The sequence below is a fragment of the Photorhabdus bodei genome (assembly GCF_003287735.1).
Lineage (GTDB): Bacteria > Pseudomonadota > Gammaproteobacteria > Enterobacterales > Enterobacteriaceae > Photorhabdus > Photorhabdus kayaii.
The window spans coordinates 173,015-230,685 of sequence record NZ_NSCM01000001.1; the positions used below are offsets into that span (position 1 = coordinate 173,015).

Below are 57,671 nucleotides of genomic sequence, written 5' to 3' on the forward strand. Positions count from 1 at the left end.
GATTCAAATTATCAATAAAAAAACAAGGACAAAATAATGGATATAAAAAACGCAATTACAAATAATCAGGAACATATCGCAAAAATCAATGAAGCTAATACGTTTTTTCACATCGACGACGCTTATTTTAGTATAGAAAATACCAATAAATATAATGAAAAGGATGGTTTAGTTCAGTTCATTATAGCCAAACAATTATCTGATAAACCAGAAATAATAGATAAAACTAATTCCTTAAGTCAAACATTAATTGTACTATCCTCCATCGCAACCAATTATGTCAATAAATACGCGGAAAAGTATGGAGAGCAATATAAAACAGATATGGACTTTTGGACTAAAGTCGTTAACAAATTACCTCTAATGGGTACTAGCAAAGTTGAATCTAAAAATTACACCGATTCATTAAATGGTTTAAGCATCTCAAAAAGTTTCCTTAATTTCATTATGAATGTGGTTGTATTCGAAAATACAGATATGCTGCCAGATTTCGCTAAGTTTCTTACCAAGCAAGGGGAAACGATTCGTTTGGGCATACGGAAAAATAAAGGCTTCTATTCTACTGTGACACTAACGATTGCTATCGATACCTTGATTGTAGGAGAGAAGACCGTATATATTCCGAAACTAAAACTTTATCGAGTTAATTTTGATAGCACTAATTCAAACTTTTTATCAAGTTGTGCTTCTAATGAAAATATCTATATTGATTTTGAGTATTCATCCTTAATATCGGTTTTAGACTATGAGGCGCTCGAAAATCCTGAGATTAAAGCCAGTTTTGATAATTTCATCAACAAACAAAGAAAAACATCAATAGAAGATTCTGATGATTTCTTCAGTGGTGAGTTTGAACCGATCTGATAAGCAAAATTAGGGAGCCAATAGCAATCATTAGCTCCCTAATTATTTCATTATACGATTGGTAATTTGATATCTTTGAACATGACTTCGATATCTTCATTTGAGCGTAAAGCAACTGCCTGATCAATAACATCACGCGTCAGGTGAGGCGCAAAACGCCACATAAAATCATACATGTAGCTGCGCAAGAAACTACTGCGACGAAAACCAATCTTAGTTGTGCTGTAGCTGAATTTATCACGCATATCAATGCAAACAAGGTCATTATCCTGCACCGGATCAACCGCCATGTTGGCAATAACCCCCACACCTAATCCTAACCGGACATAAGTTTTAATGACATCGGCATCCGTCGCAGTGAAAACAATTTTAGGCTTTAAGCCCACTTTATCGAACGCGACATCTAACTCAGAACGACCGGTAAAACCAAATGTATAAGTGACCAGTTGATATTCAGCCAGTTCTTCAATTGAAACACTCTCTTTACCTGCCAGCGGGTGATCCGACGTGACCACCAGCGTCCTGTTCCAATGGTAACAAGGCAACATTATCAAGTCTTCATATAAATGCAGTGCCTCAGTTGCAATAGCAAAATCAGCACTACCTTTACTGACAGCTTCAGCAATTTGTGTTGGCGACCCCTGATGCATGTGTAAAGAGACCTGCGGATAACGTTCAATAAAGCCTTTAATCACAGGAGGTAATGCATAACGGGCCTGTGTATGAGTAGTAGCGATATATAGCGAACCACGATTCGGATAAGTATGTTCACTAGCAACTGACCGTATTGCATCAATCTTAGATAATACTTCACGAGAAATTCGGACAACCTCTTCACCTGCGGGAGTAACATGTGTCAGGTGTTTACCACTACGGGAAAAAATCTGAATACCTAATTCATCTTCAAGCATTCTGACCTGCTTACTGATACCGGGTTGAGAGGTATACAGTCCTTCTGCCGTAGATGAAACATTGAGGTTGTGGTTTACCACCTCCACGATGTAACGAAGCTGTTGCAATTTCATATAAACACCATCCCAAAATAAACGCTGTGAACAATTATGACTTAGAAATCTGGACTGATATTGCTGTTTGCTATTTATTATAACGAATAGAAATAATATTGTTGTCGCATATAACCACTATAACACGATTATATATTTATATAACGAATAATTAAAAATTCATAATGAATGTTTAACCGGATTCTAATTCATATATTTTAAGATAATGCCAATAGGCGAAAAAAGCCAACCTATAAGGTTGGCTTAATAGAAGAAAATAATCCCTTTTCTGAGAAAAAGAGAGTGTTGATTCTGTCAGAAATTGTTACTTTTTGTCTTTCTCAACCCATTTCCCATCAACATAAAACACACTCCACCCCGTTGCCTTGCCATTTTTCTCTGAAGAAGCATATTGCTGCTTAGTCTTACGGCTAAAACGGATAACTGCTTTATTACCTTCAGCATCCGCCACGGGCGCATCAGCCAGATAGCGTAATTTCTCCGGCAAACGTTCTTTAAAACGCGCTAACTCTTCTACCAACGGCGCTCTGGTTTCTCTGGATTTAGGGAAAGTATTTGCTGCTAAAAATACACCGGCCGCACCATCACGCAATACAAAATAGGCATCAGATTTTTCACAAGGAAGCTCTGGTAGCGGAACCGGATCCTCTTTTGGTGGCGCGACTTCTCCACTGCGCAAGATTTTGCGGGTATTTTTACAAGTTTCATTGGTGCAGCCCATGTATTTACCAAAACGCCCCATTTTCAAGTGCATTTCAGCGCCACATTTATCACATTCGATAACAGGACCGTCATATCCCTTAATGCGAAATTCACCCTCTTCCACTTTGTAGCCATCACAAGCCGGGTTATTACCACAAACATGTAACTTACGTTGGCTATCAATAAGGTAACTGTCCATCGCTGTACCACATTTTTTACAGCGACGACGGGCGCGCAATGCGTTGGTTTCCGCCTCATCCCCTTCCAAGACATTAAGAATTTCATTTTCAGGGATAAGGTTTATCGTCTGCTTACAACGCTCTTTAGGTGATAACGCATAACCAGAACAACCCAAGAAAACACCAGTGGTTGCCGTTCGAATGCCCATAGAGCGCTGACATGTCGGGCACTCAATAGAGGTAATTACCATCGGATTAGGCCGCATACCGCCATCTTCCGGCTCTTTATTGGCGACGTCTAGCTGTTCACTAAAATCTGTGAAAAACTCATCCAGAATCCCTTTCCATTCGGCTTTGTTACTTGCAACCTGATCAAGCTGATCTTCCATTCGCGCAGTAAAATCATAACTCATCAGCTCGTTGAAATTTTCTTCCAGACGATCAGTAACAATTTCTCCCATTTTCTCCGAGTAAAAACGGCGACTCTCCACGCGAACATAACCACGCTCCTGAATCGTGGAGATAATGGAAGCATAAGTGGATGGGCGACCAATACTGCGTTTCTCCAGCTCTTTAACCAGGGATGCCTCACTGTAACGTGCCGGTGGTTTGGTGAAGTGCTGGCTTGGGATCAGTTGTTGCAAATCAAGTTCTATACCAATTTCAACAACCGGCAACGTGTGGTCTTCATCACCTTTGCGCAACACAGGCATCACTTTTGTCCAGCCATCAAAACGCAGTGTACGACCTTTGGCCCGCAATTCAAAATCACCCGCCTGTACCATCAATGTTGTGGAATCGTATTTCGCCGGTGTCATCTGACAAGCCACAAACTGACGCCAGATTAGCTGATACAGCTTCTGTGCATCCGCATCCATGTCTTTCAGTTGCTCTGCCATGATATCAACACTGGAAGGACGAATCGCTTCATGCGCTTCCTGTGAATTCTCTTTACTGCTGTAAGTATTGGCTGCTTTTGGCAGGTATTTATCGCCAAAATTATCACTGATATAACCACGAACCATATCCAGCGCATCCTGACTCAAGTTAGTTGAATCGGTACGCATATAAGTAATATATCCGGCCTCATACAAACGCTGAGCCATCATCATGGTCTTTTTAACACCAAACCCTAAACGCGTGCTGGCCGCCTGTTGCAATGTAGATGTGATAAACGGCGCACTCGGTTTACTGGAGGTTGGACGATCTTCACGATCGATCACTTTGTAACGGGCTTTTTCCAGTAAAGAGACGGCGGCTTGAGTTTGTTCACTATTAACCGGCTTAAACGGTTTACCCTGCTGATGGGTCACTTCCATATGCAGTGAAATTTCGCCTTTCGCCAGCAAATCAGCATGTAATTGCCAATATTCTACCGGTACAAACGCTTTAATTTCACGCTCTCTTTCTACTACAAGGCGCACCGCCACCGATTGCACACGACCGGCAGATAGCCCTCTAGCCACCTTTTTCCACAGTAGCGGAGAAACCATATAACCCACGACTCGATCCATAAAACGGCGAGCTTGTTGAGCATTTATCCGGTGAATATTTAATTCACCCGGATTATCAAATGCCTGTTTAATGGCATTTTTAGTGATTTCATTAAAAACAACCCGGCTAAAACGATCGCCATCACCGCCAATCACTTCCCGCAAGTGCCATGCAATGGCTTCTCCCTCTCGGTCAAGATCCGTTGCGAGATAAACATGATCAACTTTTTCAGCCAGTGATTTTAGCTCTGCCACGACCTTCTCTTTGCCCGGCAAAATCTGATAATTCGCTTCCCAACCACGGTATGGATCAACGCCCATGCGGTTGACTAATGCAGCTTTCTCATCTTTTTTAACCTTCTTCTTAGACTTATCGGTAGATGAGCTCGAACTCTTTTGGCTGGCTGAGCCACTGGTCGGCAAATCACGGATATGACCAACGCTGGATTTCACCACGTAGTCACTCCCCAAATATTTGTTGATCGTTTTGGCCTTTGCCGGGGACTCCACTATTACAAGAGCTTTACCCATAGTTATCTTTACCTAATTATCTTTTCAGATGGTGGAATTCACTGCGCCATATCACGGTATTTAAAACCTCTTTTTATATTGCGATAGATTCTCAATATATCAACTCATTTTTATTCAGTTGATTTTCCCAAACTCGAAACATATTGAATTATCTAAGGTATTTTAGATACCGCCCATGATCTATGCAAATGAATGAAGCGATCACCGTAAACAAAATCTTCCATCTGCATGATGAAAAGTTCACACTCTACCTGATAAAAAATGATGCGCAACAAATTATTTTTGATTAAGGATAGAAAAAGATAAAACAGAACAACACCGATTAAAGGTGAACAATGACTAAAAAAAGCCAGCGATATTATCCACCAACGTGAAGATTTTATTCATGGCATGTATATAAGTAGCGTAAAACAAAAAGGAAATGTATTAGTATTAATGGTGAATTTTTTCTAAGGGAAAATGGTTTACCCACAGTAAAAAGTACTGCTATTTTCAATATGTTCAAACACCTGACGCATATCCTGTCGAAACAATATTATCTCGAAAATTAATAACAAAAATTTATTGAGCAACGAATAGGCAGATATATAAAAACGATATATACCCTATAGATTTCAAGATGCATCGCGACGGCAAGGGAGCGAGTCCCCGGGAGCATAGATAACTATGTGACCGGGGTGAGTGAGTGCAGCCAACAAAGAGGCAACTTGAAAGGTGACAGGTATAAAAATATATCTGCCGGGTATAAAACAGCTCTGACGGTAAACTACAACACTTCTAAGGTGAGATCAGAGAGAAAACCCGCCATCAAACGATTAAACAGCTCTGGTGCTTCCCAAAATGGCCCATGTCCCAAGTTGAGCAAGTTATACACCTGACCAGTCCAGAGATTTTTGTAGGTTATCCCGTTAATGTAATCAATATTAACGAATAAATCTTCTGCGCCATTAACGATAGCCAGTGGTGTTGGGTTTGTTTCAACCAATAACCGTTGATCCATAACGTCCGGTGAAACCGACGCTTCAGACATATACTGCCGGGCCAAACCATCGGTCCGCGCCACTGCGGATCTCAAAAATGGCTCACAAAGTGCGTTTTCTCCATACAACGCCAGAGTATAATCCGTAATCTCCTCTTCTGTCAGCGAAGCCTTACCCGATATTGCCATAAACCGGCTTGGTTTAAATCCAAGACTGACATTCTCCGCGCCTGGACTAACCGGCGGCGTGCCACAAATCATTAGCCCAACAACCCCTGGGAATCGCGGGATCAGCTCTAAACCGATATGTCCCCCCAGTGACCATCCGAAAACGGCAACTTTATCGATGCCTAATTTTTCCAGTACTTCGATGATGCAAAGAGCATAACCAGGTATCGAATAGGTCCGGCGAGGGTCCACTGCATTTGATGAAGCACCGTGCCCTGGTAAATCAATCGCTAAAATCCGGTATTCGTCACCAAAACAGTTAATTTGATGGCGAAAAACGTCTTTGCAACTCGAATTACCGTGTATAAGGAGGACCGGTAACCCATCACCTCCCGTATCAGCAACAGAGATGACAGCATGACTGGTATGAATATCGTATTGTGAAATAGCCATAATACTTTATTTCCTTATGAATATTATTGTAAGTTGCCATTCTTCGGGAATTTTCATAATGCGTTTAAAGACGCCAATAACGCTGTGCAAAAGTGACTTGTATTTATTTGAAAATCAGCCAGACAGAACACATAAACGCAAAGCCAGAGTATCAACTATTGGTGTAGAAAAGCCTGCGGCTCATCACAAGCAGGAAGGGGGATGTAAAGCAAATTATGTAACACCTGTAATATTTTAACAGGGCCAAAATACCTGACTTTTCAGAGGAATAACATCATGAGAATAAGCGTCACTCTATTCAATTAGCACTACAATTAAGCAATATATCAAGGTACCCCTGAACGTCGAAATAGAACGCCTTGGGGTACGCCAAGATAATTGATTCAAAATAGCGGAACTTTAATTAAAGCAGAGGCTTCTCCCCTCTTTGCCACCAGCGCAATAATAGTTTATCAATACTTTCCATTGCATTGCCGGTGAAACGCTCTACCATGCGTTTACGGCGTGTATAACTGACACCAATAACTTCACAGTTATCTATTTGAGCGATCAACAAATCATCGCTGACACCAATTTCGTCAATCAATCCCTTCTCTTTCGCCTGTGAGCCGTACCAGTATTCGCCTGTCGCCACACTCTCCACGTCAAGTGATGGGCGATGAGTATGAATAAACGATTTGAATAGTTCGTGAGTCTGATTCAGATCTTCCTGAAACTTTTTCCGACCCTGCTCTGTATTTTCCCCCAACACAGTCAGTGTACGTTTATATTCACCAGCCGTATGGAGTTCCACATCAATATCATTTTTCTTCAATAACTTATGAATGTTCGGAATCTGAGCGACCACGCCAATAGAACCAATAATGGCAAAGGGTGCAGCAACTACACGATCAGCAACACAAGCCATCATATAGCCCCCACTGGCAGCAACTTTATCTACGGCGATAGTCAAGCGAATCCCTTTCTGACGCAAACGGGCAAGCTGAGAAGCCGCCAATCCATAGCCATGCACCATGCCTCCGGGACTTTCCAGACGTAACAACACTTCATCTTTTGCATCTGCCACGGCCAGAATTGCGCTAATCTCTTCACGTAATGAATCGACTTCATGTGCATCCATACTTCCTTTAAAATCCAGCACATAAAGACAAGGTTTCTGTAACCCTTTATGACCGGCCTTAGCGTCACTCTTCTTCTGCTTGGATTCGAGCTTTTGTTGCTTATTAAACGCTTTCCGCCAGATTTTTCCTTCCGCTTCCGTCATACGTGCCCGCTGCATTTGACGCTGTTTATCCCGATATGATTCACCAAGGTCGGTGAGTTTCAGTTCTCCTTTTAGCGAGGATTTCCGCATTCCCATGCCAATACCGAATATTGCCAAAGCAATAACAGCCAACACCAATGTAACTACTTTGGCTAAAAACAACCCGTAAAGAGATAAGTACTCCACAAAATCCACCTTTTGTTTCTTAGACTATGAATTTACAATAAATGCATTTAATTTTTTTCATTTAAAAACAATATATTATAATTAATTCTCATTCAATAAATACGAATATGTACAAATAAAAACGTCCAGTATATCGGCCTCAGTAGCTAATTCTACACCATTAGATAGAGAAATGGGGGACCAGTTCAAAAATGAGGGATTAGATTGCAGAATCACAAAAACCCGGCGTTTCAACCAAGCACTATGACTGTTACCACTACCTGACTGTTACAACTACTTGATCGTTACAACTATCTGAAAGAGAAGCAGGAAATTATCGAACAATGGGAAAAGAGACCGTTATCGCTATAGATGATGCAATGGTTCGCTGACTACATTGATAAGACGTCGGGAATAATATACCCCAAACTTCATTAATGAGAGAAAAAGACTATGATATTCATTTTATTAAATGTAGTAAAATTGACTGTTTTCTTTATATTATTTGCAATATTTAGTTATTTTTTTATTTCAGGAAAAAACGTAAAAAACAGTAATATTATCGGTGTTATCTGCCGTTGTTTTTATTCCAGTTGAGATTTTATCTCCAGCGCTGCTGCTCTGTTTTTTATATCTCTCTGAATTTTTTTATAATGCCGTGCATTAAATGCGCGGCATATTTAATCCATAAATAATTCAGGTTGTCTTTAACTAAATAAAATCGTTACATAGCTCTTGTAATTTATTAATAACACGCCCCACATGGAAACCGTCACAAGCAGCATGATGCACCTGAATTGCCAAAGGCAACTGAGTTTGATTTCCATTTTGGTAAAATTTTCCCATTGTAAATATGGGTGGAAAATAATCGATAAAACTTGCAATGTTCAAGTTAAATCCATCAAAACTTACCCACGGCACTGATGATATGTGAAAGTGATTTTCAGGTAGTTCTGGTTTAGAAAAAAAGCAAAGATCATCTTTATAGGTTTCATAATCATCAGAATAGTTTTTCATAAACTCGGACAGATCAGAATTGAACTCAGTCCAAATCGCTGAGAATGTTTCTATTTCCTTGTGAAAGATTGTATACGCAGGATTTACACCATCCCATACAATTAATTCTTCATCTTTTATAGCCATTCTGAACTCAGAATAAGAGTTCACAACTTTTGATATTAAATAAATCATGGTTGGATAGAATTTATATTGTTTTTCTACCAACGAAGATAACAAATGGGTAATATCAATTTTTGCTGTTAGACTAAATCCGCATTGCACAACATTACGGTAATGCAAAAAATGCTCTTTCCTATCCCAGAGATCTATATCAACCTTTGAGTAATTCATGTTTTCCCCTTCTAATGTAAAATTTAACAAATTGATTAAATTAGAAGGGCTGCTCTTTCTGTTTGTATTGGACTCATAATCACTCCGGTATGAAATTGGATTAAATACTCAGTCTCTGACGAAGAAAAATTATACATTAGCTAAAAACAAATAACTACCAACACAGCAACTATGCTCCGTTTATCTCCTGAGCAATCAACCTTGGCAAATTTGACTCAATATATCACTTTCTGTTTTGATAGCCCGAACGGCCTCCGACGGTAACAAATCGCGCCGTCAACAACAGGAAATCTTCAAATGTTACATTATCAACCAAGACATGACCTCCTACAACAACGTATTATTTTGGTGACAGGTGCTGGAGAGGGTATTGGCCGTGAAGCGGCTTTGACTTACGCCCGTTACGGTGCACAAGTGATCTTACTTGGCAGAACAACACACAAACTGGAAACTGTCCAAAAAGAGATTGAACAAGCAGGTGGTGCCCCTGCAACTGTTTACACCATGGATCTGCTTACCGCCACAGCCGAAGAGTGTCAGGCATTCGCTGGCGATTTAGCGCAACATTATCCGCATCTGGATGGCGTATTGCATAATGCCGGATTACTGGGAGCTGTCGCACCGATGGCAGAGCAGCCAGTGCAATTATGGCATGATGTTATGCAAGTCAACGTCAATGCGGCCTTTATGTTAACGCAAGCCTTATTACCGCTATTATTGAAGTCACCTGACGGATCATTAATCTTTACCAGTTCGAGCGTTGGCCGCGAAGGTCGTTGTGGTTGGGGAGCCTATTCCGCCTCTAAATTTGCAACCGAAGGCATGATGCAAGTTTTAGCGGCTGAATATAAACACACTTCTCTACGCGTTAATTGTATTAATCCCGGCGGTACACGCACAAATATGCGCACCCGCGCATTCCCTAACGAAAATTCTGCTAAACTGAAAACACCGGCAGATATTATGCCACTGTATCTTTATCTTATGGGCAGCGATAGTCTGCATAAAACAGGCATCAGTTTTGATGCCCAACCCGGACGCAAAGCAGGACCAGCCGAATAATGACAATCAATGACAACCAACATCAAAAAAGGCAACAACGCCTAAAAGAAAAAGTGGATTTTCGTATTGAAGCCGCCCAGTTAGAACGGGGTATTCTCATCGTTTTTACCGGCAATGGTAAAGGCAAAACCACTGCGGCATTTGGCACCGTGACCCGAGCGATAGGTCATGGATTTCGCGCCGGTGTGATCCAGTTTATCAAGGGGAAATGGGAGAATGGCGAGAAAAATCTACTGGAACAGCATGGGGTGAATTTTCATGTTATGGCAACAGGTTTTACCTGGGAAACCCAAAGCCGGGAAACGGATACTGTAGCCTGCCAACAGGTATGGCGCTATGCGTTAGAGATGTTATCTGATCCCGATTTGGATCTAGTTGTCTTGGATGAACTGACTTATATGGTGAGTTATGGCTACCTTCCTCTGGAAGAAGTTATTACTGCGCTCAACCACCGACCGGAACACCAATCCGTGATTATCACCGGCCGCGGTTGTCATCGTGAATTATTGGAAATGGCAGATACCGTGACAGAGATGCGCCCGGTAAAACATGCCTTTGACGCCGGCATTAAGGCACAAAAAGGGATCGATTGGTAAAAAAGGCCCCGTTATGACACACGAGACCCAGAAAACTTAACGACCTTTTGGTGCGGTTGTTCGCCCCGCATTCTGGCGTGAACTGCCCGGGCGTTTACCTGCCGATGGACGCGATGCGACTTGAGCATGGCGTTTAACCGCTCGGCGGATTTGGTTAGCTTTAAGACGGCGTTGATCACGCCCAACGGCCACTTTGGAAACCGTCTCTTCATTCAAATCCACTAATTGGCGTAAATAGTTAGTCTGCTCCAGACCCAGTTCCGTCCATCCCCCGCGTGGTAAGCCTTTTGGCAAACTAATATCCCCATAACGCACACGAATAAGACGGCTCACCTGTACACCAACTGCTTCCCAAAGACGACGAACTTCACGGTTACGTCCTTCTGTCAGCGTGACGTTATACCATTGATTCATCCCCTCCCCCCCCTTAAACGCGATAGTACGGAATGAAGCTGGACCATCTTCCAGTTGAATCCCTTTAGCCAGTTGTTTCAATTTGGCATCATCAACTTCACCAAAGACACGGACAGCATATTCGCGTTCAACTTCACGGCTTGGATGCATCAAGCGATTAGCCAGTTCGCCATCCGTGGTAAATAACAATAAACCACAGGTATTCACATCCAGACGCCCAACCGCTATCCAGCGGGAACCTAGCAATTTAGGCAGACGATCAAAAACCGTTGGCCGTCCTTCTGGATCATGACGAGTACAAAGCTCACCCTCTGGTTTGTAATAAGCCAAAACACGGCAAACCGCTTTTTGTGATTCTTTGATATTTAATACCCGACCATCGAGGCGGATTTTTGTGGCGGGCTGAACTTCAAGGCGATCACCTAAAGTTGCAATCTTACCGTCAACACTGACGCGCCCCTGTTGAATATAACCTTCTATTTCGCGGCGGGAACCGTGACCGGAACGCGCGAGAATTTTCTGTAACTTTTCAGATTTCTGTATCTTACCGCTCATTGAGCAACCTCTGTTGTCGCCTTCACAGGCGTCGTGTTATATATCAATCAATACGTTATGATAGAATTCAATCATAACAAACTGATTTTAATACATTTGATAGCATAGAATGCTAGAAAATAGCTCATACATTCTAATCCGTGGCCGAGCATTCTACACTAATTTCAGACACAATGATTCTAATCCAGCACCAGCAATTCCCATCACGCGAAAACTGAAAACATCATGACTGGCGTAAGGGAACAATATCTCCATCCTTATCGCGATTTACCGACATTTAATATAACAGATTCCCCATTATCAGGATTAAAAAACCCAACACTGATCATATTTCATACTATCCATTCTGACGGCCAATTAATTACACATTATAATAATTCAATAACGTAACTATTAAATAATCAATATTCTCTGTGGTAAATGACCATTTTATACCCGAATCCCGACCACGGATGCTCAGGTCACTTATTGGTCAGCATCACTGACTTTTTAACACTTAAATTAAACAAAAGGGATAGTATGATGAGTAAACGCAACAACTTTGTGGCGAGAGGCACGAGTTATCTTTTAATTTACCTTACCGCCATTCAGCCGCTCCACCCGGCGATTGCCGCAGGAATAACACCGGATAATAACCAGACACAGGTACAAAACCAAAGCAACGTCCCGGTGGTCAATATTGCCACGCCGAATGACGCGGGGATATCCCACAACACCTATAAAGAATTTAACATTGTCACTCAAGGCACCGTACTCAATAACGCCACGCAAGCGGCTAAATCGCAACTGGCGGGGCAACTTAACGCTAACCCTAATCTGCATGGAAAAGCGGCAGAACTGATTATTAATGAAGTGACCGGCAGCGGACAATCTAATTTACAAGGCCAGTTGGAGATTTTCGGCAATAAAGCCAATGTGATGATTGCTAACCCCAACGGCATTACCTGTGATGGCTGTGGTTTTATTAATACTTCGAGCGCAACACTGACCACGGGTAAACCTCAATTTGATAAACAGGGCGCGTTGGAAGCCTTAGAAGTTAAAACAGGCCAGATTACCCTTGGCGGCAAAGGGTTAGATGGCAAGGCGACGGATTATGTCGATATTATCAGTCGGGCAACGGAATTAAATGGAAAAATTCAGGCGAATAACCTGTCCCTGACGCAAGGTGCTAGCCGAATCAGCTTAAAAGATGGCACAATTAAACCTATCGCTGGCGAAGGCGCACGACAGAAAACCAGAACGATTTAGGGTTGTTGTATAACTCGCTGCCCGCCTGGAAAAAAGGTGCACTGATAATCAAATTGACTTATCCACTTATTCTTTCAGTTATCAAATTAATTAATAACTATAATTTCAAACAATATAATGGTGGCCTGAAATTTATAATTTGGGGCCACCATTTCATTAAATTTTATTTAAATTTCCATTCATGCCAAACACTAAGATTAAATTAGAGGCTTACAAATCAATCCTGACAAAACTGATATCCTATCACTCTTGAATTGGTGATGGATTTGCAATACTTTTCAGTGAATCAGGAACGGTTTCTCTGAAATACATATCGCTGATTTTTGGTAAATTATTAACATAGAGATCATATGGCATCCAGAATGATTTTCCTTCAAATCGGCTATTCTGGAATATATCATTTTGCACGTCTTCTGGAATATTTTCCCATTCAGTAGATCCGGGGGAATATGGACCGTTATATTTAACGAAATTCCACGGATTATGCAATCGTACTAACTTAATATCATTCCATTGCTGAGCATCTAATATTAAATAAGCATGACCTGACACCAAATCCGTAGAGTAACCCGTTCCTTGATAAGTCACATGATGTTTTATTTTGAAGATATCGATAAATTTTTCATCCCAAATACGATCCTGATTACCCCGATTAATACTGGTATTTGCTGTCGATTCTATACCAAAATAGATTTCATTACCGCCGCCTAAATTCTCATAGCTTCCATGCAATTTCGCAAATGCTTTTTCAATCAGGTAATACCAAAACTCATTTTTATCTTCCATAGCAGAAAAACTAACTCGTGGCAGATCATCGTCAATCAATAAATAACCAATTGTCGATTGATTGATGATTCTGATCGAATATACCTGTCATCCTTCAAGTTGCCTCTTTGTTGGCTGCACTCACTCACCCCGGTCACATAGTTATCTATGCTCCCGGGGATTCGCTCCCTTGCCGCCGCGATGCATCTTGAAATCCATAAGGTATAAACCCCCGTTGGGTTATAAACCGGCGGATAGATAGCAGAAAATAACAAATTATGCCCTTCAGGATGGGATGCAATTGCCCCAATGGTGCTAACAAAACCGTAATTACCAAGATAAAGCTGGCCCATATCGATCATCTCTATCCCTTTAATAAACATGTTAGGGGATTCAATAAAATCTTTAATACGGTTATGCTTATCAACGCCCCCGCTTTGCCATTGCTCAGGAGGATATGAATCATCGACTAAATAGGCACTCTTCTCTGATAACGCTTTAATTAAGGCCAATACCGGATCTTTTGCATATAACGTGACGCCTTTAAAGTCAAAAGGTTCACAGGAAGCCAGAATATCATTTAATTCACTTAATTTTACCGCTTTATCAGGATCTCCGCTCAATGCTTCTTGCACTGATTTTTCAGCATATGCGTCACGTCCACATGCGATTAAATCTCTATCTGGTGATTTCGGCCATGTATGAACATTAGCGACATCAACTGGTTTATCGGAGAAATTAATAACTGACATTTTCAATATCCCTTGATTTTATAATGGATGGATAACCTTACGCTGTTATTTATATTAAATAGCCAGCCCAAAGGTTTTTACCTAATAATATGATTAAATAATTAGCAAATAAACTTACCTTGGGTGAGGTAAATACTTCCTTATCACGTTATTAAAATCAACTTAATTATTAAATAGATGATAATTTTATTTTATTGAGTCAGTATTAATAATTCGAAACAACAATAACCATTTCTATTCAATTAAAAAATCAAAAATATAAAGCCTGCGTATAATACACAGGATTTATATATACCCTTCATCTTTCAAGCTGCTGCTTTGTTGGCTGCGTTCACTTACCCCAGTCACATAGTTATCTATGCTCCTGGGGATGCGTTCTCTTGCCGCCGCACTGCAACTTGAAATCTATTGAGTATAGATTCTGAAAATAATTACTGCGTAGCTTATAAGAATGGCGTGATATTGCCAGCCCCTTCCCGTATTACAACCGGCGTATCCTCGGTTAAATCAATTACGGTGGTAGGCTGTTGCCCTAAATAACCCCCGTGAATAATCAGATCAACCCGTTTTCCCAAATTATCTTTAATTTCTTCAGGATCAGATTCAGCAAAATCATTGCCCGGCAAAATCAGGCTAGTGGACATCAATGGCTCACCCACTTGTTCAAGAAGCGCCAAGGCAATTGGATTAGATGGAACACGTAACCCGATGGTTTTCCGCTTATCATTCATCAAACGACGAGGTACTTCTTTCGTCGCACGCAAAATAAACGTGTAATTGCCCGGAGTATTATTCTTAATCAGACGAAAAGCCGAATTATCGACATAAGCATAAGTCGATATCTCCGACAAATCCCGGCACATTAAGGTGAAATTATGATGACTGTCTAACTGGCGAATACGACATATCCGAGTCATCGAATCTTTATCTTCCAGATGGCAACCAATCGCATAACCGGAATCAGTGGGGTAAACAACCACCCCACCTTTTTTCAACACATCCACACTTTGCCCTATTAAGCGGGGCTGCGGATTATCTGGATGAATATAAAAAAACTGGCTCATAAATTACCTCTTAATTTTATGCTGCCCCTACAGTGACCAGTTACGCCATATTGGTACCACATCACCGGGTAACCACAATTTACGCCCTAACTCTATCCATGAACAAGGCTGGTGAAAATCAGAACCTAACGAAGCCATCAAATCATATTCCCGTGACAACTGACCGAGATATTGCCGCTCGTTAGGTGCCTGCTGGCACTGTGCAACTTCCATTGCGTCACCACCATGTTGTTTAAACCAGGCAATCAGACGCTTCAACCATTTGGTCGATAAATCATATCGTCCCGGATGCGCAATGACTGCTTGACCACCTGATTGATGAATGGCATCAATAGCTTGTTCAATTGTACACCATTGCGGTGGAACGTATCCGATTTTTCCCTTTGCCAGATATTTTTTAAATATTTTCGCCATTGTTGGCTCTCTGCCCATTTCAATTAAATAACGGGCAAAATGGCCGCGTGTTACTTGTCCACCATTCGCTAATCGGCTCGCTCCTGCCCAAGCATCGGAAATACCCACCTTTGCCAGCTTGCGACCTATTTCAATTCCTCGTTCTTTCCTGAGTTCAGATTGTTTATTAAGTAATTCAATCATTGCATTTGACTGAATATCAATGTTCAGACCAATAATATGAATCTCGATATTTTGCCACAAGGTGGATATCTCAACCCCTGATATGAGCTTTAATGGCAAATCATGTTGGTTGATATATTCATGGGCTGGCAAAATAGCGTCTGTCGTATCGTGATCAGTCACGGCCAATACATTAACGCCCATTGCCACCGCTCGTTCGACCAATTCTGCTGGTGAAAGTAAACCATCCGATGCAGTCGTATGGCTATGCAGATCGTAAATTGTTACTAACTCAGTGGCTGAATTTGTCATTATCCCTTTCTCTGCCCAAATAGCTTAAAACGCTTGATGGGATAGCTTAACGGTAAATGGTCGCGTTTTACAGAAATAATCATGTTCAGTCCTAGAATATCGGGTTGAACATGATTATTTTAAGAATGAAAAAACTGACAGATAAGAAAAGTAATATCCCTTTTTATTGGCAAAGAAAAATTAACCGGCGTTTTTCTTCACCCAACCAATAGATTTCAAATAATAGGGCTTACCCGGATTATAGAGTGGCCCCATGTCGATGGTTTCATCATTAGATTTGGCAATATAGCCCATCCCTTCTCTGGCCGCATTTGCCAACAAGCCACAATCCTGATCGCCTGACCAAGAAAATATGCCTCCCAGTTTATTCTTAGCGACATATTCCGCTTTTTGCTTCACCGTGCGAGGGGTATCTAATGAGATAAAGTGTCCCTCTTTTTCACTAAACAAGAAATCAGCATCAGCATTGGTATCTGTCATTAGCACAAAGCCATTTTTCCCGCTAGCGAGAGTGTGTTCACTATCCAGATAATTATTAACAATATCAAAGAATTCAGGTGAACCTTTTTCCATTGTTCCTAACGCATCGCCAGTTTTATTATATTCGCGCGTTTCAAGATTTGCCCCTTTGCCCGCACGGCCATAGTTAGCATAACCTAAATGAATTTTCTCCAAAGGTATGCCAAGCTCCTGATGTAGGTAATTGATAGCAACTTCCGCGGATAAATCAGACGCATCTGATGGATCAGGATCTTTTGGCGAATAGAGATTAGTATGATGGCCGATATAAGGTGCCCACCCGGTACCAAAATAGTCGTAACTCATTAAGTAAATATTATCCAGACCATTCTTGACTAATTCAGCAATATTAGAGGTTTTTAATTTCGCTTTTACACCACTACAAGCAATGGAGATCTCTTTTCTATCCTCTCGCCCAAATCGACTATCCAAAGATTCACGTAATTCTTTAATTAACAGAGCGTAATGTTCTCCATCTTTATCACTAATAACATTACCTTCCTCTCCCGGGCTTCCAGGATATTCCCAGTCAATATCGACACAACTGAACATAGGAAAACGCTCAAAGAAATCAACAATACTGTCAACAAAAACACGACGCAGTGCCGCATCAGCCGCCATCACGGAGAAATAACCGGACATACTCCAGCCACCAATACTAAAAGCCAGTTCAAGTTTATGACCCGCTAAACGCGCCGTTTTCTGCAGTTCACGTAACCCACCTAATAAACCCGAAGCTCTCTTTTGTTGATAATAAGGCAAGAATGTTCCCGGACCGATATCAGTATTCGCGCTTTCTTTCGGTAATCCCACATTACGGGCAGTCCCTAAATCACCATAAGGGTCAAGAGGAACAATATGGCCTTCAGTAATTTTTATTTCACTCTGGCTATTCCAGCCATCGGCAACTTCTTTAATCTTCTTCCCTTTTACACCAGTATCACCGTAAATACCCAAGAAGCTAAATATTAACTTATCATAGGCAGTTACATTAATAGTGCTTAAATCAAACCCTCTTCCCCGATCACCAGCCCCTTTATCCTCACCATCCAAACGTGCATCATATTGGCACCAATCAGTAATATAAGCAGAAAGTTTTGGCCTGGATTTATCGCTTTCATATTCATTAAACATCGGGCGACAAACACGCGTCGCAGTATAAGAAAGATTGCCCGCAGAACCATCAGACTTAAAATTAACATCCGGCCGTTGATAGGTTTGTTCTGTAATAGCATCCGGTTGTAAAACCGGCGAAGGAATATCTTCGGTTGGATCAACGCGCCCATCGGTAGGATTTCCGTGCTGTTTTATCTCATCTTCCGTCGCTGGACGAATATATTTCCAGGCATTATGCGGTGTTCCCTCTTTAGCCGTAGGATCGGGAATATGCCAGCGCTCAACCCAATAAGTATTGGTATAAACACCACTATTAAAAATAACATTATAAACTTGGCCGCCTGCCTGATTATTCCATGCAGTTAATGGTTCACCAACAATATCACTTATGTCGGACATGGATTTCGATGAGGTATAAGTATATTTATTTACCATTTATAAACTCCAATGCGATTTATATTTAGCCTCCACATAATTAGAAGAGGCTAATTTGAATGTTAAAGATAATGAGTAAGCATTTTAAATTCAGGTGACTGATTCATTTAATGCTTAATTCTCGTTATCACAAATCTGGGTTTTCCTTCTTTAATAACTCTTTAACCGCCAGACCAAATGATGCAGATCCTTCTTGCGCGGTATATCGAATATGAAGAATAATATCGGTCAAACTTTCTAAATCCTGCGAGGTATTAGTAAATTGGAAATTCCAACTCGATCCTACTCCTACCCCCTCAAAGGGTAAGAAACGTTCATCATCGAAATTAAGCGTGAACATTCCGCTGTCATTAATCCCCGTAGATAAAGCGATTTGTTGATTAGGCTGGATACTGCGCACCGTATAAGGCGTTTCCGCACGAATTCCTTCTTTCAACATTTTTTCAACGGTTTTGAGATCCGCTTTTGTCGTATAACTGCTCACACCCGACAAACTTAATTTGGCACAGATATCTTCATAAGGCCCAATTAACATAGGCAGCGTCACTGAAACTGATTTAATCCGCCGATTAAATAAACCCGGATAATCCGTACCAAATTGTTTTAACTCATCCAAATTAAAGGTGATTGCATTATGTGATTTCAGCACTTTGAGATTATCTTCCCAAGACTCACCCAATAAAGATTTAAGCGAAATCGTTTTGATAATTTCCAATTTACGCGAATTTTGCTCAACGTAAGTGCGTTCCATACGTTGCAACGCCAATTTCAGATTTTCACCGACCAACAGCCCTTGATAGAGATCATTCCAGCTCGCGCCATCAATAAAATTCTGCTCGCCTAGTCCAAGTTCATATTGTAAAGAGGCTTGTGCGGATAAACACAACGATGAAACAGCATCATAAGCCTGCAAATAGAGGCTTGAGATCTGGCTAATCATCCAAGTATATAAGCTTTCATTAGTAAAACGGCTGGAGAAATACGCCAACAGTGCCTGAGATTGTTGTTGCTGAGCTTCAACTTGCGCCAAACGCTTACGTGCGGCGCTGACCTGCAACTGCTGAATATTAATTTGCTGATCAATAGATTTTACTTCCCATTCAGCCTGTTTATATTGCAGTTCCCACTCTTGCCGGCGACGGCGATAAGATTCAGAAACACTGAGGCTATCAGCTTTAGTACTATCAGACTGATGTTTCAAGGTTGCTATTTCAGCAACAGCATTTAAAGCGGCCCCCCAATGTGAACCCCCAACTGCCAATCCATAAATATTGGGAACTAAATCCAGTGCCGCCGCCGCTGTTCTTGATACTTGTGAAGCTAACAGCGCAGAAGATGCCTGAGCCTGTAATTCAATAACCTGCTGTTCCGTTGACGAAATATTTTCATCATAAAGACTTTTATAATGTTCGTACCGCTCCTGAGCAGATTGTTTACTCACTTGCAACGCATCAAGACTGGCTTGGTTAATATTGATATCTTGTTGCTGGAGGTCAACCGCAAAACGGTAGAGATCATTATTCTGAACCATCTGAAATGATTCAAAACTCAAATTATCTTTCCGTTCCAACAAACTCAACAACGTGCCGCCAAATTGTATCAATGTATCGACACCCGATTTCGCCCGCGCCAACATCGGTTCAAAACGATAATTTGGCACTCTGAAATTCATTTTGCTGGCATTTCTAGCGGCAACCACTCGCTGATAACGCTGATTCATTAATCCACGAGGAGAAATTTTCGAATCATAAAGATCCATAGAAATTTCTTTACCATCCAGCGTTAAATTATGCCGTAAATTGTAAATCCGGTTTTCTATTTTATCCCACAGGGCCGTTAACTCTTCATTAATCGGTTTCATAAAGAGATCATTATCCAGCGCACGAATCGTTTTATCATGAACCACCGGGGCATAAGGCAAAGGATAACTTATCATCTCCAATGCACGTACTGCGCTACTCTTCTTATATGATGCATCCTCAAGAGTTATCGGCTGCCATGAACTGGCTAATTGGAGATCAGGACGCGCGCCTAATAATGAACTTGCCATTGCATAACTCAGACGTGCCACCGTTCTGGCAGTAGGCTGTAACTTGCGATATTCCATGTCACCCTGATCGATAATATTCTTAACGTAGAAGTTAAAAATAGCCTTACGATAATGAATAGGTTCACTGGCAGAAATTGCATCAGGATCAGCCGGTTCTATTAAACTACGTAATCTCTTGGGTTCGTCAATGATCGGGCGACTATTCCAATAACGTGGCTTATCTTGTTCCAGCGCCGGTTCGTCATTACTTTCAAAAGGATTAAAAATAAACTTAATCCAGCGACTGGCTTCTTCATAACGCTGTTCGACATTAAACCGCCAGGCCACCATAAATGGCATATGGAAGAATAATTCCCAGAAATAAATACCATTTGCCCCTTTAAGGTCGATAGATTTTGAAACATTACCGGTAATCGGCTCTTCATGAATATTTTGCGTTTCCCAACTGAGAACTTTATCCAGCTTTTGACTCGCCTTACTAATTAATTCTTTTGCAAACAGGGTATTTAAACGAATCGCCTTGTCAGAATACCAACTTTCTAATGGTTCCTCTGGTTGCTCTTCTTTTGGAAATTGCAAATACTGAGTTTGTTTAGTCTGTTTAATCTGAACCTTGTCACGGAGCAATTTCCCAACACTCAATTTTTGCTTAATTTTACCTGCAATATCTCCAGTTTCCGACGGCAAACTAAAACCCGTAACAACCGTCACATCACTCCTATCGCATCGATTCAATGTGACACTCAGCTTCGGATCATAATCTTCCGGGGTAAGCACTTTATAATTCAGCCAACAGCGTTCACCCTGACTATCTTCTAACCAAATACAATAAAGGATATTTTTGCTTCTGCTAAAATCATATTTATACGTTGAAGTGGACGTAAGATACATATTCAATGTCCCGTCAACATAAGTCGCATCCAGCTTGAAATCGTCTATTTTACCCAGTTGTCCTTCAAATTCTTTTTCCCCCGCTATCGGCCATTTCATATTATTATTAACGGGATAAAGCACCAATTGCTTATATTCATCCGGCCCACCATTTGCGGGTTCCCGGAAATAGAACCAGACTAAAGCAGCGCCATATGCATCCAGATCAGATAACTTCGAAGTGGATTTAGGCAAATCCGTTGCTTCCATTAATAAATTGTCACAAACATAGGTAAAAACTTCGTCATAATCGTATGCTTTTCCATCATTACCTGTACCTTGCAAGCGCACAAATGCGACCAACGCTAAACGTTCAACGTCTCCGCTACGATCGAGAACCGCAATCAACTCTTTCATAGAATGATCAAGTAAATCTTCACGAACGGTAGTGCCGGTATTCCAGGTACCATCAAACGCTAAATGAGCCAAATTAAGTTTGGTACGATATTTAATACTATTACCTTGATCTTGTTTTTCTTCAGAGACTTCAAACCAACTAATATATAATCGGTTATTCAAGATAATTGGACGAACAATACCGTTAAACGCATTTTCCAAAGGAACATTAATCAGCTTCCACTCACTCCAGGCGGTAGGATAAAGTTCATCAGTATGATTATTACGCTGTTTGGCATCTAAAGTTCGCCAGAAATAACGGTAAGGTTGAGTTCGTGTTTTAGCAATAAAATAGACCTTATCATCGGCAATATCAATACCATCTTCGTAGCCAGCAATAACCTCTAAATTACTGACCTCTTCGAAGTTATTTAAATATCCCAATATTGCTTTCTGAGCAACATCATCGGTGAGCTTACCCTGATTAAGCGCGCTTTCAAGTTGGAAAAAGAATTCTGTTTTGGTTAAACGTAATGTGGGATCAACATAGACTTCCGGGTAAATAGCCAGTTGTTGATTTGCCGCCCAATAACCATAACGATTAGCAAACTCCTGCCAATTGTCTGCCTCTTCCTGAGTCATTGATAAACCTGACTCTAAATTCAAAACAATACGGTTAATATATTGTTGTATAGATTGGGTAATATGTGCGACACGGGCTGTTTTTACTTTGGAAGAGACCTGAGTGTCTAACAATAGAAAATCATACAAGTCATCAACATTTTTAATTTTTTCACGCAAGGATTGAAAAGCGGTATCATGCGGAACAATTTGACCAAGATAATAGTCAACTAATGCATCACGCAAATTTTCCTGTAATTTTGCTTCAATTAAATTAGACATTCTCATCATCTCCTTGCGCTTTTAATGCAGCCATTACTGCTTCACCGATGCTTTGGAAAGCTTCAAAATCTGAATTAACATCAAGTGCGCCAGCACCTAATAAAGGCTCAACGGATAAATTGGTTTTCACAGAAAATTGTTGTAGCCGTCGTATCCAATCTATTTGGGATAAGGTCATCGCACGTTTTCTTTCTAATCCTCCTTTATCGCAAGCAAGATAAATTTCATCAGGACTCCAATCTAAAATTTCAGCCAGTAATTGCGCGCATTTATAATTATTATCATCCTCTTCCGTCTTCGGTAAAATTTCACTGTTAGCAAAAGTAAAATATTCCTGAACCTTATCTTCATTTTGTGTCGCATTTTCCAGTAAATCTTGATAGCGATTCAATAGGAAAATTTCATCTAACGACAATGATATTTCTGTTGTTTCATCTATGGTTAGTCCAAGCCATTTAGGATTTGTCAGGCGCAATAACAATAGATTATTACCTATGCTCAACGCATTAATTAATTGGGTATAAACTAACAGACTATAGGTCAAATCCAGAAACTCTTTTTTAATATCTTCAACTTTTTCTGATGTATTATCTAACACCATTTTCAACACTGAATAAACACTACTTCCTAACCAACGCAATTGTAGTGGCACAATATCTCTTGATACCCCATATTCACCCGCAATAGCGCTAGATAATAGACTTTCTTGTGCGATTTTAGTTTGCAATATAATCTGTACGACAATATTAATTTGATTATCATCTGGATTTTTATTCGCTACAATATCTTCTATCTTTTTCCTCAGAGATTCTTCATCTGTTTTTCCCCATACCAACGGAATATCTTTGATTAATCCATTATCCCTATCAAAAACACCATTTTCATCTGACAAAATGGTCCACCAATCTGTACCATTTATTTCTTGCCGATTAAAATCAGAGATTTGCAAACGTACATTATCAGTAAGACCGTCAGAAATTCCTTTATAAAAAGTTAACATACCACTTGTTGGCACGACCGGAAGCTGAGTTTTACCTAATAATAGAGAAAGCTTAATCGGTGTCAGTTTCGTTTTAGTGAGCCAGGAAGTTAAAACCTCCATTTGGGCAATAATACTGAGGATGTCATCTTTCTCTCCTAAAGCCGGTATATTTGCCAGATATTCGCTTTTATCCGTTAAAATATCCACCAAAATTAATCCATCCTCCGCAGAAAAACCAAATAATCGTGGAATAGTCACCAAGCGATAAAGTCTGGTTACGACATCAAGATTACGCACTAATTTGCCAGAAGGGAATTTCAGTGCTTTCTCAACGATAGGTGCAATCACTTGAAACGTGGATAAAGAAATAGCTAACCCTGCACATAATTGTTTAACTGTTTTTGCGCCATCTCCTTGATTTTCCGTATAATTAAATTCTTTCCCATCCAGAATTAAAGGCTGATCAAAAAGTTTAGACTGATTAAATAGTTGATCAAAAAATGGAATATTATTGCTAATAGAAAATGGCGTAATTTGATATATCCATCCGGCAAACGTCTCCGGTAATACTTTATATTGTGTCGATAAATGACGGAATAAACCTAATGCTCTTAATGTATTATTAGAGATAGCCAAATCGGTATTATTAGGCTCAGCTTTTATTGCTGAAATTACCAATAAATCAAGCTGATGATAAGATAACGCAAACCAACGCTGTAACCGAATAAAGCGGTTCATTCGATCATAACGAAAATCAGAAACTGCATCTATTTCCCGTCCTGAGTCCGTTCTCACAATGCTTAATGCGTCTAATTGCCCCGCATTTATATAAATTCCACCATAGTGATAAGGTGCAGGAAAGTGTTCTGATGTTTGCCCACTATCGAAGATAGGATTAGAAAATACCACATTTGGCGACACTAAAGGCCGGAAATCACCACTACTAAACAGGTGTTCGAGAGCTGTCACTTTCGATCCTGTTTGTTGACCAAAAGATAAAATCTCTGTTAATTTCACACTTTCATCCGCAGAAACGCCATAGTTATCTTGGAAAAACTTTTCTGCTTCTGGCAATAATTCTGATTGTGCAGTCCCTTGTTTAGCAATAGCAAAACGATAAGTCATGGTCAGAAAATTAATGCCTTCAATATTTACCGTGGTATTATTTGTACTTTCTTTGGGTATCGCGGCATAAACTGTCATTTCACCAAAGAAAGGACCATTATCTAAATTACCGATATCACTATTATCACTTTCTACATAAGTTAATTTTAACTGTCGGCTAAATGGTGATGAATTATCGAAAGGCTCCATCCTCGCTTTTATGCGATTATAGGTCAGAACATTTTCACCACGAAGTTTAACTTTGATCGTCTCTTTAGCTTTATTTTCACAGGTAACGACAATTTCATCATAAGCTTTATCAATATTATCACTCAATAATGTCGGGCCAGTGATATTTTCATCAGCATGAATAATATAAGCATGTTTTGCAACATCACGTTCAGGCAATATTTCTGTTGTACTTGTGCTGAAATAGCTATTAATAAGTTGTTCGCGTGATAAAAAGTTTTGCGCAAATGGGCTTTTCTCTGTCAGTAAACTCATTTGCTCCTTACTTAATTGAGTATAAGCAAGCAGAGCCTGATCACGTTTTTCCGTTAAGATATGCCAAGGAAATTGTTGATTCACTTGCTGAATAACTGTACCTAATTCAGTCTCTTTTTCAGCCAAACCTTTATTGATCTGTTGAGAGGGTAAACTATAGGGTAATGTAAAGGGAAAACGAGTCTCTCCCAAAACCTGATTAACCGGTTTTTCCGCCTGACCTGTCTGATCAATATATTCCCTGGCACTTTTCGACAAAACATCATTCACAATAGATATTGCCGTGATCTCTTTGTAAAGATTATCACTATTAAGCAATAAGTCAGGAATATCAGCACGCCTTTGCTCCAACCCCACGGCATTATTAGAGCCATCTAACTCTATTTGTTGTACAAACTTATAAAGATCAAGCAGGTAATTTACCGGACTGTCAAGGGATTCAATAGCGTTTGGCTGACAGAAGCTATCCCAAGGCTCAGGAAATAGATTACTGTAATCAGGTAATTTTTCTTTCTCATCTGCATCATTATTACTATAAGAAAAATATCTTGCCTGATGACTCGCTTTTGTTAATGATGCGCCATCGTAATCCCTCAATTGTCTTTGCCGATAACTTTGTACCAATTGATTAGCCGCACTCACTGCTTTATCAAAAATTACCTCTGCATGACCTGATAAAGATTGATTATGGCGTTTAATAAATCGTTGCTTTGATACTTCTACAATATCAAAAATTGAGTGATATCCCAGACGCTGGAGTGTATTAACCAGCGTGATAGTGGAATTATCTTCTTTCTCTACTGCGTTTAATAACATATAACCTGATGGCGATTTTGACGATTTGACTTCTGCCACCGCAGTTAATAATGGTGATACTTTTGTTATATTCTGTTTTTCACGAGAAATGCTTTTATATTTATCCATTATATTATTCCCAACCTAATTAATCGGAAACACCTGAACAGAACAGTTATAGAGACTATAACCACTTTAAGTAGTGAGATTTTTTAAAGCATAAATTCAATTTAATTTATACCCGTCATCTTTCAAGTTGCCTCTTTGTTGGCTGCACTCACTCACCCCGGTCTCATAGTTATCTATGCTCCCGGGGATTCGCTCCCTTGCCGTCGCGATGCATCTTGAAATTCATAGGGTATACATGCTTCACACTTTTTCTCTTTCGGTTTATCGTAAGAAGGAAGCTCACCTTCGAAATAGAATGGTTCCATTTCAATTACTTTTTTAATTGCTTTACGACCCAATCCTTCATGAACAGCATTTGTTAATAAGCCATTATCTTGATCGCCGCTCCAAATAAATAAACCACCAAGCCCTTTTTCTTTAACATAACGGCCTTTTTCTCTGACTGAGCGTGGTGTATCTAATGACATAAATACTTTGAGATCTTTATTGTAAAGATAATCAGCTTTCGCCACCGGATCATGGAAAACCGTAAAGCCATTACGACCTATTTGATTTTCATAATCAACATAGTTATAGATAATATCTGTCCATTCAATTACGCTGTATTCGAAACTCCCTACCGTGGATGTTCCCTCAGTATATTTACCAACCAGTTGTTCATTATCCTTACTCTCTAACTCCGCAGTTCTGGCATTACGAGTATAACCAGAATAACCAATATAGATTGATTTTGGATTAATACCTGAAGAGATAAGAAAGTTAACTGCATCATCGACTGAATATTTAGAATACTGGTCATCCTTATTGCGATAAAGATTAGTATGATGAGAAAGTTTTCCATCGCCCAATGTAAAGAAATCATAAGTCATTAAGTTGATTTCATTGACACCGGCGGCGATCAATTCTGGAATATTCGCTGCTTTAATTTTTTCTACATCAGCAGAAGCTGCAATACTAATTCCTTTCAAATTACTGATATTTGCACTCTTCAAATCCTTAATAAGCTCAGCAAAGTACTTATAATCATCTTTATCAAATTGATTATTTTCCCCCGCAGAACCAGGATATTCCCAATCAAGATCAATATGGGTTAGCATGGGGAATCTGGTGTATAAATCTTTAACGCCCTCAACAAACCGTTGACGCAGTTTCTCATCACGACAAACTTTATAAAAAGCACCACTCATTGACCAACCGCCAACGCTAACAGAAATTTCCAAATCCGGGTTTTCTTCTTTGAGTAAGCGCAATCCTCCTAATACCCCTTGGGCTTTACCTTGCTGATATAAGTCTACAGGATTGCCCACCCACTGAGTAAAACCGCAATTAAGATAAGCTGCAACATCAGCCCAGGGATCAATTGGAATAGGTTTGCCTTCGTGATTCTCAAGAATATCTTGTTCAGCATTCCCCATTTGCCATCCATTTTCACCCGCGGCAGCAATGATAGTTGTTCTTTTCTCCCCAGTGTCACCAATAATACCTGCAAAGCTAAAGATAATTCTCTTAAACGGCTTTCCTTTATCTTTATCACCCTTAAGGCGCATTAAATCAGCGCCTCTGCCGCCATTCTTTTTAAAATCATCTTCGCTTGCCGTGTCAATAAAACGCGCATCATAAATTGACCAATCAGTTAAATAACAGAAAACACCAAAATCATCCTTCTCCTCATAAATATTAAAAACCGTTTTAGCAAGTCTTGTTGGGGTATAGGATAATGCGCTATCGACCGTTTTAGGATCAAAACTATTTAACCGATAAGTTTTCTGCGCCGCACCTTCTTCCGAATCCTTAACCTTATATGGATCAGTTTCATACACCAATTGGCTATCTGCTTTTGGTTCATTTTCACTCATATATTACTCCACTAATAGTACAATTATTTTAAACATCAGAGAGTTAAATCATGGCAACCGATGCCAGAATTAAGTAGAGATCTATAAGTATTCAGATTAAAAATCGTTCCTCAGGCATACCTATAACGTATTAAATACAAATAATTACATAGTCTTAACTTATAAAGATCTAAATTTTAAATAACACGATATGTTAGAGTTATGAATACTACTTCTCACAGTAATATCGGTTAAACCTCTTTTTTTCATATACAGATATAAAAATTGATTATCTATTCTCCCCGTTTGCCTATTGACTTAAACAAAATCCAGCTAATTCTACTCTTTAACCAATTTTTACTATCGCTAAATTCTTTTTTTCATGAAACATGATTTACATACTTAATATTACCAAATATATATCATAGCTATACTATAAAATAATATGATAAGTTATTTGTGACAATAAGATAATAATTTTATTAAAATTAAGTATCCTATATTATCTGATCTCTAACTATTAATTATTTTATGTTACACCGTAACAAAATGTCGCCAAATTAACCTTCAATTTTATCTAGTAATATTAAAATAGAGTTATCTCTTGAATAGATTCTGTGGGAAATTCACTACCTGTAACGTTGGTCATTTCAAATTCGAGAAATAACACAGCAAATTAATAAACGCGCCAAAAAATACTTGACACACTAATTTCGTTCCAGTTTACTAGTACACAAGTGAAAACGATATTGTCTTGTATATCATCTAATCAATACTAAAGAGGCACTGAAAATGGCTGTATTTATGACGTCTATCCGTTGGTGGCATAACTTCCCAGTAAGGGCGGTATGGTCACGCACATAAATCAACAGTGCCAAATTACCAAAACCCGCCTAATCAGCGGGTTTTTTTATATGCATAACTTATTGACAGGACGAAAAAATGACGGATAAACAACCAAAAATCACAGTAATCGAGCAGGAAACCGCTTATCAACCTGATCCTACGCTACTATTCAACCAACTCTGCGGTGAGCGACCAGCAACTTTATTGCTAGAATCTGCGGAAATTAACAGCAAAAAAAACTTAAAAAGTCTGCTAATTATCGATAGTGCCTTGCGCATCAGTGCCAACGGCAATCAGGTTACTTTTGACGCTTTAACAGAAAATGGCCGAAATTTATTACCCATTTTGGCCAACAAATTTTCCAGCAATGTCCAATCTGAAATAACACACAATACTCTTCAAGTGATTTTCCCACCAATCAATCACAATATAGATGAAGATAATCGTCTGAAAGCAGTATCCGTATTTGATGCATTGCGTGCCCTGCTTTCTCTGGCGGAAGAACCGTCACCATACAATTCGTCAAGCGCAGAAGCGATATTCGTTGGCGGCCTTTTTTCCTACGATCTGGTGGCCGGATTTGAGCCATTACCCGCAGTAAAAACTGTTCAACGCTGCCCTGATTTCTGTTTTTATCTCGCAGAAACGTTATTGGTGATCAACCACCAGAACAAAAATGCACGCTTGCAAATCTCTCTTTTCAGTGATTCTCAAGCAGAGGAGCAACGCCTTAAGCAACGATTGAAAACATTAGCGGCACTCATTACCGAGCCCATTGAACCAGTACAACAAATCTCTCTGCCAACCATGAAAGTTTCATACAATCGGGATGACACGACCTATGCAGAAATGGTGACACAATTACAACAATACATCCGCCAAGGGGATATCTTTCAGGTAGTGCCATCAAGACGCTTCTTTCTGCCCTGCCCGGCACCGCTTCATGCTTATCAAAAACTTAAGTACCACAATCCAAGTCCCTACATGTTTTTCATGCAGGACAAAGATTTCTGTCTGTTTGGCGCGTCTCCCGAAAGCGCGCTTAAATATGATGCGTCCAATCGCCAAATTGAAATCTACCCGATCGCCGGCACACGCCCCCGTGGGCGCAATGCGGCTGGCGAGCTGGATGCGGATCTTGACAGCCGGACCGAACTGGAGATGCGAACAGATCATAAAGAATTAGCCGAACACCTGATGCTGGTCGATTTGGCTCGTAATGACCTGGCCCGCATTTGTGAACCGGGCAGCCGCTATGTCGCGGATCTGACAAAAGTCGATCGCTACTCTTTTGTTATGCATCTGGTCTCCCGCGTCGTGGGGACATTACGCCATGATTTAGACACCTTTCATGCCTATCAAGCTTGTATGAATATGGGTACCCTCACCGGCGCACCGAAAGTACGCGCAATGCAACTTATCGCTCACTATGAAAGCGAACGCCGTGGCAGTTACGGTGGTGCTGTCGGTTATTTCACCGGCAAAGGGGATATGGATAATTGTATCGTTATTCGCTCTGCTTACGTGGAAGACGGTATAGCCACTATTCAGGTTGGCGCAGGTATCGTACTGGATTCCGAACCTTTAGCAGAATCCGAAGAGACTCGTAACAAAGCAAGAGCAGTCATTCGTGCAATTATTGAGGCTCATCAGGCAGAGGAGACTTTCTAATGGCAAATATTCTTCTGCTCGACAACGTGGATTCATTCACCTATAACCTCGTCGATCAATTACGTCATCATGGTCATCAAGTTGTTATCTATCGCAATACGGTTGCAACTGAAATGATTATGCAGCAATTAAGAATGCTCTCCTCTCCGCTATTGATGCTTTCACCGGGACCGGGTAAACCATCTGACTCAGGTTGTATGCCTCAATTACTCCAACAAGTCATCGGCAAAATCCCAGTGATCGGCATCTGTCTTGGGCATCAAGCCATTATTGAAGCTTATGGTGGAAAAATTTCCGCTGCTGATGAAATCCTACACGGCAAAGCTTCTCTGGCAAAACACGATAATCAAGCTATGTTCGCTAATCTGGAAAACCCTCTACCCGTTGCCCGTTATCACTCTCTCATGGGTAGCCTAATTCCGTCTGAACTGACTATTTCTGCCCGTTGTGGCGACACCGTTATGGCCGTTCGCCACGATAAACATAAGGTTTGTGGATTTCAATTTCACCCAGAATCGATTCTCACAACTCATGGCGCTAAATTGCTTGAACAAACTCTGGTTTGGGCACTAAATTAAAAGGGAGATGAAAATGCAAGCTATTTTCAATAAATTGTTTAATGCGCAAACACTGACACAACAAGAAAGCCAGCAACTATTTGCCGCCATTATTCAAGGAGAATTAAGTGAACCACAACTCGCGGCTGTACTTATCAGCATGAAATTACGGGGTGAACAACCACAGGAGATTGCCGGTGCAGCCCAAGCATTATTGGCAAATGCCCTGCCATTTCCACGGCCGGATTACACTTTCTGCGATATCGTCGGAACGGGCGGTGATGGCGCGAACAGTATCAATATTTCAACCGCCAGTGCCTTTGTCGCCTCGGCTTGCCATATTAAAATTGCCAAACATGGTAACCGCAGTGTTTCCAGCCAATCAGGTTCTTCTGATTTGCTGGCAGCGTTTGGTATCGCCCTTGACATCAGCGCGGAATGTGCCCGTAGTGCACTGGATGAAATCGGCATCTGTTTCCTATTTGCGCCACATTATCATCAGGGATTCTGTCATGCGATGCCGGTACGTCAACAACTGAAAACACGGACTATATTTAATATATTAGGTCCTTTGATTAACCCGGCACGTCCGCCATTAGCATTAATTGGCGTCTACAGCCCGGAACTCGTTGAACCTATTGCCCGCACCTTACTGGTTCTCGGCTATCAACGGGCAGCGGTTGTACACAGTGGTGGCATGGATGAAGTCGCACTGCATGCACCAACGAAAGTGGCAGAAATTAATGATGGAGAAATTATCCATTATCAATTAAATGCTGAAGATTTTGGTTTACAACGTCATCCAATGTCAGCATTAAAAGGAGGTTCACCAGTGGATAATCGTGAAATGCTCAGTTTATTGTTACAAGGACGGGGTAAGAAAGCCCATGCTGATGCCGTTGCGGCTAACGTTGCTCTGTTAATGAAAATTCATGGACAGGAAGATTTACGTCATAACACCCAACAAGCTCTCGAAACCATTCACAGTGGCCGAGCTTATGAACGAGTTATAGCACTTGCAACAAGGAGTTAATCATGCAAGATACCATTTTACAGAAAATTGTTAATGATAAAGCCGAATATCTTATTAATCGTAAACAGCAACAACCATTGGAAAGTTTTATTAATGCTGTTGTTGCCAGCAACCGTCATTTTTATCAGGCACTAAACAGTGAACAGACCGTTTTTATTCTGGAATGTAAAAAGGCATCTCCTTCTAAAGGCGTTATTCGCCAGGATTTTGATCCGATTCAAATAGCAAAAATTTATCAGCCCTATGCAACTGCCATCTCTGTATTAACCGATGAAAAATATTTTCAAGGCAACTATGAATTTCTTCGTTTAGTCAGTGATGCCGTTCACCAGCCAGTATTGTGCAAAGATTTTATTATCGATCCTTATCAGGTTTATCTTGCCCGTTATTATCAAGCCGATGCGATTTTGCTGATGCTTTCTGTTCTTGATGATCAGCAATATATTACGCTGTCTGAACTTGCGCATAGCCTGAATATGGGCGTGCTGACTGAAATCAGCTCAGAGGAAGAGCGTGCCAGAGCGGTTGCACTAAAAGCTAAAGTTATTGGTATCAATAACCGTGATCTGAGAGATCTTTCTATCGATTTAAACCGTACCAAACAACTTGCGCCACAGTTACCGGAAGAAACCATTGTTATTAGCGAATCGGGTATCCACCAGCATCAACAAATTCGCGAGCTTAGCCATTATGCTAATGGCTTTCTCATTGGCAGTGCTTTGATGGCCCAACCTAATCTGGACTTAGCATTACGTCAACTGATTCTGGGTGAAAATAAAGTCTGTGGATTAACTCGACCACAAGATGCGAAAGTAGCATTACAGGCAGGTGCTGTTTATGGTGGTTTGATATTTGCTGAACATTCACCACGTAAAATTAATATCCAACAGGCCCAACAAATTATCAATGCAGCAAATCTCAAATATGTCGGGGTATTTCAAAATCAATCATCTGCATTCATCAGTCATACCGCTCGTGCCCTTTCTCTGGCTGCGGTGCAATTACATGGTGCCGAAGGCGAAGTTTATATTGCGGAATTACGAAAAACATTGCCTGAAAATTGTCAAATTTGGAAAGCCATTGATATGTCGAAAGATGAATTTCACACCAAAGCTAGAAATGTTGACCGTTATTTACTTGATAACGGCAAAGGCGGAACCGGACAAAGTTTCGATTGGCAATTACTTGAAAAACAATCACTCGCCAACATCATGCTCGCCGGTGGATTAAATGAAGATAATTGCCAACAAGCAGCAAAATATGGCTGTTGCGGACTTGATTTTAACTCTGGCGTCGAAAACGCACCCGGCATCAAAAGCAGTCATAAATTAAATAAAGTGTTTCAGCTACTACGCTGTTACCAATAAACAGCAATTTTCCAATTAATTACTGTTTTCCGATTAATTACTGTGTTCCGATTAATTACTATGTTCCGATTAATAACAATGGACAAATAGAATGATGAGTAAGCTTAACCCCTATTTTGGTGATTTCGGTGGACAATTTGTACCACAGATCCTTATTCCCGCCCTTGAACAATTAGAAGCCGCATTTATTGCCGCTCAGCAAGATCCCGAATTCCAGCGAGAATTTCAAGATCTACTGAAAAATTATGCAGGCAGGCCAACGGCATTAACGTTATGCCGTAATCTGACGAAAGGCACCAAAACTCGCCTTTATCTGAAGCGAGAAGATCTATTACACGGCGGTGCTCATAAAACCAATCAGGTACTTGGTCAGGCTCTATTGGCGAAACGCATGGGCAAAAACGAAATTATTGCAGAAACCGGTGCCGGTCAACATGGTGTAGCCACCGCCCTTACCTGCGCACTTTTAAATATGAAATGTCGCATTTATATGGGCGCTAAAGATGTAGAGCGCCAATCCCCTAATGTTTTCCGCATGCGTCTGATGGGAGCCGAGGTTATTCCGGTTCACAGCGGTTCTGCCACCTTAAAAGATGCTTGCAATGAAGCGTTACGTGATTGGTCTGGTAGCTATGATAAAGCCCACTATTTATTAGGAACTGCCGCCGGACCACACCCTTATCCGACGATGGTCCGAGAGTTCCAGCGTATGATTGGCGAAGAAGCTAAATCCCAGATTTTGGCAAGAGAGGGACGCCTGCCCGATGCCGTGTTGGCCTGTGTTGGTGGGGGCTCCAATGCCATTGGCATGTTTGCCGAATTTATTCCTGAAACATCGGTCCGCCTGATTGGTATTGAACCTGCCGGGCTCGGTATCGAAACCGGTAAACATGGCGCGCCATTGAAACATGGTAAATTGGGTATCTATTTTGGTATGAAATCACCAATGATGCAGACAGATGAAGGCCAGATTGAAGAATCTTATTCTATTTCCGCCGGTCTGGATTTCCCTTCCGTTGGCCCTCAACATGCCTATCTGAACAGCATTGGACGGGCTGACTATGTTTCCATCACCGATGATGAAGCATTAGAAGCATTCAAAACCCTTTCCCGTGAGGAAGGCATTATTCCAGCCCTCGAATCCTCTCATGCGCTGGCTTATGCTTTGAAAATGATCCATCAAGCTCCTGATAAAGAGCAATTACTGATCGTTAACCTATCTGGTCGTGGTGATAAAGACATATTTACTGTCCACGATATTTTAAAATCCAGGGGGGAAATCTAATGGAACGTTACGAGCAGCTATTTAAACAACTGGAAAGCCGTAAACAAGGTGCTTTTGTCCCCTTTGTCACACTCGGTGATCCAACCCCAGAATTATCATTGAAAATTATTGATGCACTGATTACCGGTGGCGCTGACGCTCTTGAGTTAAGTATTCCTTTTTCCGATCCGCTGGCTGACGGCCCGACAATTCAGAATGCTAATCTGCGCGCTTTCTCCTCAAATGTGACTCCTACGCTCTGTTTTGAACTATTAACAAAAGTTCGGGCAAAATATCCTGATATTCCTATTGGTTTATTAATGTATGCCAACCTGGTTTTTCATCATGGAATAGATGAGTTTTACCGCCGTTGCAAAGATACAGATATCGATTCAGTATTAGTTGCAGATGTTCCTATATCAGAATCACGGCCATTCCGTACCGCAGCCATGAAACATGGGATTGCCCCCATTTTTATTTGTCCCCCCGACGCGGAAGATGAACTATTACGTGAAATTGCTTCTTATGGCCGCGGATATACCTACTTATTATCAAGAGCAGGAGTGACCGGTATAGAAAAACGAGGTGAAAAACCGTTAAATCATCTAGTCAATAAACTATGGGAATATCATGCCGCGCCACCGTTACAGGGATTTGGTATTTCAGAACCTAAGCAGGTAAAAGAAACATTAGCGAGTGGCACAGCGGGAGCCATTTCAGGATCTGCCGTCGTTAAAATTATCGAAGAAAATCTTTCTCAACCAGAAATAATGCTGAAAGAACTGACTGAATTTGTATCAAAAATGAAGTCTGCCACTCAACTTTAATACAAAAAATGGGGCAAAATCTGCCCCATCTTTTTATTAAAAGTGATAACCAACCCCAAACATAAATACCCACGGATCAAGCCGGGTATCAATTTTATATTGCTGGTCACCTGCTTTAAATTTCACATCCGTTTCAATGTTTACCCACCACACAGAGGCGTTCAACATCCAATTCTGATCTAACTCATAATCCAGGCCAACCTGCCCCGCAACACCCCAGGAATCTTTCAAGTCCAGACTATGTAAGTTATTATCTTTAACAGCCGAATTACCATTGAATTTTTCGTTAAAGAAAGTGGTATAGTTAAGACCAACACCAACATAAGGGCGGAAACTACTTTCTTTAGAGCCGAAATAGTATTGCGCCATTAATGTCGGCGGTAGATGTTTTACTTTAGCAATATCACCAACACCCGGTAAACTTACCCGATGCTGGAAGGGTGTCCCTGCCAGTAATTCAAAACCAATATTATCGGTCATCATATAACTGAAAGTTAAACCCATCTGGGTATTATTATCCGCACTAAAAGAACCCACCCCCAATACATTATCAGAACCTGTATTAGGTCTTACTGTTGCAGTACCTGTGCGGAAAATAAAATCACCCGCTTCATGAGCAAAAGCGAATGATGGTAATAAAGTTGCCGCTGCTAATACAAATGCAGAAATTTTTTTCATTATTCATCCCATTCCTGTGATTTAAAGTCAATCAAAATATACTCATATATTAGAAACTATGATCCAAGACAGATCACATCTTTCAAAGAATTTCAGTAAAACCGCATATCTATAATATTATTATTTCAATTAGGAATTATTTTAACTTGATCCAAATCAAAGTTTATTTATTATTAATCAGTTAGTAATCTTTTTACCCATTCCGATGTTTTATCTTTCCTCTCATTATATTTCCATTATGTTTTAATAAGGTTAATTTTATGTTTATTTTTATCTTAAGAATATAATGTGAAGAATTTTTTTCTGTCATCAACAATCACAGCTAACCATTAATTTATCCGTATCATCTCGTTTCTACTATCCACGTTTCCCCATAACAAGGTACAATCATCCCTTATGTATTGTTGTTTAACCTGATAGGAGCTGTCTTCATGCCAATCACGGCGAATACCCTGTACCGTGACAGTTTTAACTTTTTCAAGAATCAACTGTTAAGTACCCTGACCCTGGCCGTTCTGGCGGCTCTGGTTACCACCTTATTGGGGCACCTGTTTATTCCTGACAGCGAACAGATGAAGTTGCTGACAGAAGCAGAATTCACGTTTGCCACCTCAGGCAAGGCCGGTATTCAAGAGCTGGTGTCTCAAATGACTCCAGAGCAACAATCAATGATCATGCGTGCGGGAATCGGAACCATTTTCTCAAGCATGATTGGTAGCGTATTACTAGTTGGTGGTGTATTGACACTGGTTGCGGCAGTTTCAGCGGGAAATCGTATCTCTTCATTACAGGCAATTGGTTTATCAGCAAGCCAGTTACCGAAACTGTTCCTGTTACTGCTTATCTGCACCCTGCTAATTCAACTAGGCTTGATGCTGATGCTAGTACCAGGCATTATTTTGTCGATCGCACTGGCGTTATCACCCGTTATTATGACTGCCGAGCGTTGCGGCGTTTTTGCTTCTATAAAAATAAGCTGGAAACTGGCATTTGCTAATATTCGCCTGCTGGTTCCGGCAATTCTTTTATGGCTGACCGCAAGGCTCTTGCTGGTATTTATTATTGACCGCCTAACATTCATTCATAGCGAGATGGCAGGGATTATTCTTGGCATATTTAATAACCTTATTTCAGCTATTTTGCTGATTTATCTGTTCCGGTTGTATATGCTGATTGCCTCTCCACAACAAAAATCAATATAAAATAGCAATTCAAACAAAACCCCATAGTGATAAAACTATGGGGTAAACAGAATAAGCTGTTATACCCGTTATCTTTCAAGTTGCCTCTTTGTTGGCTGCACTCACTCACCCCGGTCACATAGTTATCTATGCTCCCGGGGATTCGCTCCCTTGCCGCCGCGATGCACCTTGAAATCCATAGGGTATATATCTAAAACGCAAAAAAATCCCCTGTTTTTCAACAGGGAATTCTATAGCAAAGAGAGCTAATTAATATTTAATTAGCAAATTTCGGTTAGAACCGATAGCCAACACCAACTACCCAAGTGCCTATTTTAATGTCATTCAGTTTTGAATATTCATAGGATGTATCAATAGTCCAATTTGGCATAGGGTTAAACTGTAATCCCAGTCCGTAGCCAATAGATGTTTTACTGTAACTCTCTGAATCAACAAAATTAGAGGCCTTAATCTTTCCACGTGCAGCACCAACCATACCGTATGCACTAACATAGTCATTAAAACGATATGTAGGCCCCGCCATCAGAGAATAATAATCTATATCAGCTTTACCTACTTTTCGGCCACGGTCATAAAACTCGTACCCCAAATATGTATACGTAAATGAGCTGATAACACCCCAATTATTATCCAATTCGTAGCGGTATTTTAAGTTGAGGCCCTTTGGATGATCATCAATCTTATGATCTTTAAACTTTATATGACTCTGAGCATAACCACCCGAAATCGTGCTTTCACCGGCATTTGCCGCAAATGCAAATACAGATAAACCTGCTGCCACCACTGAAGCTACCAATGCTCTTTTCATTGAAAATCCCTAATATTGTATAAAATATAGAAAAGATTAATTACGAGGCGCGATTATTTATCAATAATCAATAGAAAACAACTCAATCCCGTTTATTGTTAAGTTTCCGTTTAACAAGATAAAGTAATAACCGCTTTCCATCCTGAACAAGATAATCTTTCCATCTTAATCGGATATTTTTTGTGCTTATTAGCATTTCATCACTTCACTATTGAGATAAAAGCAAAAAAATTCCCTGTCTTACAACAGGGAATTTTGTCTAGAATAGATAGTGATAACTAATAAAGGAATAATCTTCAGATTACATGGCTAAACATGGACTAGCAATTTCAACTAAATAGATATATGGACACTAAACCAATACAAATCTATAAATAAGATTTTCTGGCAAAAAGTAGTCAAAAACATATATCCGGTTTCAATAATCCCTGATGAAAATCCGTACTCTGTGTTCTCATTATTTCGATAGCCTTTAAATAAACTATCTAACAAGCTAACAGAGAGCTGGTCCTAACATTACTTTATTATCTTCAGTCACTTAATGAAATTGCACAGATCGCAAAAGTTGGACTGAATTCCCTTTAAAGGAACGACTACATTGGAAACACTATTTAAAATCGATAACCCGCACCAATTACCCAAGTGCCTATTTTATAGTCACCTACTTTCGAATATTCATAAGATGCATCAATAACCCAATTTGGCATAGGGTTAAACTGCAATCCTAAACCATAAGCAGCAGAGGTCTTACTCTCTTTATATTCAACGTCATAGCCCAATACAGCAGCATTACCCTTTGCCTTTTCCTTTCCATGTGCAGCACCAACCAGACCATACGCACTCACGTACTCATTAAAGCGGTATGTAGGACCAGCCATCAGAGAATAATAATCTAAATCACCCGTACCAATCTTTCTACTGCCATAATAGTAATCATAACCCTGATGTGTCAGCGTAAATGATCCAATAACACCAAAATTATTATCCAGCTCGTAGCGATATTTCAGGTTAAAGCCTTTTGGGTTTTCATCAAGCTTTTCACCATCAACTTTCACATGACTCTGAGCATAGCCACCAGAAATCGAACTTTCTCCAGCATTTGCTGCAAATGTAAATACAGATAAACCCACTGCCACTGCTGAGGCTATCAATGCCTTTTTCATTGGAACGTCCTAAATAGTTATTGTACAAGTGATAATGATTTGCTTTGTTAAAATATACTTATCGAAAAACAAAATGTAACGTGGTATTAAATACTTAATGCTTCAATCATATTGTTTTTTAACAAGAAATTTTAAAATAAAGCAAGTATTCAGGATCTGATATCTCAAATAATAGAAGATCAACGGTCAATAATCATACGTTCGGGAATTAAGAACTATTTTTCTCAATTATAATTATCAAATGTGACTATTTTATTTCTCGTATTCACTTGTTGATCTCAATAACGCTATTATAGCTGAATAATCGTTCAATCAGACCTCACAGTGATAAAACTATGAGGCTGAAAGTTATAAACAAGTTTACGTTGTGTTAATTTACATTGTGTTAATTTACATTGTTTTAAATTTGCTATTTCAAGCTGCTATATTTTTAGCCCCACAAGATGACATAACTCTTTCACTGATTTCCTGCTCAATTTTTATTTCAAAATCAGTAAACAGCGCCTTTGGTTTTACGCTTCTATTACTTTTTTCCAGCGTCACAAAACCATGTTGACGAAGCGTCTTTAATGTCACTGACAAGTTGCTTGGTTTCCTTCCTGATAGATTAGCCAATTCTGCGATTGTCTCTGGCTTGTGCTCATTGATAAGACGCAGAAGCGCGATATTATCACTGCTAAGTACTTGAGCAAGAGCAATCATGGAAGTAAACCAAATCTTAGGCTCATCAGGCTGAACAACATATTCACCTTTAATAATAGCCAATGTGCGCTTGCGTATAAGTTCTTCATTCATCACGCCAATGAGTGCTTTCATCGTATTACCCTCTTTTTTCGCGTTCAGCGATAATTTCATCAATTTTAGTAAAGAAATCCTCAATTAACTGATATGCAGAAATAAATTCATAAGGAACACCCTTATCTATAGAGTTTCTGTGAACATGGTCATACACCCATCGTCCTCGGTACTGACTTCTCTTTGGTGGAATAATTGCGTGTGCATTATCCATTCCAAATACCCGCGTGTTGTATTTGTCATGTAGCGTTAAGTTATAACGAATACCATGTGGAATGAAATTCGTTGGCTCAACTGTCCATACCTCAATTTTCCACCAATAACCATCATCCCGATAAACCCTCTGACCATGCAACCCAAGCAAGACGTCCAAACCTGAATCCGATTGCATTACTAAAACCTCCTTGTTGTTATGATCTAATCATATGTCTTTGTTTAATGAAATTCAAGCTAGCAAACAACTGTAAATTATTATCTTTTCATGTAATTCGAGTACCATTCAGGCTTACTTTGGATCATTCGTACCGCAAAATAGAGATCGGGCACCACAATCAGATCGTCATCACTACTTCGCAGTTTATTCTGTTTTATCCAACGGGTAAGTTCTGTCCGACGACCGGCGAGCACCAATGTGATATCTCTTACCTTTAATTCACTAATCAACTCATCAATAGCAGCAAATACACTGACATCATCATGGGTAAAACTAACAGCCGCATCGACAACCAGCCAACCCGGACGTTTTTGCGTTTTGTTAATTTTTTGAATTCTGTCAACATGCTGTAGTACCCGTTTTTTAAAATAGCTAACATTGAAATAAGTCAATGGCGAGTTAAATCGGTACATCATCACACCATCAATTGGTTTAATATCATTGCCATGATTAATCGAATGAATCATTCCTTGGTCATTTACCCCCAAGAGCTGATCTGTCGGGCGGAATATAATTCGCAAAAACTGTAATAAACCAAGTAGAACAGCGAAACCAACACCGTTAATCAAACCAACCACCAGCACAGCAATCAATGTAAACAGTGATAAAGTAAATGCCTGATGATTTCGTTTCCTCAGTGACCAAATCCGCCGTAAATCCAACAGTGACGATGCTGAATAAATCAGTACCACACCAAGCGATGACAATGGGATATAGGCCAGGAAACGGGTCATAAATAACAAAACCAGCAAAATAATAGTCGCTGCAATAACAGAGACCAATTGCGTTTTCCCACCAATCGCATCATTAACCGCAGTACGACTGCTGGCAGCACTGACAGCAAATCCTTGTGATAAAGCAGAAGCAATGTTCGCAATGCCCAAGGCCCTAAGTTCACAATCTGCATCAATCTGATAACCGTTTTTACTGGCGAAGCTACGGGCCGTCATCATGAAACTGACAAAGCTGATAACAGCAAGGTTCAAAGATGGGATAACTAGCTCACGCATAATGCCTGGCTGGAAATCGGGCATTGGCACAACAGGTAATCCCCCACCGCTGACACTGCCAACAATCTGAATGCCATATTTTTCCAGATCAAATTGCCAGCTTATATAAGTCGCCAATACCATTGCCAACAAAGGCCCCGGCCAAGTCGGACGCAAGAAACGCACAGTGAGCAAAATCAACACTATAGCAACAGACATTGCTAACGTCGGTAAATGTGTACTCATGAGCTTGACAGGTAATGCGATCACCCGTTCAATCAATCCCGCCGGAACGCCAGCAAAACCAAAGACTTTAGCTAGCTGATCCACAATGATTGTCAATGCAACACCGTTCATTAATCCTTTCAGGATCGGTTTGGAAAGAAAATCAGCAAACGCGCCTAATCGAAAATGACTGGCGAGAACACACCATATCCCGGTCATTAAGGTCATGACGATCGTGAGCTGCCAGCGTACATCTTCATTATCAAAAACCAATGGCGCGACAGCCGCTGCAATAACGGCACACGTTGCGGCATCTGGCCCGACAATCAACTGTCTTGAAGTACCAAATAGTGCATAAGCGAACATGGGTAAAATGCATGCATAAAGACCAATAATTGCACTTATTCCCATCAATTCGGCGTAAGCAATAGCAACTGGCAGAGCAACTGCGGCGACAGAAAGCCCAGCTCTTAAATCATGACTAAACCATTCCTTGCGATAAGGAGAAAAATTACCCAACCCTGGCATCCAACGCTGTAGTTTTTTCCACTGCATCTGGTTTATGCCCTCTTATTTTTCAACGGGTTTTCGTTATAATGCTGCGTTATATGTTCACTGACAACCGGAAGTTAATTACGCCGCTCTTTATGGTAAAATTGTGCGAAACCGATCGATAAAAACCTTTTTTATTGAGCGATATAGCCTATGGATTTCAAGATGCATCGCGACGGCCAGGAAGTGAATCCCCGGGAGCATAGGTAACTATGTGACTGGGGTGAGCGAGTGCAGCCAACAAAGAGGCAACTTGAAAGATAACGGGTATAAAACCATACTGTTGCCGCCAGTCCATTCAATGACTAAAACCGGATGATAATCAAATGCCGGAATTACAATAGGTTCAAATATGAAACAACTTTTAGACTTTCTACCTCTAGTCGTCTTTTTTGTCGTATACAAAATGTATGACATTTTCTACGCTTCCGGGGCGTTGATCGCCGCCACCGGTTTAGCTGTCGCTATTACTTATTCCATCTACCGGAAAGTAGAGAAAGCCTCCCTGATCACGTTTATCATGGTTGCTGTTTTCGGTACGTTAACTTTAGCTTTCCATAGTGATCTATTTATTAAATGGAAAGTCACTGTAATCTATGCATTATTCGCATTAGCTTTGCTAGGCAGCCAGTGGTTTATGAAAAAACCGCTCATTCAGAAAATGCTAGGAAAAGAGTTAATTTTACCCGATCTTGTTTGGAATAAGCTCAATATGGCATGGGCGCTGTTTTTTACAGCCTGCGCGCTAGCTAATATTTATGTCGCATTCTGGTTACCACAAGATGTCTGGGTTAACTTTAAAGTATTTGGTCTGACTGCCCTGACTCTGGTTTTCACCGTGCTCAGTGTAGTATATATTTATCGTCACCTGCCACGCGAACAGAAGTAACCTTATTCAAATGGATACCTGCCTGCTATCGTCTGTAGGCAGGTATTGTTTTTTCATCAAATAAAGTAAAGTTTTCAATGACACAACAACAATTACCTAACGGAGAGTTAGTCCTCCGCACACTGGCTATGCCCGCTGATACCAACGCCAATGGAGATATTTTTGGTGGATGGTTAATGTCACAAATGGATATTGGTGGTGCAATTCTGGCAAAAGAAATTGCGGAAGGCCGTGTTGTCACTGTCAGAGTAGATGGTATTACTTTCCTGAAACCTGTTGCCGTTGGTGATGTCGTCTGCTGCTATGCGCATTGTCTCAAAACCGGTAACAGTTCGATTACCATCAACATCGAAGTCTGGGTGAAGAAAGTCGCCTCTGAACCTGTCGGCCAACGCTATCGTGCAACCGAAGCGGTATTCACTTATGTTGCGGTTAATGAAGATAATACCTCACGTCGGTTACCAGAAGGTAAAACTCAGTTCCAACTCGCTAGCAGTACTAGCGAATAAACATTAATGGAAAAAGGAGCGTGTTAATAATGCTCCTTTTTTATTTGCATTTCCCCGACAATCAGGATTGAGATATACCCGTAATTTTAAATTCGACGGTTGTGATATAACCAATCGCGGGTATTTTTTCAAAGCGCCATTTTCTCATCGCTTTTTTCACCTCCCTTTCAAAAACATTGGGTGGATTAGCGCCAATCACTTCTATATTTTTTACCCGTCCGTCTTCATCAATATCATATTTGACTTTCACATAACCTTCGGTGCCCAATGCTGAAGCTCTGGATGGGTAGACAGGTAACGCTTTACTTAATGCTCTTGGCCCATTCTGCGGTTTAACCACCGGTTTATTCTGATTATTATCAGTACGGTTAGCCAATGCATTCTGATTAAACAACGGCTTTTCCGGTTGTTCAGCCCTCTTCTCAACGGGTTCAGATTGCTTTTTAACAATCTTTTTCTTCACTTCCGGTTTCGGCTTCTTCACCTCTGGTTTTGGAATTACCGGCTCTGGAACAGGTTCCGGCTCCTCTGGCTCTGATTCAGGCTCAGGCGCTGCCGGCTCTGAAACAGGAGCTTCCTCGGCAGCTAACTGAATCATAGCAACAGACATAAGTGCAGCATCAGGCTGCTTTTCCGGTATTGCAGAACAAAAAAGTGCGGCAGCAACAGAAACGTGTAAACAAACTGACAACAATATTGGCCAATGTATCCAGCGCATAAGGGAATTCTTGATTAGCAGCATAATAGTCAATCCTCGAATGACTGCTAGTTTAAATGCAAATAGCAATCATATTCAATAAAGATTGTAGGTGAGCGTGAATATAAGGCCAAAAATATTATTTTTTCAATGTATCCATTCGCCATGCTGAACAAACAATAAAGCTCGACGCTGCTTATAACCATCTAATTTACGTAGTGAATAAATACGCAAATTACGTCTTGACTGCCCTTCCAGCCAACGGCGACGGCGGTTGAAATTCTGGCGTAATATCCGCCACCGCCCTACTTCATTCCGACTACGTTTCATAAAACCTACCTATAAAAACATCACGCTCATTATAAGCCTTTAAAAAAGATATCCAAGGCGTATCTGGATAGTACTTTTTATATCAATAATGCGAAATGACCAATATCAAGTATGATGCTTGCAGTATATTTGCCGATTTTTTGGTAAATTCACCAAGTTAATTAGATCGTTTATATACCCTATTGATTTCAAGATGCATCGCGACGGCAAGGGAGTGAATCCCCGGGAGCATGGCAAACTATGTGACCGGGGTGAGTGAGCGCAGCCAACAAAGAGGCAACTTGAAAGATGACGGGTATATTTCGAGTCTTGAGGAAACCATGTTAAACGCCACCAAAGATGTCTGAACAAAACAGGATTGATTGCCGAATATGACAACCTTTTATTCCGTCCTAAGTTGGCTTGCTATTTTCTTTTATTGGCTGATTGTTGCCAGTATCACCTTACGCATTCTGATAAAACGCCGGCCTGTCACTTCTGCCATGACCTGGCTGCTGATTATTTATATCCTACCCTTAGTTGGAATCATCGCTTACCTGTCATTTGGTGAGCTGCATTTGGGAAAACGCAGAGTTGAACAAGCAAAAGCCATGTGGCCTTCAACAACCGTATGGCTTGAAGAATTGCGCAAATCTCGTCATATCTTCGCCACAGAAAATAGCGAAGTCGCGACACCGCTATTCCAGCTTTGCGAACGACGGCAAGGGCTTGCGGGTGTTAAAGGTAACAAGATCCAACTACTGACAACCTATGACCATTCACTAAAAACCATTATCAAAGATATTGAGAATGCCAAACACAGTATTGATATGGTGTTTTACATCTGGCAAACCGGCGGCTTGGTTGAACAAGTGACGGATGCTCTTATGGCCGCAGCACACCGAGGAGTCAGATGCCGTATTATGGTGGATTCAGCCGGTAGCTGGTTATATTGCCGTAGCCAATACCCGGATATCATGCGCAAGGCGGGAATTGAATTTGTTGAAGCTTTGCGAGTCAATATATTCCGTTTATTTCTACGCCGTATGGATCTGCGCCAGCATCGTAAAATTATCTTGATAGATAATTATATCTCTTATGCCGGCAGTATGAATATGGTCGATCCACGCTTCTTTAAACAAGATGCCGGCGTTGGGCAATGGATCGACATCATGGTGCGAATGGAAGGGCCGGTTACCACGACTATGGGGGTTATTTACGCTTGTGACTGGGAAATGGAAACAGGTCAGCGTATCTTTCCGCCATCACCAGATAACAATATCATGCCATTTGAACAGGCCAGCGGACACACAACTCAGGTTATTGCATCCGGCCCCGGATTCCCTGAGGAGTTGATTCAACAATCTTTAATGACGGCTATTTTCTCTGCCCGTAAGCAACTGATTTTAACTACCCCTTATTTTGTTCCCAGTGATGACCTGACAAATGCTATTTGCACCGCCGCTTTACGAGGGGTTGAGGTTATTATTATCGTTCCACGCAGAAATAATTTCTTCTTAGTTCGTTGGGCAAGCCGGGCATTTTTTGCTGAACTATTAAACGCCGGTGTTAAAATTTACCAATTTGAAGATGGATTGCTACATACTAAAAGCGTTTTAGTTGATGGCCAACTCAGCATGGTGGGTTCCGTTAATCTCGATATGCGTAGCCTGTGGCTAAATTTCGAAATTACCGTGGTGATTGATGATGAAAACTTTGGTCATGATCTGACGCTGGTGCAATACGATTATATCGCCCATTCCACATTGCTGGAAATCAATGAGTGGGAACAACGCCCTTTGTGGCATCGGATTATTGAGCGTATTTGTTACTTTTTTAGTCCACTACTGTGATCAATACCCTCGTCTTTACAAGACGGGGGTATCAATCAAGACTTCATCATGTTTTAATTCTTCATCACGACCCACAAATAAATCAATATGGACAACAGATCCTCACAAACTATGGATTTAGACCTCAATAACCGAATGACAGAAGATGAAACCCTTGAGAAAGCCTATGACATCTTTCTTGAACTGGCTTCGTTCAACCTTGATCCCGCTGATATTCTGCTATTTAGCTTACAATTCGAAATACGTGGCGGCGCAGAATTACTGCCCCCTTCTGATGAGTGGCTTGAACACGTGGATTTCAATCCAAACCCCGATTTTTTTGCCGAAGTCATTATCGGGCTAGCAGAATCTGAAGATGCCGAGATCAACGATGTTTTTGCCCGTATCCTCATTTGCCGGGAAAAATCTCACCCGATTTACCATATTTTGTGGAAAGAGTGAAAAATTAAAGTCAGTTATTTTGATCTACTCTTTTTTCTGCAAAAAGTGAGAGCTACCCGTTTTAATGCAGGTCTGAATCCTGATATAAAACCCCAAAAGTAACTCTCACATTGAATGTCTTACAAAGTTCCTCAACAACTACAATGGATCAACCTTCAAACAAGACACGGCATGGCGGAAACTCCCCTCCATCAATGGCCGTGTTTTGGCACATTCAGGATCTGCCATTGGGCAACGAGTACGGAAAACACATCCTGATGGCGGGTTGATAGGTGACGGTAATTCACCTTCCAGCAATTCAATGTGTTTATTTCGTTCTTTATCTGGATCAGGCACTGGCACTGCTGACATCAACGCCTTGGTATAAGGATGTTGTGGATTATGATAAACCTCATCATAAGTGCCCAATTCGACCGCATGCCCAAGGTACATCACCAATACACGGTCAGATATGTGCTTAACCACCGCCAGATCATGGGCGATAAAAATCAGCGACAGCCCCATTTCCCGTTGTAATTTTTGCAACAAGTTAACTACCTGAGCCTGAATGGATACATCGAGCGCGGATACCGGCTCATCACAAATCACCAATTTAGGTTCAAGGATAAGTGCGCGAGCAATTCCAATACGCTGACATTGACCACCAGAGAATTCGTGCGGATAACGGTTAATCAAATTCGGTAATAACCCAACCTTCATCATCATGGCTTTTACCCGCTCTTTAATTTCCAGCCCTTTCATCTTCGGATGATAAGTGCGCAGTGGCTCAGCGATAATATCGCCAATCGTCATTCGCGGGTTTAAGGATGCTAATGGATCCTGGAATATCATCTGGATATCACTACGAATATCCCGCCACTGTTTATCATCCATATCCAGCAGGCTTTTTCCCAACCAAGTTACTGAACCACCGGAAGACTTAACCAATCCGATAATTGCACGAGCAAAAGTCGACTTACCGCAACCTGATTCACCAACCACGCCAAGGGTTTCCCCTTCGTATAATCTTAATGTGACACCATCAACCGCTTTCAAGGTTTTTGTTGGTTGCCAAAACCATTGTTTACCATCTTTAATATCAAAGTGAACTTTCAGATCTGCTACTTCCAGCAGCACACGTCTTTCTTCAATCGGACTCATACCAATTCCCCCGGTGCTTTAAAACAAGCTCGCAAACGCCCGTTGCCAAATGTCTCTAACCTTGGTTCACAATTTACACAACGGTCTACTGAAAACTGGCAGCGTGGCTGAAACGGACACCCTTTCGGCAACCGTAATAAGTTAGGTGGATTTCCGGGAATGGTCGTCAACGATGCTTCATCACCATCAAGACGCGGAACAGCATTAAGCAGGCCAATAGAATAAGGATGGGTGGGTTGATAAAATACTTCACGGGCCGAGCCATATTCCATCGTTCTCCCCGCATACATCACCAACACTTTGTCACAAATACCAGCAACTACCCCTAAATCGTGAGTAATCATAATAATTGCAGTATTAAATTCCCGTTTCAGCTCATTCAGTAAAGTCATAATCTGAGCCTGAACCGTGACATCAAGTGCGGTTGTCGGTTCGTCAGCAATCAACAATTTTGGTCGACATAACAACGCCATTGCGATCATCACACGCTGACGCATCCCACCAGAAAATTCATGAGGATACATCCGCATTCGCTTAAGTGCTTCTGGCATTTTGACGGCATCCAGCATCCGTATCGATTCAAGGTATGCCTCACTTTTACTCATATGCTTATGCAACATCAATACTTCTGTCAGTTGATCGCCGATACGCATATAGGGATTGAGAGATGTCATTGGGTCCTGAAATATCATTGATATCTCTTCTGCTCTCATGCGGTTAAGCGCTTTCTCTTCAAGGTTAAGAATTTCCCTGCCATTAAAAATAGCGGAACCGCCAATTTTGCCGTTTCTGGCCAGTAGCCCCATCAAAGCAAAAGCGGTTTGTGATTTGCCAGAACCAGATTCACCCACAATTCCCAGCGTTTCCCCCGCTCGTAAATCAAAATTCAGCTTGTTCACCGCGGTAACATCCCCATCCGGGGTACTAAAAGTCACGTCCAACTCTTTAACAATTAACAACGGCTCAGAACTTTTCTGGTTTCTAACGCTGTCCATGTTACCTCCTTAACGATCTTTCGGATCGAGGGCATCACGCAAGCCATCGCCGATAAAGTTAAAACAAAACAGTGTCACCACCAGAAAACCGGCAGGAAACATCAGCAACCACGGGGAAACTTCCATCGAATTCGCACCATCACTTAACAGTGCTCCCCAACTGCTTAATGGTTCTTGAGTTCCCAATCCCAGAAAGCTAAGAAACGATTCAAACAGAATCATACTCGGCACTAATAAAGATGCATAAACCACCACCACTCCCAATACATTAGGGACAATATGGCGCAGCACAATATGACGGGTTGGCACACCACACACCAACGCCGCCTCAATAAACTCCTTACGTTTCAAGCTTAGTGTCTGACCGCGGACAATACGCGCCATATCCAGCCATGACACCATACCGATGGCGATAAATATCAGAAAAATATTCTGTCCGAAGAAGGTCACCAGCAGGATCACAAAGAACATAAATGGAAATGAGTTCAAGATTTCCAACATACGCATCATGACTGAATCTATTTTTCCGCCCAGATAGCCGGATAATGATCCATATAAGGTCCCGACGACGACCGCAACCAAAGCGGCTGCCACCCCAACCATCAATGAAATGCGTCCTCCAATGGCAACACGCACCAGCAAATCACGACCGGAAGAATCGGTACCAAAATAGTGACCAGATTCAAAATCAGGTCGCATCGACATCATGGCCCAATCAGTATCGTCATAAGTGAATTGAGCTAACATCGGTGCCAGAATCACAAACAAAGTAATCAAAGATAGCAGACACAAACTGGCAATCGCTGCCCGGTTGTGAATAAAACGACGCCGTGCATCCTGCCACAAACTACGGCCTTCAATTTCTAATTGCTCAGAGAAATTTTCCAGAGCTTCGCTATTTTGTTTATTAACTATCATTGCGTGCTCCAGTCTTAATAACGAATCTTCGGATCGATAACAGCGTACAATACATCAACAATCGCATTGAACAAAATCGTTAAGCTACCAACTAAAATAGTCAGACTTAACACCAACGAATAGTCACGGTTCAATGCGCCATTAACAAACAACTGCCCTATTCCCGGTAACCCGAAGATCGTTTCAATCACCATTGAGCCGGTAAGAATGCCGACAAAAGCAGGCCCCATATAAGAGATAACCGGTAATAATGCGGGCTTTAAAGCATGGCGGAAAATAATGATGCGCAATGGCAACCCTTTAGCTCGCGCAGTACGGATAAAGTTAGAGTGCAGCACTTCTATCATTGAACTCCGGGTAATACGGGAGATACTGGCGATATAAGCCAAAGACAATGCCACCATCGGCAAAATCATATATTTAGGCGCACCGCCATTCCAGCCCCCTCCCGGTAGCCATTTAAGGTGAATAGCAAACCCCAACACCAGTAACGGTGCCACGACAAACCCCGGGATAACAACCCCCGTCATGGCGAATCCCATAACCGTATAATCCCATTTGGTATTTTGATTAAGTGCCGCAATAACCCCAGCGCTGACCCCCAAGACAACCGCCATGATAAATGCCGAGACGCCTAATTTAGCCGATACTGGAAACGCTGTTGCCACGAGATCGTTAACAGAGTAGTCCTTATATTTAAAAGAGGGCCCAAAATCTCCTTTAGTGAGTTGAATTAAGTAATCAAAATATTGTTTATAAATTGGATCATTCAGATGATATTTCGCTTCAATATTTGCCAGCACTTCTGGTGGCAATTTCCGTTCACCGGTAAATGGGCTGCCCGGCGCTAACCGCATCATGAAAAACGAAATAGTGATAAGGATAAAAAGTGTCGGGATCGCCTCTAAACAACGGCGTAAAATAAATTTAAGCATCGCCCGTTCCTATGTGTTGGCCCTCAACCCTGGCCTTAAAATAATTTGACCCTAAAGCAGCCCTCTCCGGGCTGCTTTACAACGTTAGTGTTTGATAATATAAAAATCTTTGGTGTGTAAATTATCCAAAGGATCTTTCCCTGTATAGCCACCAACATAGGGCTTCACTAACCGGGTATTCACATAGTAATAGAGAGGGACAATAGCCGAATCTTTATCTAACTGCGCTTCTGCTTGCTGGTAAACAGCAGCACGTTCATCATCTGTTGCCACTTTCAGAGATTGTTTCATCAGTTTATCAAACTCATCACTCTTATAATGAGCTGTGTTATTACTACTGTAAGAAAGCATTGAATTCAGGAATGAAGAAGGTTCGTTGTAATCGGCACACCAGCCGGCACGGGCGACGTCATAATTCCCCTGATGTCGTGTATCAAGGAAAGTTTTCCACTCTTGGTTTTCTAAACGAACATCAGCACCTAAATTTTTCTTCCAAATAGAAGCTACCGCGATTGCAATTTTTTTATGTAGATCAGAGGTGTTATAAAGCAAATTAAATTTCAATGGATTATCTTTATTATAACCCGCTTCAGCCAGTAATTTTTTGGCTTCCTGGTTGCGCTGTTCCTGACTCCAACCAGTAAACCACACCGGTTTCATCTCTTTCATACCATCTGTGACCGGCGGTGTATAACCAGAAGCCGGGATATCCCCCTGAGCTTTTACTTTATTGGTCACAATGTCGCGGTCCATAGCCAGTTTCAGTGCGGTACGAACGCGGGGATCATTAAATGGAGGTTTTTCGTTATTAATTTCGTAATAATAAGTACATAATTGTGGGTTAATGTGCAACTCGTTCGGGATCTCTTTTTTCAGCTTCTGGAACAGTTCGATAGGCAAATTAGTATGAGTCATATCAATTTCACCAGTGCGGTAACGGTTGACATCCGTGACCTCTGACGAAATTGGCAAGAAAGTAACCTGATCAATAACGGTATTTTTGTTATCCCAATATGTCGGGCTGCGCTCCATCACAATACGTTCGTTAACTACCCAGTTTTTCAGTTTATAAGCCCCATTACCGACAAAATTCTGTGGCTGAGTCCATTTTTCGCCATATTTTTCTACCGTCGCTTTATGCACCGGCGACATTGAAGTGTGAGCCAAAAGCCTTGGCAGATAAGGAACCGCTTCGCTCAATGTAAGCTGCAATGTGTAGTCATCCAGCGCTTTTACGCCCAGAGTATCGGGTTTCTTTTTACCACTGATGATGTCATCAATATTGGTGATATGAGCATACTGGAGAAAACTTGCATAGGGAGAAGCGGTATTAGGATCGGCCAGACGTTGCCAACTGTAAACAAAATCATGAGCCGTGACAGGATCACCATTAGACCACTTAGCATCTTTACGCATATGCAATGTCCAGACGCTGAAGTCTTTATTTTCCCAACTGGTCACAGAACCCGGTAAAATTTCACCATCCGAGCCAACGATAACAACACCTTCAAACAAATCACGCGCCAAATGTGATTCTGGTACTCCTTCAATCTTATGCGGGTCTAACGATTGTGGTTCAGTGCCGTTATTACGGACTAAAATCTGTTTATCCGCTAATTGAACGCCATCAGGCACTTTTGCCGCAAAGACCTGACTTGCCATTACTATACTCAGTGCAGCGCTAATGCTGACAGTAAGTAGTCTCTTTTTCGTTGTGTTTATCATCTTTTTCTACTCCAATTTTACATCGTCAGACTTTTTATCAGCCGACGTCCCAGAAATAAGGGGTGGATTACCACCTGCATACAAAAGGAACGATTTTGTTTGCAGGGTCTCAGTAACTCTTTTGAATAAAGCTACTGTCTAATTTTTTATCCTATACAGTCGCTTAATATCCATATAATCCAATGGGTCTTTCCCTGAAAAACCTCCCACTGATGGGCTAACAAGCCGTACACTCACCCGGTAATAAACGGGAATCAGCACCGAGTCTTTATCCAGTTGAAACTCGGCTTGTTGATATAATTTCTTACGCTCAATAGCATCCTTAGCGAGTAGCGCCTGTTCCAGATAGCTATCAAAATTTTTATTCTGATAGAAAGTGGTGTTATTACTACTGTCTGACAACAACATGTTTAAAAATGCGGTAGGTTCATTGTAATCGGCACACCAGGTTGCTCTGGTCACCTCATAATTCCCTTGATGGCGGCTTTCAAGAGAGGTTTTCCATTCCTGATTCTGCAAAATCACATCCGCTCCCAGATTCTTTTTCCACATGGAAGCGGCAGCAATAGCCTGTTGTTTATTTTGCTCAGAGGTGTTGTACAACAAGGTGAATTTCAATGGATTCGCCTGATTGAAACCGGCTTGGGCTAACAATTCTTTGGCGCGTTTATTGCGCTGCTCCTGTGTCCAATTAGCCCATTCTGGCTTAACAAAATCGCCACCACCGATAAATGTTGGCGTGAAACCATAAGCCGGGATTTGCCCCTGCCCCATAATTTTTCCAGCGATAATATCCCGGTCGAGACTTAATTTGACAGCTTCGCGGACTCTAACATCAGTAAATGGCGGTTTTTTGTTGTTAATTTCGTAATAAAACGTACAAAGATATGGACTGACACGAACCTGTTCAGGGAGCTCCTTTTTCATTTTCTGATACAGAGTCGGCGGAATGGCGCTGTTGGTGATATTTACCTCTCCACTACGATAGCGGTTAATATCACTGGTTTCGGATTGAAGGGGTAAAAGCGTCGCTTGATCAATAACTGTTTTTGCATTGTTCCAATATCGCGGGTTGCGTTCGATCACTATCCGCTCATTGACCACCCACTCTTTTAACAGATACGCCCCATTACCCACATAGTTTTCTGGTAGCGTCCATTTATTACCTAACTTTTCGACCACATCCTTTTTGACGGGTTTCATTGCCGTATGACTGAGCATACTGACGAAATAAGGCACGGGGTGCGTCAGAGTCACCTGCAAACGATGATCATCCAGCGCTTTTACCCCCAACTGATCAGGCGATTTTTTACCCTTTAGAACATCACTAATATTTTCAACGTAAGCATATTGAAGATAGCTGGCATAAGGTGAACCCACTTTTGGGTCAGCTAACCGTTGCCAGCTATAGACAAAATCGTGAGCAGTGACAGGCGTTCCATCACTCCATTTAGCATTATCACGCAAATAAAAAGTCCATACCTTGTAATCCTGATTTTCCCAATGGGTCGCAACACCTGGCACAACTTCTCCCTCAGAACCCGTCCTCACTAACCCTTCCAGGAGATTAAGAATAATGTTGCTTTCTGGTACACCTTCGACTTTATGTGGATCAAGCGAGGCAACTTCTGCGCCATTATTAATAATAATTTGTTGTTTATCCGCAAGTTTCACACCATCTGGAAGTTCAACGGCAGACACGGCGGTAACAGGAAACGCTGATAATAAAAATATACAGGAAATAAACTTATGTAATTTTAATTGTTTGATCTTCATTTTTTACCTCCAGTTTGATGGATCTGTTCATTCCACATATCCCATCAAGGCCGGTATCTTCACATTATTTAGCCCAAAGTAACGGATTAAATATTAAAGGCAACTTATCATATCTATTGTTAAAATATCGCTCTCATATTGTAAAAATCATCCTTACAAGCAACTTAGTACGACTTATTACATTAATTGATAAAACATCCCAAAATTCATTATAACAAATTGATATGTATAGCATTATTAACTTAAAACTTAACTAAAATAGTAAACAAAGCTAGACCAAAGATGAAAATAAACATAATTTTAACAAATTGCAATCAATGCAAATTAAAAACCTACATTCATCACAAAACAGTGGTGGAAGCAACCAGTTACACATCGAACTAACAGGAAAGAATAATTTAGAAAAATATTGGGTTATTTGTATAAAATTCAGGAAGTACCGATAAAAGAAGGGAGAAAAGCCTATGAAATAGGCTTTATAATAAAAATGATAAGAATATTATAATTTGTAATTTCACTAGAATGAAAGCTAACACCTTTTATCATAAATCATATCAAAGCAACCCTGGGAATAGCGCTCTGATCCCTGTCACAATCAGTTCAATTCCCAAAGACATCAATAGCAGTCCCATAATTCGGGTGATAACGTTAATGCCTGTTTGCCCAAGATATTTGACGACTAAAGGTGCGGATCGAAATAATAACCAGCAGCAAAGCGCAAACAACGCGCTGGTAATCATCAAACCAATAAAATTCTGCCATCCCTGATAACGAGAACTCCAGACAATACAAGAACTGATTGCACCGGGACCTGCCATTAACGGCAATGCCAGCGGCACAACACCAACACTTTCTCTAACGGCTGTTTCTGATTTTTCCTGCTTATTCTGTTTGTCCTCTCCAAGTTTACCGTTAATCATCGACATCGCGATGGTCACAACCAAAATCCCACCGGCAATACGAAAAGAGTCAATGGAAATGCCAAACATACGCAGTATCGAGTCACCTAACAGCAAAGCTGTCCATAAAATGATGGCAACAGAAATATTGGCGATAAAGTTAGTTCTATTACGAGCCGATTGGGCTTGGTAGTGAGTCATACTGATAAAAACCGGCAAAATACCAACAGGATTGACCAGTGCAAACAGCCCAACAAAAAACTTAATGTAACCAGGCAGATCCAGCAGTAAGTCACCCACAAAGAACCTCTATTGAGTTACGCTGTGTTGTTAAAAACCTTCTCATGATTGCTCTCCCAAAAATCATAGAAAACTTAATTTTTTCTTCACTTTATACTGAGGAAGTTCCCTTTTCCATCGACCACAACGCATTTTTTAATTTAAAATATCTTATATAACAAGTTGTTAACCCGATATTTTTATTAGATTAAAAATTCAACCTCTTAACGCTATTTACAACCCAATCAATAATAATTATCACTGACTCAAGCTGAAAGGAATCAGCTTGGGGATTTATGTGATTAAGATCAATATATATTTAATACCAAATGGTAACCTGTAGTTACCAAAAAATCACCAGGTTAAATAGTCTAAAAAATACTTATTCATTGATATTAAAAGATTTTTAATATTTTTCAGGAGTACTTCTTTATGACTGTAACTCATGTTACTGAACTGAACGAACTCGTTGCCAGGGTAAAAAAAGCACAACGTGAATTTGCTAACTTTTCTCAGGAGCAAGTTGACAAAATCTTCCGCGCAGCGGCCCTTGCAGCGGCAGATGCACGTATCCCTTTAGCAAAATTAGCCGTAGCAGAATCCGGTATGGGCATTGTCGAAGACAAAGTAATCAAAAACCACTTTGCTTCCGAATATATCTATAACGCTTATAAAGATGATAAAACCTGCGGCATTTTGTCTGAGGATAAAACATTCGGCACCATCACTATCGCCGAGCCTATTGGCTTAATCTGCGGTATCGTGCCAACCACCAACCCAACATCTACCGCTATTTTTAAGGCCCTCATCAGCCTAAAAACCCGTAACGGTATTATTCTCTCACCTCACCCACGCGCCAAAAAAGCAACAACTAAAGCAGCAGAATTGGTTCTATCCGCTGCGGTTGCCGCTGGTGCGCCAAAAGATATTATTGGCTGGATTGATGAACCCTCCGTTGAACTTTCCACTGCATTGATGCACCACCAAGACATCAATCTAATCCTGGCGACCGGTGGCCCAGGTATGGTAAAAGCGGCGTACAGCTCTGGTAAGCCCGCAATCGGCGTCGGTGCCGGTAACACCCCGGTTGTCATTGATGAATCAGCTGATATTAAACGTGCTGTTGCATCTATTCTGATGTCTAAAACCTTTGACAACGGCGTCATCTGCGCTTCAGAGCAATCCGTTATCGTGGTGGATGCAGTGTATGATCAAGTACGTAAACGTTTCTTTACTCATGGCGGTTATCTGTTACAAGGCAAGGAACTGAAAGCTGTTCAAGATATCATTCTGAAAAACGGGAGTCTAAATGCGGAAATTGTTGGTCAATCTGCAACAAAAATTGCCGAAATGGCAGGCATTAATGTTCCTGAAAGGACCAAGATCTTGATTGGAGAAGTGAGTTTGACTGATAAAGTAGAACCCTTTGCTCACGAAAAATTGTCTCCACTGCTCGCTATGTATCGTGGTAATAGCTTTGAAGATGCCGTAGAAAAGGCAGAAAAATTGGTTGAAATGGGCGGAATTGGTCACACTTCCTGCTTGTATACCGATCAGGACAATCAGGCGGCACGAATCAAGTATTTCGGCGATAAAATGAAAACAGCTCGTATTCTCGTGAATACTCCTGCTTCTCAGGGCGGTATCGGTGATCTCTACAACTTCAAGCTTGCTCCCTCTCTGACACTAGGTTGCGGCTCTTGGGGAGGAAATTCCATCTCTGAAAATGTCGGGCCCA

The 57,671-nt window shown here is 40.9% G+C and carries 44 protein-coding genes, 2 pseudogenes and 1 other annotated feature (1 of these 47 cut by a window edge); of the genes and pseudogenes, 17 read left to right on the forward strand and 29 right to left on the reverse strand.

Annotated features, from left to right (window positions below):
• Positions 1–36: 36 nt before the first annotated feature.
• Positions 37–864 carry a hypothetical protein gene (locus CKY02_RS00700; protein WP_112893847.1) on the forward strand — a complete coding sequence of 276 codons (828 nt, stop codon included), beginning with the start codon at positions 37–39 and terminating at the stop codon, positions 862–864.
• A 50-nt stretch (positions 865–914) separates the two neighbouring features.
• Here CKY02_RS00700 and cysB read toward each other — a convergent pair whose 3' ends face one another.
• On the reverse strand, positions 915–1,889 hold the full coding sequence (gene cysB, locus CKY02_RS00705; RefSeq protein WP_112879399.1) for an HTH-type transcriptional regulator CysB: 975 nt from the start codon (positions 1,887–1,889) through the stop codon (positions 915–917).
• A gap of 304 nt (positions 1,890–2,193) precedes the next feature.
• On the reverse strand, positions 2,194–4,794 hold the full coding sequence (topA, locus tag CKY02_RS00710) for a type I DNA topoisomerase (protein WP_112879400.1): 2,601 nt from the start codon (positions 4,792–4,794) through the stop codon (positions 2,194–2,196).
• 351 nt (positions 4,795–5,145) lie between these two features.
• On the opposite strand from topA, the pseudogene CKY02_RS00715 reads away from it, so the two are divergent.
• Positions 5,146–5,345 (forward strand): annotated as a pseudogene (locus CKY02_RS00715) (DUF2498 family protein); the annotation flags it as partial.
• 215 nt (positions 5,346–5,560) lie between these two features.
• Here CKY02_RS00715 and CKY02_RS00720 read toward each other — a convergent pair.
• The 3 genes from CKY02_RS00720 to catA form a co-directional block, all read right to left on the reverse strand.
• Entirely contained in the window at positions 5,561–6,394 is an 834-nt protein-coding gene (locus tag CKY02_RS00720; RefSeq protein ID WP_112893848.1) for an alpha/beta fold hydrolase, read from the reverse strand.
• A 403-nt stretch (positions 6,395–6,797) separates the two neighbouring features.
• Positions 6,798–7,844, reverse strand: a complete 1,047-nt coding sequence (sohB, locus tag CKY02_RS00725; RefSeq protein ID WP_112894009.1) for a protease SohB — start codon at positions 7,842–7,844, stop codon at positions 6,798–6,800.
• A gap of 690 nt (positions 7,845–8,534) precedes the next feature.
• The gene (gene catA, locus CKY02_RS00735) at positions 8,535–9,173 is read right to left on the reverse strand and encodes a type A chloramphenicol O-acetyltransferase (RefSeq protein WP_112893849.1); all 639 of its coding nucleotides are present in this window, start codon (positions 9,171–9,173) and stop codon (positions 8,535–8,537) included.
• Between the two features lie 297 nt (positions 9,174–9,470).
• Here catA and CKY02_RS00740 point away from each other — a divergent pair, with 297 nt between their 5' ends.
• Positions 9,471–10,235, forward strand: a complete 765-nt coding sequence (locus tag CKY02_RS00740; protein WP_112893850.1) for a YciK family oxidoreductase — start codon at positions 9,471–9,473, stop codon at positions 10,233–10,235.
• Positions 10,235–10,831 (forward strand): cob(I)yrinic acid a,c-diamide adenosyltransferase, encoded by a 597-nt coding sequence (gene cobO / locus CKY02_RS00745; protein WP_162119941.1) that lies wholly within the window; start codon positions 10,235–10,237, stop codon positions 10,829–10,831. Before CKY02_RS00740 ends, cobO begins: the two co-directional genes overlap by 1 nt.
• A gap of 36 nt (positions 10,832–10,867) precedes the next feature.
• Here cobO and rluB read toward each other — a convergent pair whose 3' ends face one another.
• Entirely contained in the window at positions 10,868–11,800 is a 933-nt protein-coding gene (gene rluB, locus CKY02_RS00750) for a 23S rRNA pseudouridine(2605) synthase RluB (protein ID WP_112879405.1), read from the reverse strand.
• 522 nt (positions 11,801–12,322) lie between these two features.
• Between rluB and CKY02_RS00755 the strand changes: the two are divergent.
• Positions 12,323–13,030, forward strand: a pseudogene (locus CKY02_RS00755) (filamentous hemagglutinin N-terminal domain-containing protein); the annotation flags it as partial.
• 264 nt (positions 13,031–13,294) lie between these two features.
• Here CKY02_RS00755 and CKY02_RS00760 read toward each other — a convergent pair.
• The 8 genes from CKY02_RS00760 to CKY02_RS00795 form a co-directional block, all read right to left on the reverse strand.
• Complete coding sequence (locus tag CKY02_RS00760) at positions 13,295–13,876, reverse strand: C2 family cysteine protease (RefSeq protein ID WP_238399055.1); 582 nt, start codon at positions 13,874–13,876, stop codon at positions 13,295–13,297.
• The gene (locus CKY02_RS00765; RefSeq protein WP_193493025.1) at positions 13,873–14,568 is read right to left on the reverse strand and encodes a hypothetical protein; all 696 of its coding nucleotides are present in this window, start codon (positions 14,566–14,568) and stop codon (positions 13,873–13,875) included. The genes CKY02_RS00760 and CKY02_RS00765 overlap by 4 nt, the downstream gene beginning before the upstream one ends.
• 443 nt (positions 14,569–15,011) lie before the next feature.
• Complete coding sequence (locus tag CKY02_RS00770) at positions 15,012–15,632, reverse strand: L-threonylcarbamoyladenylate synthase (protein WP_112893851.1); 621 nt, start codon at positions 15,630–15,632, stop codon at positions 15,012–15,014.
• A 27-nt stretch (positions 15,633–15,659) separates the two neighbouring features.
• Entirely contained in the window at positions 15,660–16,520 is an 861-nt protein-coding gene (gene rnm, locus CKY02_RS00775) for an RNase RNM (RefSeq protein ID WP_112875896.1), read from the reverse strand.
• Between the two features lie 180 nt (positions 16,521–16,700).
• Positions 16,701–18,590 (reverse strand): glycoside hydrolase family 18 protein, encoded by a 1,890-nt coding sequence (locus tag CKY02_RS00780; protein WP_112893852.1) that lies wholly within the window; start codon positions 18,588–18,590, stop codon positions 16,701–16,703.
• A gap of 127 nt (positions 18,591–18,717) precedes the next feature.
• Positions 18,718–22,809 (reverse strand): Tc toxin subunit A-related protein, encoded by a 4,092-nt coding sequence (locus CKY02_RS00785; protein WP_112893853.1) that lies wholly within the window; start codon positions 22,807–22,809, stop codon positions 18,718–18,720.
• Entirely contained in the window at positions 22,802–26,323 is a 3,522-nt protein-coding gene (locus CKY02_RS00790) for a Tc toxin subunit A (RefSeq protein WP_112893854.1), read from the reverse strand. The genes CKY02_RS00785 and CKY02_RS00790 overlap by 8 nt, the downstream gene beginning before the upstream one ends.
• Before the next feature lie 173 nt (positions 26,324–26,496).
• A complete protein-coding gene (locus tag CKY02_RS00795) occupies positions 26,497–28,179 on the reverse strand; it encodes a glycoside hydrolase family 18 protein (RefSeq protein WP_112893855.1) in 1,683 nt (560 codons plus the stop codon).
• A 792-nt stretch (positions 28,180–28,971) separates the two neighbouring features.
• Positions 28,972–29,072 (forward strand) — a sequence feature (Trp leader region).
• Positions 29,073–29,100: 28 nt separating this feature from the next.
• Here CKY02_RS00795 and CKY02_RS00800 point away from each other — a divergent pair.
• The 6 genes from CKY02_RS00800 to trpA all read left to right on the forward strand — a co-directional run bounded on the left by CKY02_RS00800 (position 29,101) and on the right by trpA (position 35,723).
• Positions 29,101–30,675: an anthranilate synthase component 1 gene (locus CKY02_RS00800; protein WP_112893856.1), complete on the forward strand. Its 1,575-nt coding sequence runs from the start codon at positions 29,101–29,103 to the stop codon at positions 30,673–30,675.
• Positions 30,675–31,253, forward strand: coding sequence for a glutamine amidotransferase-related protein (locus CKY02_RS00805; protein ID WP_112893857.1), 579 nt, complete (start codon positions 30,675–30,677; stop codon positions 31,251–31,253). Before CKY02_RS00800 ends, CKY02_RS00805 begins: the two co-directional genes overlap by 1 nt.
• Positions 31,254–31,266: 13 nt before the next feature.
• Entirely contained in the window at positions 31,267–32,265 is a 999-nt protein-coding gene (trpD, locus tag CKY02_RS00810) for an anthranilate phosphoribosyltransferase (RefSeq protein WP_112893858.1), read from the forward strand.
• A 2-nt stretch (positions 32,266–32,267) separates the two neighbouring features.
• Entirely contained in the window at positions 32,268–33,632 is a 1,365-nt protein-coding gene (gene trpCF, locus CKY02_RS00815) for a bifunctional indole-3-glycerol-phosphate synthase TrpC/phosphoribosylanthranilate isomerase TrpF (protein WP_112893859.1), read from the forward strand.
• Positions 33,633–33,726: 94 nt separating this feature from the next.
• On the forward strand, positions 33,727–34,917 hold the full coding sequence (gene trpB, locus CKY02_RS00820) for a tryptophan synthase subunit beta (protein ID WP_112894011.1): 1,191 nt from the start codon (positions 33,727–33,729) through the stop codon (positions 34,915–34,917).
• Positions 34,917–35,723, forward strand: coding sequence for a tryptophan synthase subunit alpha (gene trpA / locus CKY02_RS00825; RefSeq protein ID WP_112893860.1), 807 nt, complete (start codon positions 34,917–34,919; stop codon positions 35,721–35,723). The genes trpB and trpA overlap by 1 nt, the downstream gene beginning before the upstream one ends.
• A gap of 36 nt (positions 35,724–35,759) precedes the next feature.
• Here trpA and ompW read toward each other — a convergent pair whose 3' ends face one another.
• On the reverse strand, positions 35,760–36,401 hold the full coding sequence (gene ompW / locus CKY02_RS00830) for an outer membrane protein OmpW (protein WP_112893861.1): 642 nt from the start codon (positions 36,399–36,401) through the stop codon (positions 35,760–35,762).
• A gap of 431 nt (positions 36,402–36,832) precedes the next feature.
• Here ompW and CKY02_RS00835 point away from each other — a divergent pair, with 431 nt between their 5' ends.
• Positions 36,833–37,603 (forward strand): YciC family protein, encoded by a 771-nt coding sequence (locus tag CKY02_RS00835; protein ID WP_112893862.1) that lies wholly within the window; start codon positions 36,833–36,835, stop codon positions 37,601–37,603.
• 274 nt (positions 37,604–37,877) lie between these two features.
• On the opposite strand, the gene CKY02_RS00840 is transcribed toward CKY02_RS00835, so the two are convergent.
• The 5 genes from CKY02_RS00840 to CKY02_RS00860 form a co-directional block, all read right to left on the reverse strand.
• A complete protein-coding gene (locus CKY02_RS00840) occupies positions 37,878–38,411 on the reverse strand; it encodes an Ail/Lom family outer membrane beta-barrel protein (protein ID WP_112893863.1) in 534 nt (177 codons plus the stop codon).
• A gap of 611 nt (positions 38,412–39,022) precedes the next feature.
• Positions 39,023–39,574 carry an Ail/Lom family outer membrane beta-barrel protein gene (locus CKY02_RS00845; RefSeq protein ID WP_112893864.1) on the reverse strand — a complete coding sequence of 184 codons (552 nt, stop codon included), beginning with the start codon at positions 39,572–39,574 and terminating at the stop codon, positions 39,023–39,025.
• Positions 39,575–39,988: 414 nt separating this feature from the next.
• The gene (locus CKY02_RS00850; RefSeq protein ID WP_112893865.1) at positions 39,989–40,390 is read right to left on the reverse strand and encodes an HVO_A0114 family putative DNA-binding protein; all 402 of its coding nucleotides are present in this window, start codon (positions 40,388–40,390) and stop codon (positions 39,989–39,991) included.
• Between the two features lie 4 nt (positions 40,391–40,394).
• A complete protein-coding gene (locus tag CKY02_RS00855; RefSeq protein WP_112893866.1) occupies positions 40,395–40,760 on the reverse strand; it encodes a toxin-antitoxin system TumE family protein in 366 nt (121 codons plus the stop codon).
• Between the two features lie 80 nt (positions 40,761–40,840).
• Entirely contained in the window at positions 40,841–42,571 is a 1,731-nt protein-coding gene (locus tag CKY02_RS00860; protein WP_112893867.1) for a SulP family inorganic anion transporter, read from the reverse strand.
• Between the two features lie 349 nt (positions 42,572–42,920).
• On the opposite strand from CKY02_RS00860, the gene CKY02_RS00865 reads away from it, so the two are divergent.
• Both CKY02_RS00865 and yciA read left to right on the forward strand, forming a co-directional pair.
• On the forward strand, positions 42,921–43,457 hold the full coding sequence (locus CKY02_RS00865) for a septation protein A (RefSeq protein WP_112875880.1): 537 nt from the start codon (positions 42,921–42,923) through the stop codon (positions 43,455–43,457).
• A 77-nt stretch (positions 43,458–43,534) separates the two neighbouring features.
• A complete protein-coding gene (gene yciA, locus CKY02_RS00870; protein ID WP_112875879.1) occupies positions 43,535–43,966 on the forward strand; it encodes an acyl-CoA thioester hydrolase YciA in 432 nt (143 codons plus the stop codon).
• Between the two features lie 61 nt (positions 43,967–44,027).
• Here the strand turns inward: yciA and tonB are convergent, their stop codons facing one another.
• Positions 44,028–44,684: a TonB system transport protein TonB gene (tonB, locus tag CKY02_RS00875; RefSeq protein ID WP_238399056.1), complete on the reverse strand. Its 657-nt coding sequence runs from the start codon at positions 44,682–44,684 to the stop codon at positions 44,028–44,030.
• Between the two features lie 126 nt (positions 44,685–44,810).
• Positions 44,811–44,993: a YciY family protein gene (locus CKY02_RS00880; RefSeq protein ID WP_112875877.1), complete on the reverse strand. Its 183-nt coding sequence runs from the start codon at positions 44,991–44,993 to the stop codon at positions 44,811–44,813.
• A gap of 371 nt (positions 44,994–45,364) precedes the next feature.
• On the opposite strand from CKY02_RS00880, the gene cls reads away from it, so the two are divergent.
• Positions 45,365–46,825, forward strand: coding sequence for a cardiolipin synthase (gene cls, locus CKY02_RS00885; RefSeq protein ID WP_112893869.1), 1,461 nt, complete (start codon positions 45,365–45,367; stop codon positions 46,823–46,825).
• A gap of 111 nt (positions 46,826–46,936) precedes the next feature.
• Positions 46,937–47,266 carry an HI1450 family dsDNA-mimic protein gene (locus tag CKY02_RS00890; RefSeq protein WP_112893870.1) on the forward strand — a complete coding sequence of 110 codons (330 nt, stop codon included), beginning with the start codon at positions 46,937–46,939 and terminating at the stop codon, positions 47,264–47,266.
• Positions 47,267–47,404: 138 nt separating this feature from the next.
• Here the strand turns inward: CKY02_RS00890 and oppF are convergent, their stop codons facing one another.
• The 7 genes from oppF to CKY02_RS00925 all read right to left on the reverse strand — a co-directional run bounded on the left by oppF (position 47,405) and on the right by CKY02_RS00925 (position 55,954).
• Positions 47,405–48,406: a murein tripeptide/oligopeptide ABC transporter ATP binding protein OppF gene (gene oppF, locus CKY02_RS00895; RefSeq protein WP_011146712.1), complete on the reverse strand. Its 1,002-nt coding sequence runs from the start codon at positions 48,404–48,406 to the stop codon at positions 47,405–47,407.
• Positions 48,403–49,401: an ABC transporter ATP-binding protein gene (oppD, locus tag CKY02_RS00900; protein ID WP_112893871.1), complete on the reverse strand. Its 999-nt coding sequence runs from the start codon at positions 49,399–49,401 to the stop codon at positions 48,403–48,405. Before oppD ends, oppF begins: the two co-directional genes overlap by 4 nt.
• Positions 49,402–49,410: 9 nt before the next feature.
• The gene (gene oppC, locus CKY02_RS00905; RefSeq protein WP_112893872.1) at positions 49,411–50,319 is read right to left on the reverse strand and encodes an oligopeptide ABC transporter permease OppC; all 909 of its coding nucleotides are present in this window, start codon (positions 50,317–50,319) and stop codon (positions 49,411–49,413) included.
• 14 nt (positions 50,320–50,333) lie between these two features.
• Entirely contained in the window at positions 50,334–51,254 is a 921-nt protein-coding gene (oppB, locus tag CKY02_RS00910; RefSeq protein ID WP_011146715.1) for an oligopeptide ABC transporter permease OppB, read from the reverse strand.
• Between the two features lie 84 nt (positions 51,255–51,338).
• Entirely contained in the window at positions 51,339–52,979 is a 1,641-nt protein-coding gene (gene oppA / locus CKY02_RS00915) for an oligopeptide ABC transporter substrate-binding protein OppA (protein WP_112893873.1), read from the reverse strand.
• Between the two features lie 138 nt (positions 52,980–53,117).
• On the reverse strand, positions 53,118–54,755 hold the full coding sequence (locus tag CKY02_RS00920; protein WP_112893874.1) for an ABC transporter substrate-binding protein: 1,638 nt from the start codon (positions 54,753–54,755) through the stop codon (positions 53,118–53,120).
• Positions 54,756–55,309: 554 nt separating this feature from the next.
• Entirely contained in the window at positions 55,310–55,954 is a 645-nt protein-coding gene (locus CKY02_RS00925) for a YchE family NAAT transporter (protein ID WP_112875868.1), read from the reverse strand.
• A 411-nt stretch (positions 55,955–56,365) separates the two neighbouring features.
• Here CKY02_RS00925 and adhE point away from each other — a divergent pair, with 411 nt between their 5' ends.
• Positions 56,366–57,671 carry the 5' portion of a bifunctional acetaldehyde-CoA/alcohol dehydrogenase gene (gene adhE, locus CKY02_RS00930; protein ID WP_112893875.1) on the forward strand. It continues 1,328 nt past the right edge of the window, so only the first 1,306 of its 2,634 coding nucleotides appear in the window; its start codon is at positions 56,366–56,368; the stop codon falls past the right edge of the window.

Bases quoted from the DNA above. Each gene is read 5' to 3' on its own strand.
- cls (WP_112893869.1), top strand. From the start codon at position 45,365: ATGACAACCTTTTATTCCGTCCTAAGTTGGCTTGCTATTTTCTTTTAT.
- oppF (WP_011146712.1), bottom strand. From the start codon at position 48,406: ATGAGTCCGATTGAAGAAAGACGTGTGCTGCTGGAAGTAGCAGATCTG.
- cobO (WP_162119941.1), top strand. From the start codon at position 10,235: ATGACAATCAATGACAACCAACATCAAAAAAGGCAACAACGCCTAAAA.
- CKY02_RS00720 (WP_112893848.1), bottom strand. From the start codon at position 6,394: ATGGCTATTTCACAATACGATATTCATACCAGTCATGCTGTCATCTCT.
- trpB (WP_112894011.1), top strand. From the start codon at position 33,727: ATGAGTAAGCTTAACCCCTATTTTGGTGATTTCGGTGGACAATTTGTA.
- trpA (WP_112893860.1), top strand. From the start codon at position 34,917: ATGGAACGTTACGAGCAGCTATTTAAACAACTGGAAAGCCGTAAACAA.
- CKY02_RS00780 (WP_112893852.1), bottom strand. From the start codon at position 18,590: ATGGTAAATAAATATACTTATACCTCATCGAAATCCATGTCCGACATA.
- CKY02_RS00860 (WP_112893867.1), bottom strand. From the start codon at position 42,571: ATGCAGTGGAAAAAACTACAGCGTTGGATGCCAGGGTTGGGTAATTTT.
- cysB (WP_112879399.1), bottom strand. From the start codon at position 1,889: ATGAAATTGCAACAGCTTCGTTACATCGTGGAGGTGGTAAACCACAAC.
- oppA (WP_112893873.1), bottom strand. From the start codon at position 52,979: ATGATAAACACAACGAAAAAGAGACTACTTACTGTCAGCATTAGCGCT.
- CKY02_RS00800 (WP_112893856.1), top strand. From the start codon at position 29,101: ATGACGGATAAACAACCAAAAATCACAGTAATCGAGCAGGAAACCGCT.
- rnm (WP_112875896.1), bottom strand. From the start codon at position 16,520: ATGACAAATTCAGCCACTGAGTTAGTAACAATTTACGATCTGCATAGC.
- ompW (WP_112893861.1), bottom strand. From the start codon at position 36,401: ATGAAAAAAATTTCTGCATTTGTATTAGCAGCGGCAACTTTATTACCA.
- trpD (WP_112893858.1), top strand. From the start codon at position 31,267: ATGCAAGCTATTTTCAATAAATTGTTTAATGCGCAAACACTGACACAA.
- CKY02_RS00770 (WP_112893851.1), bottom strand. From the start codon at position 15,632: ATGAGCCAGTTTTTTTATATTCATCCAGATAATCCGCAGCCCCGCTTA.
- CKY02_RS00880 (WP_112875877.1), bottom strand. From the start codon at position 44,993: ATGAAACGTAGTCGGAATGAAGTAGGGCGGTGGCGGATATTACGCCAG.
- CKY02_RS00855 (WP_112893866.1), bottom strand. From the start codon at position 40,760: ATGCAATCGGATTCAGGTTTGGACGTCTTGCTTGGGTTGCATGGTCAG.
- CKY02_RS00785 (WP_112893853.1), bottom strand. From the start codon at position 22,809: ATGTCTAATTTAATTGAAGCAAAATTACAGGAAAATTTGCGTGATGCA.
- trpCF (WP_112893859.1), top strand. From the start codon at position 32,268: ATGCAAGATACCATTTTACAGAAAATTGTTAATGATAAAGCCGAATAT.
- CKY02_RS00890 (WP_112893870.1), top strand. From the start codon at position 46,937: ATGGATTTAGACCTCAATAACCGAATGACAGAAGATGAAACCCTTGAG.
- CKY02_RS00740 (WP_112893850.1), top strand. From the start codon at position 9,471: ATGTTACATTATCAACCAAGACATGACCTCCTACAACAACGTATTATT.
- topA (WP_112879400.1), bottom strand. From the start codon at position 4,794: ATGGGTAAAGCTCTTGTAATAGTGGAGTCCCCGGCAAAGGCCAAAACG.
- oppD (WP_112893871.1), bottom strand. From the start codon at position 49,401: ATGGACAGCGTTAGAAACCAGAAAAGTTCTGAGCCGTTGTTAATTGTT.
- CKY02_RS00850 (WP_112893865.1), bottom strand. From the start codon at position 40,390: ATGAAAGCACTCATTGGCGTGATGAATGAAGAACTTATACGCAAGCGC.
- CKY02_RS00805 (WP_112893857.1), top strand. From the start codon at position 30,675: ATGGCAAATATTCTTCTGCTCGACAACGTGGATTCATTCACCTATAAC.
- CKY02_RS00845 (WP_112893864.1), bottom strand. From the start codon at position 39,574: ATGAAAAAGGCATTGATAGCCTCAGCAGTGGCAGTGGGTTTATCTGTA.
- CKY02_RS00795 (WP_112893855.1), bottom strand. From the start codon at position 28,179: ATGAGTGAAAATGAACCAAAAGCAGATAGCCAATTGGTGTATGAAACT.
- yciA (WP_112875879.1), top strand. From the start codon at position 43,535: ATGACACAACAACAATTACCTAACGGAGAGTTAGTCCTCCGCACACTG.
- CKY02_RS00765 (WP_193493025.1), bottom strand. From the start codon at position 14,568: ATGTCAGTTATTAATTTCTCCGATAAACCAGTTGATGTCGCTAATGTT.
- CKY02_RS00700 (WP_112893847.1), top strand. From the start codon at position 37: ATGGATATAAAAAACGCAATTACAAATAATCAGGAACATATCGCAAAA.
- rluB (WP_112879405.1), bottom strand. From the start codon at position 11,800: ATGAGCGGTAAGATACAGAAATCTGAAAAGTTACAGAAAATTCTCGCG.
- CKY02_RS00840 (WP_112893863.1), bottom strand. From the start codon at position 38,411: ATGAAAAGAGCATTGGTAGCTTCAGTGGTGGCAGCAGGTTTATCTGTA.
- oppC (WP_112893872.1), bottom strand. From the start codon at position 50,319: ATGATAGTTAATAAACAAAATAGCGAAGCTCTGGAAAATTTCTCTGAG.
- CKY02_RS00865 (WP_112875880.1), top strand. From the start codon at position 42,921: ATGAAACAACTTTTAGACTTTCTACCTCTAGTCGTCTTTTTTGTCGTA.
- oppB (WP_011146715.1), bottom strand. From the start codon at position 51,254: ATGCTTAAATTTATTTTACGCCGTTGTTTAGAGGCGATCCCGACACTT.
- CKY02_RS00835 (WP_112893862.1), top strand. From the start codon at position 36,833: ATGCCAATCACGGCGAATACCCTGTACCGTGACAGTTTTAACTTTTTC.
- CKY02_RS00790 (WP_112893854.1), bottom strand. From the start codon at position 26,323: ATGGATAAATATAAAAGCATTTCTCGTGAAAAACAGAATATAACAAAA.
- tonB (WP_238399056.1), bottom strand. From the start codon at position 44,684: ATGCGCTGGATACATTGGCCAATATTGTTGTCAGTTTGTTTACACGTT.
- CKY02_RS00920 (WP_112893874.1), bottom strand. From the start codon at position 54,755: ATGAAGATCAAACAATTAAAATTACATAAGTTTATTTCCTGTATATTT.
- catA (WP_112893849.1), bottom strand. From the start codon at position 9,173: ATGAATTACTCAAAGGTTGATATAGATCTCTGGGATAGGAAAGAGCAT.